Origin of the sequence: Sphingobium sp. DC-2 (assembly GCF_000722555.1) — a bacterium.
Classification (GTDB): Bacteria; Pseudomonadota; Alphaproteobacteria; order Sphingomonadales; family Sphingomonadaceae; genus Sphingobium; species Sphingobium quisquiliarum.
In genome coordinates this window covers 52,440-105,810 of sequence record NZ_JNAC01000009.1, presented here as the reverse complement: position 1 = coordinate 105,810, position 53,371 = coordinate 52,440, and the positions used below count along the sequence as shown (strand labels likewise).

The 53,371-nt window shown below is 64.2% G+C and carries 58 protein-coding genes and 1 pseudogene (1 of these 59 running past the window's edge); 26 read left to right on the top strand and 33 right to left on the bottom strand.

From position 1 onward, the window contains the following. The first annotated feature begins 158 nt into the window (after positions 1-158). The 8 genes and pseudogenes from uvrC to ET21_RS28325 all read left to right on the top strand — a co-directional run. Positions 159-2,075: an excinuclease ABC subunit UvrC gene (gene uvrC, locus ET21_RS0102340; protein ID WP_030538431.1), complete on the top strand. Its 1,917-nt coding sequence runs from the start codon at positions 159-161 to the stop codon at positions 2,073-2,075. A gap of 219 nt (positions 2,076-2,294) precedes the next feature. Further along, complete coding sequence (gene recO, locus ET21_RS0102335) at positions 2,295-3,029, top strand: DNA repair protein RecO (RefSeq protein WP_030538430.1); 735 nt, start codon at positions 2,295-2,297, stop codon at positions 3,027-3,029. Positions 3,030-3,125: 96 nt separating this feature from the next. After that, positions 3,126-4,172, top strand: coding sequence for a 3-isopropylmalate dehydrogenase (gene leuB / locus ET21_RS0102330; RefSeq protein WP_030538429.1), 1,047 nt, complete (start codon positions 3,126-3,128; stop codon positions 4,170-4,172). A 10-nt stretch (positions 4,173-4,182) separates the two neighbouring features. Further along, positions 4,183-5,391 carry a PLP-dependent aspartate aminotransferase family protein gene (locus ET21_RS0102325; RefSeq protein WP_030538428.1) on the top strand — a complete coding sequence of 403 codons (1,209 nt, stop codon included), beginning with the start codon at positions 4,183-4,185 and terminating at the stop codon, positions 5,389-5,391. Between the two features lie 33 nt (positions 5,392-5,424). After that, positions 5,425-5,823: a Co2+/Mg2+ efflux protein ApaG gene (gene apaG, locus ET21_RS0102320; RefSeq protein WP_030538427.1), complete on the top strand. Its 399-nt coding sequence runs from the start codon at positions 5,425-5,427 to the stop codon at positions 5,821-5,823. Then, positions 5,820-6,611 carry a LysR family transcriptional regulator gene (locus ET21_RS0102315; RefSeq protein ID WP_030538426.1) on the top strand — a complete coding sequence of 264 codons (792 nt, stop codon included), beginning with the start codon at positions 5,820-5,822 and terminating at the stop codon, positions 6,609-6,611. The genes apaG and ET21_RS0102315 overlap by 4 nt, the downstream gene beginning before the upstream one ends. 91 nt (positions 6,612-6,702) lie before the next feature. Further along, positions 6,703-7,290, top strand: coding sequence for a tetratricopeptide repeat protein (locus ET21_RS0102310; protein WP_051767921.1), 588 nt, complete (start codon positions 6,703-6,705; stop codon positions 7,288-7,290). A 245-nt stretch (positions 7,291-7,535) separates the two neighbouring features. Then, a pseudogene (locus ET21_RS28325) lies at positions 7,536-7,679 on the top strand (HlyD family type I secretion periplasmic adaptor subunit); the annotation flags it as partial. Between the two features lie 13 nt (positions 7,680-7,692). On the opposite strand, the gene ET21_RS0102305 reads toward ET21_RS28325, so the two are convergent. The 3 genes from ET21_RS0102305 to ET21_RS0102295 all read right to left on the bottom strand — a co-directional run bounded on the left by ET21_RS0102305 (position 7,693) and on the right by ET21_RS0102295 (position 11,583). Beyond that, entirely contained in the window at positions 7,693-8,727 is a 1,035-nt protein-coding gene (locus tag ET21_RS0102305; protein WP_030538424.1) for a transglutaminase-like cysteine peptidase, read from the bottom strand. A 95-nt stretch (positions 8,728-8,822) separates the two neighbouring features. After that, positions 8,823-10,796 carry a DNA topoisomerase IV subunit B gene (gene parE, locus ET21_RS0102300; protein ID WP_030538423.1) on the bottom strand — a complete coding sequence of 658 codons (1,974 nt, stop codon included), beginning with the start codon at positions 10,794-10,796 and terminating at the stop codon, positions 8,823-8,825. Between the two features lie 103 nt (positions 10,797-10,899). Beyond that, a complete protein-coding gene (locus ET21_RS0102295; protein WP_030538422.1) occupies positions 10,900-11,583 on the bottom strand; it encodes a GcrA family cell cycle regulator in 684 nt (227 codons plus the stop codon). 169 nt (positions 11,584-11,752) lie between these two features. Here ET21_RS0102295 and ET21_RS0102290 point away from each other — a divergent pair, with 169 nt between their 5' ends. Next, complete coding sequence (locus ET21_RS0102290; protein ID WP_237751469.1) at positions 11,753-12,535, top strand: ABC transporter permease; 783 nt, start codon at positions 11,753-11,755, stop codon at positions 12,533-12,535. A gap of 52 nt (positions 12,536-12,587) precedes the next feature. On the opposite strand, the gene ET21_RS28720 is transcribed toward ET21_RS0102290, so the two are convergent. Further along, on the bottom strand, positions 12,588-12,716 hold the full coding sequence (locus ET21_RS28720; protein WP_021239304.1) for a hypothetical protein: 129 nt from the start codon (positions 12,714-12,716) through the stop codon (positions 12,588-12,590). Next, positions 12,713-14,035, bottom strand: a complete 1,323-nt coding sequence (locus ET21_RS0102280; RefSeq protein WP_021239303.1) for a UDP-glucose/GDP-mannose dehydrogenase family protein — start codon at positions 14,033-14,035, stop codon at positions 12,713-12,715. Before ET21_RS0102280 ends, ET21_RS28720 begins: the two co-directional genes overlap by 4 nt. A gap of 152 nt (positions 14,036-14,187) precedes the next feature. On the opposite strand from ET21_RS0102280, the gene wecB reads away from it, so the two are divergent. From wecB to ET21_RS0102260, 4 genes are all read left to right on the top strand, one after another. Then, positions 14,188-15,333, top strand: coding sequence for a non-hydrolyzing UDP-N-acetylglucosamine 2-epimerase (wecB, locus tag ET21_RS0102275; protein WP_030538420.1), 1,146 nt, complete (start codon positions 14,188-14,190; stop codon positions 15,331-15,333). Positions 15,334-15,441: 108 nt separating this feature from the next. Further along, a complete protein-coding gene (wecC, locus tag ET21_RS0102270; protein WP_030538419.1) occupies positions 15,442-16,737 on the top strand; it encodes a UDP-N-acetyl-D-mannosamine dehydrogenase in 1,296 nt (431 codons plus the stop codon). A gap of 123 nt (positions 16,738-16,860) precedes the next feature. Further along, the gene (locus ET21_RS0102265; RefSeq protein ID WP_030538418.1) at positions 16,861-17,571 is read left to right on the top strand and encodes a polysaccharide biosynthesis/export family protein; all 711 of its coding nucleotides are present in this window, start codon (positions 16,861-16,863) and stop codon (positions 17,569-17,571) included. Then, positions 17,571-19,673, top strand: a complete 2,103-nt coding sequence (locus ET21_RS0102260; RefSeq protein WP_030538417.1) for a polysaccharide biosynthesis tyrosine autokinase — start codon at positions 17,571-17,573, stop codon at positions 19,671-19,673. The genes ET21_RS0102265 and ET21_RS0102260 overlap by 1 nt, the downstream gene beginning before the upstream one ends. A 152-nt stretch (positions 19,674-19,825) precedes the next feature. Here ET21_RS0102260 and purQ read toward each other — a convergent pair whose 3' ends face one another. Together purQ and purS are read right to left on the bottom strand one after the other, a co-directional pair. Further along, positions 19,826-20,500 carry a phosphoribosylformylglycinamidine synthase subunit PurQ gene (purQ, locus tag ET21_RS0102255; RefSeq protein WP_021239298.1) on the bottom strand — a complete coding sequence of 225 codons (675 nt, stop codon included), beginning with the start codon at positions 20,498-20,500 and terminating at the stop codon, positions 19,826-19,828. Positions 20,501-20,503: 3 nt separating this feature from the next. Continuing rightward, positions 20,504-20,737 carry a phosphoribosylformylglycinamidine synthase subunit PurS gene (purS, locus tag ET21_RS0102250; protein WP_021239297.1) on the bottom strand — a complete coding sequence of 78 codons (234 nt, stop codon included), beginning with the start codon at positions 20,735-20,737 and terminating at the stop codon, positions 20,504-20,506. 128 nt (positions 20,738-20,865) lie between these two features. Here purS and ET21_RS28130 point away from each other — a divergent pair, with 128 nt between their 5' ends. Beyond that, complete coding sequence (locus ET21_RS28130; RefSeq protein WP_021239296.1) at positions 20,866-21,015, top strand: hypothetical protein; 150 nt, start codon at positions 20,866-20,868, stop codon at positions 21,013-21,015. 65 nt (positions 21,016-21,080) lie between these two features. Then, on the top strand, positions 21,081-21,833 hold the full coding sequence (locus ET21_RS0102240; protein ID WP_030538416.1) for a sulfite exporter TauE/SafE family protein: 753 nt from the start codon (positions 21,081-21,083) through the stop codon (positions 21,831-21,833). A gap of 71 nt (positions 21,834-21,904) precedes the next feature. Here the strand turns inward: ET21_RS0102240 and purC are convergent, their stop codons facing one another. From purC to otsB, 4 genes are all read right to left on the bottom strand, one after another. Next, the gene (purC, locus tag ET21_RS0102235) at positions 21,905-22,687 is read right to left on the bottom strand and encodes a phosphoribosylaminoimidazolesuccinocarboxamide synthase (protein WP_021239294.1); all 783 of its coding nucleotides are present in this window, start codon (positions 22,685-22,687) and stop codon (positions 21,905-21,907) included. A 159-nt stretch (positions 22,688-22,846) separates the two neighbouring features. After that, on the bottom strand, positions 22,847-24,256 hold the full coding sequence (gene otsA, locus ET21_RS0102230) for an alpha,alpha-trehalose-phosphate synthase (UDP-forming) (protein ID WP_021239293.1): 1,410 nt from the start codon (positions 24,254-24,256) through the stop codon (positions 22,847-22,849). Next, positions 24,253-26,022 carry a glycoside hydrolase family 15 protein gene (locus ET21_RS0102225; RefSeq protein ID WP_272945205.1) on the bottom strand — a complete coding sequence of 590 codons (1,770 nt, stop codon included), beginning with the start codon at positions 26,020-26,022 and terminating at the stop codon, positions 24,253-24,255. Before ET21_RS0102225 ends, otsA begins: the two co-directional genes overlap by 4 nt. A gap of 107 nt (positions 26,023-26,129) precedes the next feature. Beyond that, positions 26,130-26,894, bottom strand: coding sequence for a trehalose-phosphatase (gene otsB / locus ET21_RS0102220; RefSeq protein WP_030538414.1), 765 nt, complete (start codon positions 26,892-26,894; stop codon positions 26,130-26,132). A 147-nt stretch (positions 26,895-27,041) separates the two neighbouring features. Between otsB and parC the strand changes: the two genes are divergently transcribed. After that, positions 27,042-29,330 (top strand): DNA topoisomerase IV subunit A, encoded by a 2,289-nt coding sequence (parC, locus tag ET21_RS0102215; RefSeq protein WP_030538413.1) that lies wholly within the window; start codon positions 27,042-27,044, stop codon positions 29,328-29,330. 171 nt (positions 29,331-29,501) lie between these two features. Further along, entirely contained in the window at positions 29,502-31,166 is a 1,665-nt protein-coding gene (locus ET21_RS0102210) for a bifunctional diguanylate cyclase/phosphodiesterase (RefSeq protein ID WP_237751470.1), read from the top strand. Here ET21_RS0102210 and ET21_RS0102205 read toward each other — a convergent pair. The 4 genes from ET21_RS0102205 to ET21_RS0102190 are packed head-to-tail and all read right to left on the bottom strand — an operon-like array spanning position 31,130 to position 34,076. Beyond that, a complete protein-coding gene (locus ET21_RS0102205; RefSeq protein WP_030538411.1) occupies positions 31,130-32,341 on the bottom strand; it encodes a CCA tRNA nucleotidyltransferase in 1,212 nt (403 codons plus the stop codon). The genes ET21_RS0102210 and ET21_RS0102205 overlap by 37 nt on opposite strands. Next, positions 32,322-32,933 (bottom strand): CoA pyrophosphatase, encoded by a 612-nt coding sequence (locus tag ET21_RS0102200; RefSeq protein WP_030538410.1) that lies wholly within the window; start codon positions 32,931-32,933, stop codon positions 32,322-32,324. The genes ET21_RS0102205 and ET21_RS0102200 overlap by 20 nt, the downstream gene beginning before the upstream one ends. Next, positions 32,930-33,496 carry a DUF1285 domain-containing protein gene (locus ET21_RS0102195; RefSeq protein WP_030538409.1) on the bottom strand — a complete coding sequence of 189 codons (567 nt, stop codon included), beginning with the start codon at positions 33,494-33,496 and terminating at the stop codon, positions 32,930-32,932. Before ET21_RS0102195 ends, ET21_RS0102200 begins: the two co-directional genes overlap by 4 nt. 43 nt (positions 33,497-33,539) lie before the next feature. Further along, on the bottom strand, positions 33,540-34,076 hold the full coding sequence (locus ET21_RS0102190; protein WP_193378957.1) for a GNAT family N-acetyltransferase: 537 nt from the start codon (positions 34,074-34,076) through the stop codon (positions 33,540-33,542). 93 nt (positions 34,077-34,169) lie between these two features. Between ET21_RS0102190 and ET21_RS0102185 the strand changes: the two genes are divergently transcribed. Beyond that, complete coding sequence (locus ET21_RS0102185; protein ID WP_021239284.1) at positions 34,170-34,553, top strand: dihydroneopterin aldolase; 384 nt, start codon at positions 34,170-34,172, stop codon at positions 34,551-34,553. A 12-nt stretch (positions 34,554-34,565) separates the two neighbouring features. On the opposite strand, the gene ET21_RS0102180 is transcribed toward ET21_RS0102185, so the two are convergent. After that, positions 34,566-35,471 (bottom strand): isopenicillin N synthase family oxygenase, encoded by a 906-nt coding sequence (locus tag ET21_RS0102180; protein ID WP_051767926.1) that lies wholly within the window; start codon positions 35,469-35,471, stop codon positions 34,566-34,568. Between the two features lie 104 nt (positions 35,472-35,575). On the opposite strand from ET21_RS0102180, the gene ET21_RS0102175 reads away from it, so the two are divergent. Together ET21_RS0102175 and ET21_RS0102170 are read left to right on the top strand one after the other, a co-directional pair. Continuing rightward, the gene (locus tag ET21_RS0102175) at positions 35,576-35,983 is read left to right on the top strand and encodes an EVE domain-containing protein (RefSeq protein ID WP_030538406.1); all 408 of its coding nucleotides are present in this window, start codon (positions 35,576-35,578) and stop codon (positions 35,981-35,983) included. Positions 35,984-36,129: 146 nt separating this feature from the next. Continuing rightward, positions 36,130-36,408 carry a hypothetical protein gene (locus tag ET21_RS0102170; protein ID WP_021239281.1) on the top strand — a complete coding sequence of 93 codons (279 nt, stop codon included), beginning with the start codon at positions 36,130-36,132 and terminating at the stop codon, positions 36,406-36,408. A 57-nt stretch (positions 36,409-36,465) separates the two neighbouring features. Here the strand turns inward: ET21_RS0102170 and ET21_RS0102165 are convergent, their stop codons facing one another. Beyond that, a complete protein-coding gene (locus ET21_RS0102165) occupies positions 36,466-36,768 on the bottom strand; it encodes a glycine zipper 2TM domain-containing protein (RefSeq protein ID WP_021239280.1) in 303 nt (100 codons plus the stop codon). A 306-nt stretch (positions 36,769-37,074) separates the two neighbouring features. On the opposite strand from ET21_RS0102165, the gene ET21_RS0102160 reads away from it, so the two are divergent. From ET21_RS0102160 to ET21_RS0102150, 3 genes are all read left to right on the top strand, one after another. Further along, the gene (locus ET21_RS0102160; RefSeq protein ID WP_030538405.1) at positions 37,075-37,704 is read left to right on the top strand and encodes a class I SAM-dependent methyltransferase; all 630 of its coding nucleotides are present in this window, start codon (positions 37,075-37,077) and stop codon (positions 37,702-37,704) included. Between the two features lie 65 nt (positions 37,705-37,769). Beyond that, the gene (locus ET21_RS0102155) at positions 37,770-38,702 is read left to right on the top strand and encodes an ABC transporter ATP-binding protein (protein WP_021239278.1); all 933 of its coding nucleotides are present in this window, start codon (positions 37,770-37,772) and stop codon (positions 38,700-38,702) included. After that, positions 38,699-39,469, top strand: coding sequence for an ABC transporter permease (locus tag ET21_RS0102150; protein ID WP_021239277.1), 771 nt, complete (start codon positions 38,699-38,701; stop codon positions 39,467-39,469). Before ET21_RS0102155 ends, ET21_RS0102150 begins: the two co-directional genes overlap by 4 nt. 30 nt (positions 39,470-39,499) lie before the next feature. Here the strand turns inward: ET21_RS0102150 and ET21_RS0102145 are convergent, their stop codons facing one another. The 5 genes from ET21_RS0102145 to ET21_RS0102125 form a co-directional block, all read right to left on the bottom strand. Then, positions 39,500-39,820, bottom strand: a complete 321-nt coding sequence (locus ET21_RS0102145; RefSeq protein ID WP_021239276.1) for a hypothetical protein — start codon at positions 39,818-39,820, stop codon at positions 39,500-39,502. A 75-nt stretch (positions 39,821-39,895) separates the two neighbouring features. Beyond that, a complete protein-coding gene (locus tag ET21_RS0102140) occupies positions 39,896-41,278 on the bottom strand; it encodes an MATE family efflux transporter (protein ID WP_030538404.1) in 1,383 nt (460 codons plus the stop codon). 10 nt (positions 41,279-41,288) lie between these two features. Beyond that, positions 41,289-42,218 carry a DUF808 domain-containing protein gene (locus tag ET21_RS0102135; protein WP_030538403.1) on the bottom strand — a complete coding sequence of 310 codons (930 nt, stop codon included), beginning with the start codon at positions 42,216-42,218 and terminating at the stop codon, positions 41,289-41,291. 97 nt (positions 42,219-42,315) lie between these two features. Then, positions 42,316-42,561 carry a hypothetical protein gene (locus ET21_RS0102130; protein WP_030538402.1) on the bottom strand — a complete coding sequence of 82 codons (246 nt, stop codon included), beginning with the start codon at positions 42,559-42,561 and terminating at the stop codon, positions 42,316-42,318. Next, on the bottom strand, positions 42,558-42,890 hold the full coding sequence (locus tag ET21_RS0102125; protein ID WP_030538401.1) for a hypothetical protein: 333 nt from the start codon (positions 42,888-42,890) through the stop codon (positions 42,558-42,560). The genes ET21_RS0102130 and ET21_RS0102125 overlap by 4 nt, the downstream gene beginning before the upstream one ends. Before the next feature lie 120 nt (positions 42,891-43,010). On the opposite strand from ET21_RS0102125, the gene ET21_RS0102120 reads away from it, so the two are divergent. Then, positions 43,011-43,313 (top strand): hypothetical protein, encoded by a 303-nt coding sequence (locus tag ET21_RS0102120; protein ID WP_030538400.1) that lies wholly within the window; start codon positions 43,011-43,013, stop codon positions 43,311-43,313. Positions 43,314-43,361: 48 nt separating this feature from the next. On the opposite strand, the gene ET21_RS0102115 is transcribed toward ET21_RS0102120, so the two are convergent. The 11 genes from ET21_RS0102115 to ET21_RS0102065 all read right to left on the bottom strand — a co-directional run bounded on the left by ET21_RS0102115 (position 43,362) and on the right by ET21_RS0102065 (position 51,859). Then, on the bottom strand, positions 43,362-44,150 hold the full coding sequence (locus ET21_RS0102115) for a glutaminyl-peptide cyclotransferase (protein ID WP_081856567.1): 789 nt from the start codon (positions 44,148-44,150) through the stop codon (positions 43,362-43,364). 40 nt (positions 44,151-44,190) lie between these two features. Further along, the gene (locus tag ET21_RS0102110) at positions 44,191-45,138 is read right to left on the bottom strand and encodes a hemolysin family protein (RefSeq protein ID WP_021239269.1); all 948 of its coding nucleotides are present in this window, start codon (positions 45,136-45,138) and stop codon (positions 44,191-44,193) included. 65 nt (positions 45,139-45,203) lie between these two features. Next, positions 45,204-45,704 carry an rRNA maturation RNase YbeY gene (ybeY, locus tag ET21_RS0102105; protein ID WP_030538398.1) on the bottom strand — a complete coding sequence of 167 codons (501 nt, stop codon included), beginning with the start codon at positions 45,702-45,704 and terminating at the stop codon, positions 45,204-45,206. Between the two features lie 66 nt (positions 45,705-45,770). Beyond that, the gene (locus ET21_RS0102100; RefSeq protein WP_030538397.1) at positions 45,771-46,775 is read right to left on the bottom strand and encodes a PhoH family protein; all 1,005 of its coding nucleotides are present in this window, start codon (positions 46,773-46,775) and stop codon (positions 45,771-45,773) included. Between the two features lie 122 nt (positions 46,776-46,897). Continuing rightward, complete coding sequence (gene miaB, locus ET21_RS0102095; protein ID WP_030538396.1) at positions 46,898-48,247, bottom strand: tRNA (N6-isopentenyl adenosine(37)-C2)-methylthiotransferase MiaB; 1,350 nt, start codon at positions 48,245-48,247, stop codon at positions 46,898-46,900. Between the two features lie 9 nt (positions 48,248-48,256). Continuing rightward, positions 48,257-49,015: a 1-acyl-sn-glycerol-3-phosphate acyltransferase gene (locus ET21_RS0102090; protein ID WP_037470088.1), complete on the bottom strand. Its 759-nt coding sequence runs from the start codon at positions 49,013-49,015 to the stop codon at positions 48,257-48,259. 5 nt (positions 49,016-49,020) lie between these two features. Beyond that, complete coding sequence (locus ET21_RS0102085; protein ID WP_021239264.1) at positions 49,021-49,443, bottom strand: Fur family transcriptional regulator; 423 nt, start codon at positions 49,441-49,443, stop codon at positions 49,021-49,023. A gap of 118 nt (positions 49,444-49,561) precedes the next feature. After that, positions 49,562-49,984, bottom strand: a complete 423-nt coding sequence (locus tag ET21_RS0102080; RefSeq protein ID WP_021239263.1) for a MucR family transcriptional regulator — start codon at positions 49,982-49,984, stop codon at positions 49,562-49,564. 113 nt (positions 49,985-50,097) lie between these two features. After that, positions 50,098-50,577, bottom strand: coding sequence for a ribosomal protein S18-alanine N-acetyltransferase (rimI, locus tag ET21_RS0102075; protein WP_021239262.1), 480 nt, complete (start codon positions 50,575-50,577; stop codon positions 50,098-50,100). Then, entirely contained in the window at positions 50,574-51,200 is a 627-nt protein-coding gene (gene tsaB, locus ET21_RS0102070) for a tRNA (adenosine(37)-N6)-threonylcarbamoyltransferase complex dimerization subunit type 1 TsaB (RefSeq protein WP_030538394.1), read from the bottom strand. The genes rimI and tsaB overlap by 4 nt, the downstream gene beginning before the upstream one ends. Before the next feature lie 89 nt (positions 51,201-51,289). Continuing rightward, complete coding sequence (locus tag ET21_RS0102065) at positions 51,290-51,859, bottom strand: NifU family protein (protein WP_030538393.1); 570 nt, start codon at positions 51,857-51,859, stop codon at positions 51,290-51,292. Positions 51,860-51,968: 109 nt separating this feature from the next. Here ET21_RS0102065 and ET21_RS0102060 point away from each other — a divergent pair, with 109 nt between their 5' ends. Both ET21_RS0102060 and ET21_RS0102055 read left to right on the top strand, forming a co-directional pair. Beyond that, positions 51,969-52,439, top strand: a complete 471-nt coding sequence (locus ET21_RS0102060; RefSeq protein WP_021239259.1) for a pyridoxamine 5'-phosphate oxidase family protein — start codon at positions 51,969-51,971, stop codon at positions 52,437-52,439. Positions 52,440-52,745: 306 nt separating this feature from the next. Beyond that, positions 52,746-53,371, top strand: partial view of a DEAD/DEAH box helicase gene (locus ET21_RS0102055; protein ID WP_030538392.1) — the 5' portion only. 748 nt of this gene lie beyond the right edge of the window; the window shows 626 of its 1,374 coding nt (coding positions 1-626); the start codon lies at positions 52,746-52,748; its stop codon lies off the right edge, out of view.

The following is a 53,371-nucleotide window of genomic DNA, read 5'->3' as shown; positions in this document are numbered from 1 at the left end:
CGTCCTTACAGTAGGTGAGCACCGGAAGCGCGAGGAATCGCTATTTGCAGGCCGCCAGAACTGAATGCCGGCCGGTCCTGGGTGCTAAGGCCGCGGATAGTCGGTGAGCCGCTGGTCAAGGCCATTGCGCTTGCCACAGCCACCGCTATCTCTGCCCTATGTCGCATCCCCAATCGCCTGACCGTTTTCACGAAGACAAAGCCAGTTACACCGTTCGCGGCGCGGGAACGCCGGACATCGAAGCTGGCGTGGAGGCGATCCGTACCACGTTGAAGACGCTGCCGGTGCGGCCCGGCGTCTACCGCATGCAGGACGCGCGGGGCGACGTGCTCTATGTCGGCAAGGCGCGTGCTCTGCGGAACCGCGTCGCCAACTATACGCAGGTGGACCGCCTTCCCAAGCGGTTGCAGCGCATGGTCTCGCAGACGCGGTCCATGACGATCGTGACCACCAACAGCGAGGCGGAGGCGCTGCTGCTGGAAGCGCAATTGATCAAGCGCTTTCGCCCGCCCTATAATGTGCTGCTGCGCGACGACAAAAGCTTTCCCTTCATCCTGCTGCGGGAGGATCACGCCTTTCCCCGGGTGCAGAAGCATCGCGGCGCGCGCAAATATAAGGGGCGCTATTATGGTCCCTTCGCCAGCGCCGGATCAGTGACGCGGACGATCAACGCGCTTCAGAAGCTGTTCCTGCTGCGGAGCTGCACCGACAGCTTCTTCGCCAACCGCTCGCGCCCCTGCCTCCTCTACCAGATTCGCCGCTGTTCCGCGCCATGCGTCGGGCGGATCGACGATGCGGGCTATGCCGAACTGGTGAAGGACGCGCAGGACTTCCTGGGCGGCAAGTCAACCGCGGTGCAGAAGAAGCTGGGGCAGGCGATGCAGACCGCGTCGGAAGCGCTGGATTTCGAACAGGCGGCCGTGCTGCGCGACCGGTTGAAGGCGCTGACCTTCATCCAGGGGAGCCAGGCGATCAACGCCGATGGGCTTGGCGACGCGGATATCTTCGCGCTGGCTGCCAAGGGCGGGGCGATGTGCATCCAGGCCTTCTTCATTCGCGGCGGCCAGAATTGGGGCCACCGCAGCTTCTTTCCCGTCCATACGGCAGAGGTCAGCGAAGATGAGGTGCTGGCGAGCTTCATGGCGCAATTTTACGAAGAAGTGCCGCCTCCAAAGCTGATCCTGTCCGATCGCGCGCCTGCAGAGTGCGAACTGATGGCGCAGGCCCTGGGCGAACGGCTGGGAGCCAAGGTGCGGATAGAGGTGCCGCAAAGGGGCGCGCGCACGCGGCTGATCCAGCAGGCGCAGCGCAACGCCGTGGAGGCGCTGGACCGGCGGCTGGCGGAAACGACGACACAGGCCAGGGTGCTGGAGGAGATGGTGGAGAGGTTCGGGCTGGACGGCGTGCCGGACCGGATCGAAATCTACGACAACAGCCATATCCAGGGCACCAATGCGCTGGGCGCGATGGTGGTGGCGGGGCCGGAGGGTTTCCGCAAGAACGCCTATCGCAAGTTCAACATCCGCAATCCCGAAACCACGCCCGGCGACGACTTCGCCATGATGCGGGAGGTGTTCGAGCGGCGCTTCGGCCGGGCGGCGCGGGAGGACCCCGATCGCGACGGCGGGGAGTGGCCCGACCTCGTCCTGATCGACGGCGGCAAGGGGCAGCTTTCGGCCGCGCGCGCCATATTGGAAGATATGGGGATCGAGGATGTGTGCATGATCGGCGTGGCCAAGGGGCCTGACCGCAATGCCGGGCGGGAGGTGTTCCATATGCCCGATGGGCGGGAAATCACCTTCCCGCTGAATCATCCCGTTCTTTTCTACCTCCAGCGGCTGCGGGACGAAGCGCATCGCTTCGCCATCGGCGCGCACCGGCAGAAGCGCAGCAAGGCGATCACCGTCAGTTCACTGGATGAAGTTCCAGGCATCGGCCCGTCGCGGAAGAAAGCTTTGCTGATGCATTTCGGTACAGCCAAGGCCGTAAAGAGCGCCGCGCTGGAGGATTTGCAGAAAGCGCCCGGCGTATCGAAGGCAGTTGCGCAACAAGTCTATGACTACTTCCACGGATGATTCATTTTCTGATTTATGGATGCTTGGCCGTTCTCAATAAGGCGGCAGTATAACGAATATATTATAGAGGGCTGCAATGCGATCTGCATGGCAGCCTGTTGCAGGCGCTGGCCCCGGTCCGAATTGACCACGCGCAGGAACCGAAATCACTCCCTATCCGCTCTCATCAGCGTCGCGATGCCCATGGCATTGGGATGGGCGCGGCTGTAAGGGAGGGCCATGCCGGCGCTGATCACTCCCGCTTTGGTTTGCGCCGCACGGCATCATGGCGAACATGGCGCGATCGCGCGGCTATTGACACCCCATCATGGATTGCTGGCGGGCTATGTCCGGGGCGGGCGGTCGCGCGCGATGCGGCCGGTGCTGCTGCCGGGTAACGCAGTGAAAGCGGAGTTCCGCGCGCGGACAGAGGAGCAGCTGGCGGGTCTCAGCCTGGAACTGGAGCATAGCCGCGCGCCCTTGCTGTCGGAGCCCTTGCCCGCCGCTGCCATCGATTGGGCGTGCGCGCTTACGGCGGCCGCCTTGTCCGAAGGGACGCCGCATCCGGCGCTCTTTCAGGCGCTCGACGGCGTTCTCGGTGCTGTCGAGGCTGCGCCCGCCGCGCGCGGATGGGCCGCGGCTCTGGTGCGCTATGAATTGCTGCTGCTGGCGGAACTGGGTTTTGGGCTGGACCTTGGCCGGTGCGCAGCAACCGGGGGAGACGCAGACCTTGCCTTTGTCAGCCCCCGCAGCGCAGCCGCCGTCAGCCGTACCGGCGCAGAGGGTTATGAAAGCCGCCTGCTGCCGCTCCCCGCTTTCCTGCTGGAAGGGGGGACGGGGGACTGGCAGGCGGTACTGGATGGGCTGCGCCTCACCGGCTTTTTCCTGGAACGGTCGGTGCTGACCGGCTGGCGCGCCGATGTGCTGGCAGCGCGGGAACGGCTGGTGGAAAGGCTGGGCCGGGTGGCGGGCTAGCTGCAAAACACGCCTTGCGCATGGCGTCCGCATCTTGCAAGGGCGGGCCGGTTGGCGCCGCCATGCGGACGATGTGAATTTTGGATGAGGTTGGATATGTTGATCGCCCTTTTTCCCGGAGACGGTATCGGCCCGGAGATCGTCGCGCAGGCGAGGCGGGTTCTGGACGCGCTGGGGATCGACGGCCTCACCTATGAAGAGGGGCTGGTCGGCGGCGCTGCCTACAAGGCGGTGGGCCATCCGCTGCCGCCCGAAACGCTGGACCTTGCGAAGCGCGCCGACGCCATCCTGTTCGGCGCGGTGGGCGATCCCGACTGCGACTCGCTGGAGCGCCACCTGCGGCCTGAACAGGCGATTCTGGGCCTGCGCAAGGCGATGGGCCTCTTTTCCAACCTGCGCCCGGCCAAGGTCTTCCCCGAACTGGCGGACGCGTCCGCGCTGAAGAAGGAGGTGGCGAGCGCCATCGACCTGCTGATCGTGCGCGAGACCAATGGCGACGTCTATTTCGGTGAAAAGGGCATGCGCAAGACAGCCGATGGCCTGCGTGAAGGCTATGACATCATGTCCTATAATGAGGAACAGGTGCGCAAGATCGCGCATCAGGGTTTCCAGGCGGCGCGCGCGCGGCGGGGCAAGCTCTGCTCGGTGGACAAGGCCAATGTGCTGGAAACCAGCCAGCTATGGCGCGATGTCGTGATCGAGGTGTCGGCCGAATATCCCGATGTCGCCCTGAGCCATATGTATGTGGACAATGCGGCGATGCAGTTGGTGCGCGATCCGGGCCAGTTCGACGTGATCGTCACCGGCAATATGTTCGGCGACATCCTGTCCGATCAGGCCAGCATGTGCGTCGGGTCGATCGGCATGCTGGCGTCGGCCACGCTCAACGACAGCAATCAGGGCCTCTATGAGCCGATCCACGGCTCCGCGCCCGACATTGCCGGGCAGGGCAAGGCCAATCCGCTGGCAACGGTCCTGTCGGCGGCCATGATGCTGCGTTACTCGCTCGCCATGCCGGAACAGGCCGACCGGATCGAGGCGGCCGTCGCCAGGGCGCTGGCGGGTGGCGCGCGCAGCCCTGACCTGGGCGGCACGATGAGCACGGTCGAAATGGGCGATGCGGTGCTGGCCGCGCTGAATTGAGGAACGGAATATGAAGCGCAAGAGCGGTCAGGACCCGGAGATCACCAAGAACTGGCGGCCTGCGACGCTCGCCGTGCGGGGCGGCAGCGCGCGCAGCGAGTGGGGCGAAACGTCCGAGGCGCTGTTCCTGACCAGCGGCTATTGCTATGACCGGGCGGAGGATGCGGCGGCGCGCTTTGCCGGCGAGCAGCAGGGCATGACCTACAGCCGCCTCCAGAATCCGACCGTGGAAATGCTGGAAAAGCGTATCGCCCTGCTGGAAGGCGCGGAAGCATGCCGGTCCACAGCGAGCGGCATGGCGGCGATGACCGCGGCGCTGCTGTGCCAGTTGTCGGCGGGCGACCATGTCGTCGCTGGCAAGGCGCTGTTCGGGTCCTGCCGCTGGCTGACCGACACGCTGCTGCCCAAATTCGGCATTGAAACGACGACGGTCGATGCGACCGACAATGATGCCTGGGAAAAGGCGGTCCGTCCCAATACCAAGGTCTTCTTCTTCGAAACGCCCGCCAATCCGACGATGGACGTCGCCGACATGGCGGCGATCTGCGGCATCGCCAGGGCGCATGGCATCACCAGCGTCGTGGACAATGCCTTTGCCACGCCCGCATTGCAGCGCCCGCTGGAATTCGGCGCTGACGTGGTGGCCTATAGCGCGACCAAGATGATGGACGGGCAGGGCCGGGTGCTGGCGGGCGCGGTCTGCGGCACGGAAGATTTCATCATCAACACGCTGCTGCCCTTCCACCGCAATACCGGGCCGACGCTCGCCGCATTCAACGCCTGGGTCGTGCTGAAGGGGCTGGAGACGCTGGACCTGCGCATTCGCCGCCAGAGCGAAAATGCGCTGAAGGTCGCCAAATTCCTGGAGGGCCGGGTGGACAAGGTGCTTTATCCCGGACTTGAAAGCCATCCGCAACATGCGCTGGCCATGAAGCAGATGGAGATGGCTGGCCCCATCTTCTCGCTTTATGTCGGCGGCAGGCGGAAGGAGGCGCACGGCCTGCTCAACGCCCTGGAACTGGTCGACATCAGCAACAATATCGGCGATTCCCGCTCGCTGATGACGCACCCGGCCTCCACCACCCATTATGGCATGGCGGAAGCGGCGCGGCTGGAGGTCGGCATTACCGAGGATATGCTGCGCCTGAACGTCGGGTTGGAAGACCCGCAGGACGTGATTGACGATCTGGATCGCGCGCTCAAGGCGATAGGCCGTTGACGGGCAAGGGGTGAAAGGCGCATTCCTTTGGCCGTGAACGCGCTTTTCCCCTTCCATGCGACCACGCGCGGCATCAGCGTGCATGTGGCCGTGACATTCCTGCCCGAACAGTCGGAGCCCGATCGCGGCCGATGGTTCTGGGCCTATCATATCCGCATCGAAAATGACGGGGAGCAGCCGGTGCAACTGCTGACCCGTCACTGGATCATCACTGACGGGCGCGGGACGCAGCATCGGGTCGATGGCGACGGCGTGGTGGGAGAACAGCCCGTGGTGCATCCGGGCAAAAGCTATGATTATGTGTCCGGCTGTCCGCTCAACACGCCCACAGGGTCCATGCGGGGGCATTATCATATGATCGGCGCGAGCGGGGAGACGTTCGACATCGCGATCCCGCATTTCGCGCTCATAGCTCCGGCGGTCGCTGAATGAAACGTACCCATTTGCCGCTGAACGGCCTGCGCGTTCTGGATGCAGCCGCGCGTCACCTGTCCTTCACGCGCGCTGCCGACGAACTGGCGGTGACGCCTGCCGCCGTCGGTCAGCAGATACGGGCGCTGGAGGATCTGCTGGGCGTCGTGCTGTTCCGCCGCACGCCCAAGGGGCTTGAGTTGACCCCGGAAACGGAAGCCGGGCTGGAGGCATTGCGGGCAGGCTTCCTGCAATTTGAGGAAGCGGTCCGCGCCATGCAGGCGGGGCAATCAAGCTCCTCGCTCACCATCGCGGCGCCGCGCGACATCACCGCGAAATGGCTCCAGCCGCGTCTGGCAGCCTATGCGGCGAGCCAGCCGGACATCAAATTCTCCCTCGTCGCGGCGGACGAAAGCCTGGACTTCACCGAAGCCAATCTGGACCTCGCCTTGCGCCTTGCCGAAGGGCCGGGCGAGCATGAAGGGGTGAAGCTGGGCGAAGCGTCTTTCGTGACCGTGGAAGGAACCGGGGGCGGCCCTGAGCACCGGATCGAATGGCCGGGCTGTCCGAACAGCGCGGAACCAGCCATCATCCGCGTGGCCGATGCGGGGCTGGCGATCGAGGCTGCGGTGAACGGCTTTGGCCGCGCAACTGTGCCCTTGCTGCTCGCCCAGTCCGACATTGACGCGGGCCGGGTGCGGACGGTGGGGGATGCGCAGGGGTCGGCCTGCGGCTATTGGCTGATCGCGCCCTTGCCCCAATGGCGGCAGAAGAAGGTCAAGGCGCTGGTTGAGGCTTTGACCGGCTGATCGCGCCTGCCGCCTGCCTTGGGTTCGCGCTTTCGTAACCGGACTGGCTGCATGGTGCGGCAGTGGGGGAGGCGAAGGGGGGAAGGCGCTCATGTCCGGTCATGTTTTCAGACTGAAATTCATTGCCGCTGCCATGCTGCTGGGACTGGCGATGGCAGCGCAGGCGCAAGCGCCCTATGTGCCCGGCGTGACCGAGGCGCGGGAAAAGGAATGGCGCGCATTGGTGGCGTCGGCGCAATCGGCTTATGCCGCCGGGCGCGCGTCCGATGGCGTGGAGCCTGCGCGCAAGGCCCTGGCGCTTGCGGAGGAGCTGTTCGGCCCGGATGATCCACGCGCGCTGATTTCGGCCAATGATCTGGCGCTGCATCTGGAAGCCACCGGCCACTATCGCGAGTCCGAACTGCTGCTGCGCCGCGTCTTCGACGGCTATGCCCGCACGCGGGGCGAGGATGATCCCGGTTGCCAGATGGCGCTTGAAAATCTGGTGGACTTCTACATCGCACGCAAAAGATTTGATGCTGCCCGGCCGCTGGCGGACTATGCCCTATCGACATTCCGCCGCATCACGGGCGCGCACAGCGGGCGGAGCAAGCGGATGGAGGGTGTGCTGGCCTCAATGCCTGCTGCTCCCAACGGTTCTGGCGGCGCAGCGCAGCAGGATGATGGCCATGGCGGCTGAGCACATCCGGCGCTCGTCAGCAGTCATGGTGTAAGACCTCTTTAACAAAAGATATAACCCTTGGGGTGAATTGCCAACGCTTTACCAATCGTTATCCATGATGGCATCGGAGGGGCACCTTTTTCCCATAGGTTTTCACCGGCTCATGCGCCGGACCATGAGGAACAGGAACGGCTCCGGTAAGCCTATGGGTCGCATCATGAACGGGCGATCGGTCGCAAGGACTGGTCGCCCGTTTTTTTCGCTGGAATGGATCAGCCACACGCAAACTCCCCATCACTCCAGGCATGATATGTGATGTCGAAATCCTCACAGGACAAAAGTCCGTCCTCGCCTACCTCCTCAAACCCATCATCAAAGCAAGAGAAGAAGCTCTGAGAGAGCGGTGAGGGTCGTAACGGTTCAGCGGGCGGCGAACTGGACCGGCTGCGGCGGGGTCATGCGATAGCCGTGAGTCCAGCGGCCATAAGCGTTGAAGCTCATGATCGGGCGGTAGTCGCTGACCGAAGAGGATGGCAGAATCCGGTCGGTCATATTGTCGAGGATCATCAGATCGTCCCCGACCCGTACCGCGAGAACTGCGTGGTCGGCCTGTCTCACCAGATCGCGGGCGATGACGAGGAACAGGGCGCGCCGGTCGAAGCCCGCTGCTTCGAGAAGCTGCATCTTGGCGATGGCATAATCTTCGCAGTCGCCCGCGCCGCGCCGCAGCGACTGGCTGGCCGAAGCCCAACTGTCATGGCCCTGCCGGTCGTCGGCGAAGCGTAGCTGGCGGTTGACCCAGCTGTTCACCATCGCCACCTGCTGCAAGCCTGTGGCGGCGCGGGCCGACCGTATCAGGCTGGCCGGAAGTGCCGCGGCAGGGCTGGAACGAACGGCCGATGCCCATTTGTCATCGAGCGGCGTCCGGCTCACTGCCATGGCCACTGAGCCGAAAATGTCGGGCTGGCCATTGCGGGGAGCGGAGGTGATTGTCGTGGGCTTCGGCAGCAGGAAGGATTGCGGCTGAACCGGGGCTGCGGGCGCTGCCAGGAGGCTGCGCATGAAGGCGGCCACGAGGTCGGGCTGGCTGTAGCTGAAGGCAGGCGGGTTCAGCGTCAGGCGGACGCCCTGCAATTCCCATCCGGGCATCTGCGCGAGCATTTTTTTGACGCTGCCGTCATTGATGATGGCTTGCGGTTCGGCGAGCGGCGGCGGCCAGCCAAGCGGCGATGCGCTGCCCTGTTGCGCGCTGATCGCGGCGAGGCGGCTCATGCCACCGGCAAGCAGGGTGGATGCGAGGCGATCTGCATTGCCGTAGGCCGGACCGCTCAACGCAGAGGCCGTGGCAATCGACGGCACGCTGGTTTCTGCGAGCGCAGCGCCGCCACAAGCCGCCAGCAGCAGGGCGGGCGCGGCGCGGGAAGCGATGCGAAGGATCGGGGCGAAGCCTGACATGCTTGCCCATATCGCGCGGAAGGTTGAACATCCCGTGCCCCGCAGTGGTTAATGCGGCGCTAGCCATGAAAGCACGGCGTCACCAAAAAATGACGTCAGGCGTCGATCGCTTCTTCGTCCACAGTCGCGGCATTTTCCTGAATGAAGGCGAAGCGATGCGCGGGATTGGTGCCCATCAGCCGCTCCACCAATTCGCGGACCTGCTGCCGGTCCTCGACATCGTCGGGCAGGGTGATGCGGATGAGGCCGCGGGTCTTGGGGTCCATCGTCGTTTCCCGCAGCTGGCCGGGATTCATTTCGCCAAGACCCTTGAAGCGGCTGACCTCGACCTTCTTGCCCTTGAACTCCGTGGCGAGAAGTTCGTCGCGATGGGCGTCGTCCCGTGCGTAGAGGCTCTTGCCGCCTGCGACGATGCGGTAGAGCGGCGGCTGGGCGAGGTAGAGATGGCCGCGCCGCACCAGTTCCGGCATTTCCTGGAAGAAAAAGGTCATCAGCAGCGTCGCGATATGCGCGCCGTCGACATCGGCGTCGGTCATGATGACGATGCGTTCGTAGCGCAGATTGTCGGGATTGCAGTCCTTGCGCGTACCGCAGCCGAAAGCGAGGATCATGTCGGCGATTTCCTGGTTCGCCAGTATCTTCGCCGTGTTCGCCGATGCGACGTTCAGGATCTTGCCGCGCAGGGGCAGAATGGCCTGCGTCTTGCGATCACGCGCCTGCTTGGCCGAGCCGCCTGCGGAATCGCCTTCCACCAGGAAGATTTCCGTGCCTTCGGGGCCATCAATCGAACAGTCGGTGAGCTTGCCGGGCAGGCGCAGCTTGCGCGCGGAGGTTGCGGTCTTGCGCTTCACCTCCTTTTCGGCCTTGCGCTTGAGCCGTTCGTCCATGCGGTCGATCACATAGGCGAGCAGCGCCTTGCCGCGTTCCATATGGTCGGACAGATAATGGTCGAAATGGTCGCGCACGGCATTTTCGACGAGGCGCGCGGCTTCGGGACTGGTCAGGCGGTCCTTGGTCTGGCTTTGAAACTGCGGGTCGCGGATGAAGACGGACAGCATGATTTCCGACGAAGTCACGATGTCGTCGGCGGTGATGTCCTTCGCCTTCTTGTTGCCCACCAGTTCGGCAAAGGCGCGGATGCCCTTGACCAGAGCCGCACGCAGGCCGTTTTCATGCGTGCCGCCATCGGGAGTGGGGATGGTATTGCAATACCAGCTATAGCTGCCGTCGGACCAGAGCGGCCAGGCGACCGCCCACTCCACGCGCCCGGCGGCGTCGGGAAAATCCTGATTGCCGGAGAAGAAGGCGCTGGTGGCGCATTCGCGGGTCCCCACCTGTTCCTTGAGATGGTCGGCGAGACCGCCAGGGAACTGGAATACGGCTTCCGGCGGCGTATCGTCGCTGATCAGTTCGGGCGCGCATTTCCAGCGGATTTCAACGCCCGCGAACAGATAGGCTTTAGACCGGGCGAGGCGGTAGAGGCGCGCGGGCTTGAACTTCTGCTCCCCAAAAATCTCCTGATCAGGAATGAAGCTGACGGACGTGCCGCGGCGGTTAGGAGCCGCGCCGATTTTTTCCAGGCCGCTGGTGGGCAGGCCACGGGCAAAGCTCTGGCGGAAAAGCTCCTTGTTGAGCGCGACTTCGACCACAGTGACTGCCGACAGGGCATTGACCACGCTGATGCCGACGCCATGCAGGCCGCCGGAGGTCGCATAGGCCTTGTCAGTGAACTTGCCGCCGGAATGCAGCGTGGTCAGGATGACTTCCAGCGCCGACTTGCCCGGAAATTTCGGGTGCATCCCGACCGGAATGCCGCGCCCATTGTCGACGATCGTCAGCTTGTTGCCCGGCTCCAGCAGCACTTCGATCCGGGTCGCATGGCCCGCAACCGCTTCGTCCATACTGTTGTCCAGCACCTCGCTGGCAAGGTGATGGAGCGCGCGTTCGTCCGTGCCGCCGATATACATGCCGGGGCGGCGGCGGACGGGCTCCAATCCTTCAAGGACTTCGATGGAGGACGCGTCGTAACCGGAGGAACTGAGCGGCTGGCTCTGAAACAGATCGGACATGGCCCACAGCTATAAGCGGGTGAGCGGCAGGTGCAAGCGCAGCCAAGAAGAAGGAGCCGGTCATGTCGGACCGGCCCCTTGCTGGATCAGTGCTGCGGCAGCTTCAGCGGACGCGCGGACCGCCAAAGGGCAGGGGCGGCGGCGGACGGCGCGTGCCGCGCGGCAACTGCGCCTGATAGGCGCGGCCGCAATGTTCGACGCAATAGGGAAAGCCGGGGTTCACCGCTTCACCGCAGAAGTGGAAGTCGGGTTCGCCCGGATGGCCCATCGGCCATTTGCAGATGCGCTCGGTCAGGTCGAGCAACGTCGTCTTGCCCGCAATGTCCGGGCTGGGCTTTGCGGGAACCAGGCGGCGGGGCGGCGCAGGCGGGATCGGCGCCTGCTGGTCGCCCGGACCCTGACGCAGGAAGCCGCCGGGACCAACGGAAATGATGCGCGGCTGAGGCGCAGGCGTCGCGTCGTTGGCGGGCGCTGCGGCGGCGGAAGGCGCGGCCGCCGGGGCGGGCGCGGGCGGGGCGGTGCGCACGGCCGCGTTCTGCTGAACGGGCGCGGGTTTGGGTGCTTCGACGGCCGGTGCGGCGGCAACAGGCTTGCGCACGGGCGCGGCCTTCTTGGGCACTTCGTTCGCCTTCACGGGCGAAGGGCGCGATTGCAGACCGAGGCGATGGGCCTTGCCGATCACGGCGTTGCGGCTGACGCCACCCAGTTCGTCAGCGATCTGGCTGGCGGTCAGGCCCTTTTCCCACATCGCCTTGAGCTGGTCGATGCGCTCGTCAGTCCAGGACAATGAATAACTCCTCACAATATCCGGTTCGCGCCCTATATGGGGCGCACAATTCCGCACACAACGCCCTTGCGGCATATCAGGCCAGCCGATAGTCGATCCGATCATGAACGACCAGTCCCAATTTGTAACAAACGCGTCCCGGCAACCACGCTTTCACGAGCCGGGCGAAATGGTCATCCGCAACGTCAACTGGGCAGGGATGCGCGCGCTGTACCGCAAGGAAGTCCGGCGTTTCATGAAGGTCCAGTTGCAGACCATCTGGGCGCCCGCCGTAACGACGCTGATGTTTCTGGTCATCTTCACCATCGCGCTGGGCGGCGCGAACCGGCAGGTGCTGGGCGTTCCCTTCGCCGATTTCATCGCCCCCGGCCTCATGATCATGGGGATGATGAACAATGCCTTCGCCAACAGCAGCTTTTCCCTGCTGGCGGGCAAGATGCAGGGAACGTTGATCGATTATCTGATGCCGCCGCTGTCCAACGGCGAATTGCTGCTGGCGCTGGTCGGTGCGGCGGTGACGCGCGCAGTCTGTGTCGGATTGGCCTTGTGGGGCGCGATGGCGCTGTGGCCCGGCGTCCATGTGACGCCAGCGCATCCCTGGGCGATCGTCTGGTTCGGCCTGATGGGGGCGTCGCTCACCGCTTTTATCGGCGTGCTGACGTCCATCTGGGCGGAAAAGTTCGACCATGCGGCGGCCATCACAAATTTCGTGATCGGCCCGATGACGCTGCTGTCGGGGACCTTCTATTCCATCGACCGGCTTTCGCCCGTGTTCAGGGCGATCAGCCATGCGAACCCCTTCTTCTACGCGATTTCGGGGTTTCGTTATGGCTTCGTCGCGGCGGCCGACGGCGATGTGGTCGTGGGCAGCATCGTGCTGCTGGTGCTGAACATCGCGCTGGCGGTGCTGTGCTATATGCTGCTGCGGCGCGGGTGGAAGTTGAAGGCTTGAGGGCGCGTGGGCCGGGCTCCAGCCTTTCTGGGGAGCACATTGCCCGACACCGTCAGGTAAGGCCAGCCATCACCGGCACGACCAGCGTCAGGAGAAAAAGCAGGGCGGCGGCGATCAGCCAGTGATGCAGCCGTGGAAGGGCGAGGTGGTGATCCCGCCCCTCCTCCGGCGGCAGCCTCATGCGGCTTCCACGCCCTTACCGCCGACGCGGATGAGCGAAAAGCCAGCCGCTTCCGCCTCCGTGCGCGGGTAGATGTTGCGCAGGTCGACCAGAAGCGGCGTGTTCATCGAAGCGGCGAGGCGCTTGAGGTCGAGCGCGCGGAAAATATCCCATTCCGTGACCAGCACCACCGCGTCAGCGCCCGATGCGGCTTCATAAGCGTCGCGGGCCATCTTCACGCTGGGCATCATCGGCGCGGCGACTTCCATGCCTTCGGGATCATAGGCGACGATCTTCGCGCCCGCATCCTCCAGCGCCTGCACGATGGCCAGGCTGGGCGCATCGCGCATATCGTCGGTATTGGGCTTGAAGGTCAGGCCGAGCAGCGCGACTTTCTTGCCCCGCGCCTCCCCGCCCAGCGCCTTGACGATCTTGCGCCCCATCGCCCTTTTACGAAGGTCGTTCACCTGCACGACCGTTTCGACGATGCGGATCGGCGTGTCATAATCCTGTCCGGTCTTGACGAGCGCCAGCGTATCCTTGGGGAAGCAGGACCCGCCATAGCCCGGCCCCGCATGCAGGAATTTGGACCCGATCCGGTTGTCGAGGCCGATGCCGCGCGACACGTCCTGCACTTCCGCGCCCACCGCCTCGCACAGGTCGGCCATTTCGTTGATGAAGGTGATCTTGGTCGCCAGAAAGGCATTGGCGGCATATTTGATCAGTTCCGCCGTGCGCCGACCGGTGAACATGACCGGCGCCTGATTGAGGTTCAGCGGCCGGTAGATCTGCGCCATCACGGCGATGGCCCGTTCATTGCCGGTGGTGCCGACGACGACGCGGTCCGGCCGTTTGAAATCGCTGATCGCCGCGCCTTCGCGCAGGAATTCGGGGTTGGAAACGACCTGGATGTCCAGGTCGGGACGGACTTCCTTGACGATGCGTTCGACTTCGTCGCCCGTGCCGACAGGAACGGTGGACTTGGTGACGATCACCGCCGGTCCATCGAGCGATTCCGCAATCTCCCGCGCGGCGGCATAGACGTAGCTCAGGTCCGCATGGCCATCACCCCGGCGGGAGGGGGTGCCAACGGCGATGAAGATCGCATCCGCCCCCTTTACGCCAGCGGCGAGGTCCGTGGTGAAGGTCAGGCGCCCGGCGGCGGCATTGTTCGCGACCAGCTGGTCGAGGCCGGGCTCATAGATCGGCATGCGGCCGGATTCGATCGCCTGGATCTTTTCGGCGACCTTGTCGACGCAGACGACGTCGTGGCCGAAATCGGCGAAGCAGGCGCCCGATACCAGGCCGACATACCCCGTGCCGATCATCGTGATCTTCATAAACTTCCGCAGCCCCTTGAAATGGAAAGGTCGACGGGCCCTAGCACAGGTCATTGCGCGTGCAAAAGCGCGCGTCCGAGTTACCCCTTGTTCAGACGATGGTTACGATTAGCTGCGAAAATCGCCCAAATGGCACGCACAAGGGGGCGAAGATGAAGGTTGCGGTGGTATTCGGGACACGGCCGGAAGCGATAAAGCTGTTTCCCGTGATCCATGCCCTGCGCGCCCATGATCAGGTGGACACGCGCGTCATCGTGACGGCGCAGCATCGCGGACTGCTGGACCAGGTGCTGGACATTGCCGGCATCAGGCCGGACGTCGATCTGGACGTGATGACGGCTGGCCAGACGCTGGACGGCTTGACCGCAAAGCTGATCGTGGAGCTTGGCAAGTCCTTCGACGCTGAGCGGCCCGACCGCGTGGTGGTGCATGGCGATACGCTGACGACCATGGTCGCCAGCCTTGCCGCCTATTACCGCCAGATTCCCGTCGCCCATGTGGAAGCGGGGCTGCGCAGCGGCGACATTCATCATCCCTGGCCGGAGGAGGTGAACCGCCGCGTCGTCGCCTGCATCGCCGACATGAACTTTGCGCCTACCCAAGGGGCGGCTGACGCGCTGCGGCGGGAAAATCGCGCGGCCAAGAGCATATATGTGACCGGCAACACGGTGATCGACGCGCTGCTCGCGACGCGCGAGCGGTTGAACGCCATGCCATCGCTGGCGGCAGGGCTGGACGATCTGGCGGCGCGGTTCGCGGGCAAGCGGATCGTGGCCGTCACGAGCCACCGGCGGGAGAATTTCGGCGGCGGCATGGAGGCCATCGCACGGTCGATCGCCGACATTGCGGCGCGGCCCGATGTCGCGGTCATTTTCCCCGTGCATCCCAATCCCAATGTCCGCCCGGTTATGGAAGCTGTTCTGGGCGGCCTGCCCAATGTCGCGATGATCGATCCGCTCGACTATCCGCATTTCGTCCGGCTGCTCGATATGTGCGAACTGGTGTTGACCGACAGCGGCGGCGTGCAGGAGGAAGCGCCTTCACTGGGCAAGCCAGTGCTGGTGATGCGCGAAACGACCGAACGTCCAGAGGGGGTCGACGCGGGAACGGCGAAGCTGGTCGGCACGGACCGCGAGCGGATCGTGCGCGAGGTGCTGGCGCTGCTGGACGATGGCAGTGCCTATGCGGCGATGGCGCGCGCGCATAATCCCTTTGGAGACGGCGTGGCCGCGCAGCGGATCGCGGCGGTCATCGCCAAGGATGCCGGGCAGGCAGAAGGGCTGGACGAGGCGGCGTAGGGCAGGAGCACGGAAATGCGGCGCGCTCCTTCGGCATCGCCGTTACCGAAATCTTCAGCATTTCCCGGCAGAAAGCGATGCAAATCATTGGCTTCCCAGGATCATCGCATGCCCGTCGACAAACAGCAGAAGGTTTCCGTCATCGGCCTTGGCTATATCGGCCTGCCGACCGCAGCGCTGATCGCGCGCGGCGGGTGTCAGGTGGTCGGCGTCGATATCAGCGCGCATGTGGTCGAGACTGTCAATTCCGGCCGCGTCCATATCGAGGAAGTTGATCTGGACGGGCTTGTGCAGGGCGTCGTTGCGCGCGGGAACCTGCGCGCCAGTCTGGAGGTGGAGCCGAGCGACGTCTTCATCATCGCAGTGCCGACGCCCGTTGCGGAGGATCGCGCGCCCGATATCTCCCATGTGCTGAACGCGGCGCGCACCGTCGCCAGCGTGTTGAAGACCGGTGACACGGTCATCCTTGAATCCACCTCTCCGGTCGGCACGACCGAAGCGATGCGCGATCTGTTCGCTCAGTTGCGCCCGGACCTCAGGATGCCGGGGCAGGGCGGCGCTGGCGATATCGCCATTTCCTATTGCCCGGAGCGGGTCTTGCCGGGCCGCATTCTGGTCGAGTTGATCGACAATGACCGCTGCATCGGCGGCATCACGCCGCGATGTGCGCGCAAGGCGCTGGCCTTCTACCGCCAGTTCGTGCGCGGCGCGTGCATCACGACCACGGCGCGGGCTGCGGAGATGGTGAAGCTGGTGGAAAACAGCTTTCGCGACGTCAATATCGCCTTTGCGAACGAACTGTCCGTCATAGCCGAGCGAATGGACATTAACGTGTGGGAAGTCATCCGCCTCGCGAACCGCCATCCGCGCGTCAACATCCTTCAGCCGGGGCCGGGCGTCGGCGGCCATTGCATCGCCGTCGACCCATGGTTCATCGTTCATGGTGATCCCGAAAACAGCCGCCTGATCCGCACCGCGCGGGAGGTGAACGACAACAAGACCGATCATGTCGTCGCCTGCGCGTCGGACCTGATCGACGAATATCCGGGCGAGGACATTGCCTGCCTGGGTCTGGCCTTCAAGGCCAATATCGACGATTTCCGGGAAAGCCCGGCGGTGAAGGTCGCCGCGCGCCTCGCCCGCCGCTATGGCCGCCGGGTGAAGCTGGTCGAACCCTACGCCCAGGCGTTGCCCATGGAGTTCGCAGGCACCGGCGCGGAGTTGATCGATCTCGATACGGCTCTGGAACAATGCAGCGTTTTCGTCATTCTTGTCGATCATGACATGTTCAAATCCGTGCCCGTGGACGAACGCGCCGACAAGGCCGTCTATGACACGCGGGGCGTGTGGCCGGATCAGCCGCGCCGTCTTGCCCCGGCTGCGCTGGGCCGAATGGCCGTCTGACCAGCCGAGTGCGGGCGCGGGCCGTCCTGCCCATGGTTGCCATGGCCTTTCCGCCTCGTTAACCCCTCGCCCCAGGTCCGTCCATCTTGCGGCGGCCGGAAAATTGCGGGGATTTACAGCGGAATGCACGAACCGATCGGCAAGATGACCCGGCTGCTGACCGGATTGGCGGTGAGCATTTCGCTGGGCGCTTGCACGACGGTCGAGGATGCGCCCAAGGGGGAGGCTGCCTATGAAGTCATTCCCCCCGCACCTGCCGTGGGAATGGATTACAGGATCGCGGCGGACGATGTGCTGCGGGTGCAGGTCTATCATGAACCCGGCCTTTCGCTGGAGGATGCGCAGGTGACCGCTGCGGGCATGATCCGCATGCCGTTGATCGGCGAAGTCCCAGTGGCCGGGCTTTCGGCCAGCGAAGCGTCGGATGTGATCGCGGGCAAGCTGGGCGAGCGCTATCTGGTGTCGCCGCAAGTCACCATATTCGTGAAAAAGGCCGTGGGCCGCCGCATTACCGTGGATGGAGAGGTGCGCGAACCGGGCCTGTTCCCTGTCGAAGGACGGCTGGGTCTGCTCCAGGCGGTGGCCCTGGCGAAAGGGCCGACACGGCTGGCCAGCCTGAAACAGGTGATGGTGGTGCGCCAGACCGACGGCGTGCGCGCGGCCGCGATGTTCGACCTGTCCGCGATCCGCAAGGGGAAAGCTCCCGATCCTGAAATCCTGCCCGGAGACATGGTGCTGGTCGGGCTGTCGCGGGCGAAGGCGATTTTGGGTGGCGGGCTGCTGGCGCTTCCGGCGATCGGCGCGGGCTTCGTCGCGCTGGATGGAGGACGCTGATGGCGGGCTCCAGCATCCGCATCGATCCGGGCGTGGCGCCCGCTGTCGAGGAAGGGCGGGCGGCCAGGGCCGTTCGGGCGGCGCGGGGCGCATGGACCGCTGTGCGGCGTCACCGCGTCATCCTGTTCGGCACGATGGCTCTGTGCGTTCTGGCCGGTGTCATCTTCATCCTGCTGTCGACGCCGGATTACAAGGCGACCGCTTCGGTCGAAGTGGAGGACGTGCCCGCCGGAGCCGCCGGGGCGGCCGCCCCGCAGCGGCCGCAAGCGCCTTTGGATAATGAAGCGCTGATGCAGACCGAGCTTGAGGTGTTGCGCAGCCGGTCTCTGGCCGAAGAGGTCGCGCGCGAACTGGCTCTGGTCGGCAACCGGACATTGTTCGATGCGATGAAGGCCAAGCGGCCGGATCGAGGCTCCGGCTCGCTCAGCCAGCGGCAGGTGGAAACGGAAGCGGTGATCCGCCTGTTGCGGGACAATCTGGAGGTGGAATTGCCGGGCAAGTCCCGCGTGATCCGCATCAGCTTCACCAGCGCCGACCCGGTGCTGTCGGCGCGCGTCGCCAACAGCTATGCCGACAGCCTGATCAGGGCCGATTTGAAGCGCGGCTTTGAATCGGGCGTGCAGGCGCGCCGCTTCCTGCTGGGCGAACTGGATGGCGCGCGTCGCGATCTGGAGCGGGCGGAGCGGGATCTGGCGGTCTATGCCGCCCGGACCGGCACGCAAGGCGAGGCGCAGGATCGCGGGCCGGGATCAGCCGAAGGGAGCAGCGCCGCGCGTCTGGCGCAGCTGAACGCGTTCCGCGCACAAGCAACGGCAGACCGAATCGCGGCGCAGAAGCGTTGGGAAAGCGCGCGCCTTTCCAGCGTGGAGACGCTGCCGGAGGTTCTGAACAACGGCGCGATGCAGCAACTGATGGCGCAGCGGGCGCAGGCGCGGGCGGAGGTGGTCCAGGAACGGCAGTTCCGCAAGGATGCTCACCCCGAAATGCGCGAGGCGCGGGCCCGGCTGGCGGCGCTGGACGATCAGGCACAGGCGATGGCGAACACGATCCGCGCATCGCTGAGGGAGCAATATGAGGTCGCCGTCCACGGCGAGAAGCAGATCGAATCGGAAATCGCCGATGTCGAGCGGCAGGCGCTGGCTGAACGCGGGCGCGGGGTGCAGATGAGCATCCTGGAACGATCGGTCGATACCTACAGGCTGCTGCACGACAGTCTGCTGCAACGCTATCGCGACATGGCGTCGCAGGCCGGGTTTCAGGCCGGGCGCATCCAGCCGCTGGACCGCGCCGCCGTGCCGCCGCGTCCGTCTTCGCCGCATATCGGCACGACCATGCTGCTGGCTTCGCTTGGCGGGCTGGCGCTGGGGCTGCTGCTGGTGGCGGGGCGGCATCTGTTCGATGACGCCGTGACCTCCGCCGATACATTGGCGGAGCGCGCCAACCTGCCGCTGCTGGGGACGGTGCCAGCGTCCGACCGGCCTGCGGTGGAGACGTTCGTTCCCATCGCGTCATCGCTCCTGCTGGCGTCGTCCGCAGGGCTGCCGCGATCCATATTGGTCACGAGCGCGCAGGAGGGGGAGGGCAAATCGTCCACCGTCCACGCCCTGGCTCTGGCCTTGGCGAAGCTCGACCGGCGGGTGCTGGTGATCGATGCCGACATGCGGCGGCCACGGCAGCATAGCCTTTTCGGCATTGCTGTCGAGCGGGGCATCAGCGAGGTGATGACGGGGCAGGCCAAGGCGGAGGATGTCATCGTCGCCGCGTCCGCCCCCGGCGTATCGCTGCTCCCCAGCGGCGCGATACCCCCCAATCCGGCGGAGCTTCTGTCCACTCCCTCCCTGGATGTGCTGCTGGCGGGATTGCAGGATCGCTATGACACGGTGCTGATCGATGCGCCGCCGATCTTGGGCCAGCCCGATACCTCGCTGCTGGCGGCAAAGGCGCAGGCAACGGTGCTGGTCGTCGAATGGGGCCGCAACCATCATGGCGGGCTGCGCGTGGCGGCCGACCGGCTGCGGCGCGCGGGCGGGGCGATTATCGGGGCCATCCTGACGAAGCAGGAGGGGCGCGCCTTTGAATATGATTATCATCGGGGCGGGTAGGCGGACCTGCGCCGATCGGCTCCTGATCTCTGAACATCAACCTGCGCAGGAGTGTCAGCCGGTAACTCCAAAGCCAGCGCAAAGCTGCGATACGCACAGTGCGCCGCCAGTCAGCTGAATGAAGTAAGCGAAAGGCGCCTTTCGCCTGTGGCTCAAGCGCGCGCCAGCAGTCCTTCTACCAGCCCTTCGAACAAGCGGCGGCCGTCCGTCTTGCCGTGCGCGGGTTCGATCACGCGTTCCGGGTGAGGCATCATGCCCAGCACATTGCCTGCTTCGTTGAGGATACCCGCGATGTCGCGCGCTGAGCCGTTGCAATTTTCCGCATAGCGCAGAGCCACGCGGCCTTCGCCTTCCAGCCGGTCGAGCGTATCCGCGTCCGCGAAATAATTGCCGTCATGGTGCGCGACGGGGAAAGAGATTGTTTCGCCCGCATCATATTTGCTGGTGAAGGCGCTCTGCGCATTGTCGACGGTCAGGCCGACGTCGCGGCAGATGAAATGGCCGCTGGCGTTGCGCAGCAGCGCGCCGGGCAGCAGGCCGCTTTCGGTCAGGACCTGGAAGCCGTTGCAGATGCCCAGCACATAGGTGCCGCGCTCCGCCGCCTTCGCCACAGCCTGCATGACCGGCGAGCGCGCGGCCATGGCGCCGGAGCGTAGATAATCGCCATAGGAAAATCCGCCTGGAACGCCAATCAGGTCCAGATCGTCGGGCAATTCGGTGTCCCGGTGCCAGATCATGGCTGGCTTCGTGCCGCTCACCGCCTCGAAAGCCACGGCGAGGTCGCGGTCGCAATTACTGCCGGGGAAGACGATGACGGCGCTTTTCATGGCTCAGGCCACCTTTTCGATGCGGTAATTTTCGATGACCGTATTGGCCAGCAGCTTGCGGCACATGGCGTCGATATCGTCATCGCTGGTGCCATCCGCAAGGTCGAGTTCGATGAGCTTGCCCGCGCGCACATCATTGACGCCGGTAAAGCCAAGGCCTTCCAGGGCGTGATGGATCGCCTTGCCCTGCGGGTCCAGGACACCGCCCTTGAGGGTGACGAAGATGCGGGCTTTCATGAGGTGCGAAACTCCGTGGATGGCTATGGCGCACCCCCTAGTCCCGTGGGGCGGGACAGGCAAGGCATTATCCCTTTCTTAGCAAGCGTGACGTTATGATGACCGGCGTCGATCAAGGGGTTCACGCTATGGCTGGTCTTGCACTGGCGATGTTTGTCGGACTGTTCGCCTTCGGACAGCAGATCGTCGGCTATTCCGATCCGCATGGGAAGGTGCAGCTTGCGCTGCTGGCGACCTTCGCCTTCGGCCTGCTGGTGGGATATCGCGCCAGCGCCTGAACGTTTTGCGGGGGCGCGAGCAGGAATCGCTTCGCCTGGCAGGCGGGCTGGTCTAGGGCGGCGGCATGTCCGCCGACGCCTTTTACTATGGTTGCGCCATCGTCGCAGTCGTCATTTCCGGCCTTGCAAAAGGGGGCTTTGCCGGGGCCGGGGTGCTGGCCATGCCGATCATGGCGCTGGCCATCGACCCGGTGCGGAGCGCGGCCATCCTGCTGCCCATCCTCATCCTTCAGGACGTGGTCAGCGTCTGGGCTTTCCGGCGGGACTGGGACGGGCATATTCTGGCGGTGATGCTTCCCGGAGCGGCCGCAGGCATCGGCCTTGGCTATCTGTTCGCCGCGCAGGTGCCCGAAACCATGGTGCTGGGCGCGCTGGGGTTCATCTCCGTGCTGTTCGGGCTTCAGCGGCTCTGGACGGAGCGGCGCGGCGCGATCGTGCTGCCGTCCAGCTCGCCTAACTGGGTGGGAGCGCTGTTCGGGGTGGCGAGCGGCTTTACCAGCCAGATCGCCCATGCCGGGTCGCCGCCTTTTCAGATGTGGGTGCTGCCCAAGCGGCTGCCGCGCGACACGCTGGTGGGCACGACGGCGATCACCTTTGCAGTGATGAACTGGATGAAGGTGCCCGCCTATGCCGCGCTGGGGCAGTTTACGCGCGCCAACCTGATGGCGACGGCGATGCTTGCTCCGGTCGCGCTGATCGCGACGCTGATGGGCGTGGCGCTGGTGCGGCGGACGGACCCGGCGCGTTTCTATAGACTGATCTATGCGCTTATGGTGCTGTTGGGGATCAAGCTGATGGCGGACGCGGTGCTGGGGTAATCCCCTTCACCGCCCGTTCCGCTAGCGGTCCCCACTCCCCATCGATGATGGGGAGGATTGGGGAGCATTGATCAGTCCTTGCCGCGCTTCTTGCGGTGGGTGTCGAGGTCGAGGACGGTCGTGTCCGCGCCTTCGGGCAGCAGGCCGAGGCGGCGGGCGACTTCCTGATAGGCTTCGACTTCGCCGCCCAGATCGCGGCGGAAGCGGTCCTTGTCCAGCTTTTCGCCGGTGTTCATGTCCCACAGGCGGCAACCGTCGGGGCTGATCTCGTCGGCCAGGATGATGCGGCTATAGTCGCCGTCCCACAGGCGGCCGAACTCCAGCTTGAAGTCGACAAGGCGGATGCCGATGGCGGCGAAGAGGCCGCACATGAAATCGTTGATGCGGATCGCCATGTCGGCGATGTCGTGCATCTCTTCCTGCGTGGCCCAGCCGAAGCAGGCGATATGTTCTTCGGACACGAGCGGGTCGCCCAGCGCGTCGTCCTTGTAGCAATATTCGATCAGGGTGCGGGGCAGCTGGGTCCCTTCCTCGATGCCCAGCTTCTTGCTGAGCGAGCCGGCGGCGACGTTGCGGACCACGACCTCGATCGGCACGATCTCGACCTGGCGCACCAGCTGCTCGCGCATGTTGAGGCGGCGGATGAAGTGCGTCGGCACGCCGATCTGGCCGAGCAGGGTGAAGATATGTTCCGAAATGCGGTTGTTGAGCACGCCCTTGCCGGAAATCGTGCCCTTCTTCTGCGCGTTGAAGGCGGTCGCGTCGTCCTTGAAATATTGGATGATCGTGCCGGGCTCAGGACCTTCGTAAAGGATCTTTGCCTTGCCTTCGTAGATCTGGCGGCGACGGGCCATGCGCGTTCCTGTCTTCCCAAGAAAGAATGTGCCCCGGCAACGCGAATCGAGGAGGATTAGCGGGTGCCGGGGCTGCTGGCGTCGGCCCATAGACCAAAGGAAGCGCAGGCGCAATTAGCGCGCTGACAGGCATGTCGCCCGCGTTCCGTTACCGGCCGCCTAATGGGCGGTTTCGACCTGCGCCGCGTCTTTGCTGTCGCCATTGCGGGCGGCCATCAGCCTTTCGGTAAAGCAGCGCCGCCACCAGCTGATATCCTGTTCCTCCACGCAATTCATCATCGACCGCCAGCGGCGCTTGCGTTCGTCGAGCGGCATGGCGAGCGCGCGGGTGATGGCGTCCGACATTTCTTCGGGGCTGTAAGGGTTGATGAGCAGCGCGTCCTTGAGCTGCGTCGCGGCGCCAGCGAAGCGGGACAGGATGAGGACGCCGGGATCTTCCGGGTCCTGCGCGGCCACATATTCCTTGGCCACCAAGTTCATGCCGTCGCGCAAAGGCGTGACCAGGCCGATGCGGGCCGCCCGGTATATCCCCGACAGCTTGTCGCGGGGATAGCCCTGGTTCACATAGCGGATCGGCGTCCAGTCGACATCGCTATATTCGCCGTTGATGCGCCCGGCGATCGCGTCGAGCGTGGCGCGGATCTGCTGATAGCTTTCCACCTCTCCGCGCGAGGGCGGCGCGATCTGCGTCAGCACCACCTTGCGATGCTGTTCGGGATGATCCTTGAGAAAGCGGGCATAGCCGTTGAACCTTTCCTCCAGCCCCTTGCTGTAGTCCAGCCGGTCGACGCCCACGATCATGGAGCGGTCCTGCAAGGAACGGCGCACCTTTTCGAACATCCGCCGCGCAGGCTCGCTGACCGCGGCGCTGGCATATTCCTGCGCGTTGATGCCGATGGGGCAGGCGATCGCCTGGATCGTGCGGTCGCCCAGCGTCACGAAATCGCCGTTGACCGTTCCGTTCATCTCCCGCTCCACATAATGGCGGAAGGATTCCAGCCATTCTTCGGTGTGAAAGCCGATGACGTCATAGGCGAACAATGTCTGCACCAGCTTGGTATGATGGGGCAGGGACACGAGCAGGCGCGTGGGCGGCCAGGGGATGTGGAGGAAGAAGCCCATCCGGTTCTTGTGCCCCTTGTCCCGCAGCATCTGGCCAAGCGGGATCATGTGATAATCCTGCACCCAGATGATGTCTTCGGGCTCGATCAGGGGGCTGGTGGTGTCGGCGAAACGCTGGTTGACGCGGTTGTAGCCGCCTTCGAAATCGCGGGCATATTCGGCAAGGTCGATGCGGAAATGGAAGAGGGGCCACAGCGTCTTGTTGGCGTAGCCGTTATAATATTCGTCTACATCCTGTTCTTCCAGGTCGATGGTGGCGGTCTTCACCCCTTCATCCTCGGAAAAGCCGATATGGCCGGTGAAATTTTCCGTGACCTCGCCCGACCAGCCGACCCAGATGCCCCGGCTTTCGCGCAGGGCCTGGGCAAGCGCCACGGCAAGGCCGCCCTGATTGCCCGACTTGTTGGGCCTGCTCACCCGATTGGATATGACTATCAGCCGGCTCATCGCATCACGCTCCACGGTTTGCTCAGCAGAACGGCGCAGTTGATGATGCCGACCAATGAGTAGGTTTGGGGATAATTGCCCCATAATTCCCCGGTCACGGGATCGATATCTTCTGACAGCAGCCCGGCGGCGGTGCGGCGGGACAGCATTTCTTCGAACAGCAGCCGCGCCTCCTCCGTGCGGCCGGTGCGGTGCAGCGCCTCGATCAGCCAGAAGGTGCAGACGTTGAAGGCGGTGACCGGCTCGCCGAAATCGTCGGGCGCGCTGTAGCGCAGCATGTTGTTGCCCCGGCGCAGGTCCTTCTCCAGCGCCTTGAGCGTGCCGACGAACATCGGATTGTCGGCCGTGAGGAAGCGCAGGTCGAGCAGCTGGAGCAGCGACGCGTCGCGGGCGTCATCCTCGAAATTCGCGGAGATGGCGTTGCTGCTGCTGCGCCAGGCCGATTGCAGGATGCGGGCCTTCATGATCTCCGCACGCTCGCGCCAATGCACTTCCCGATCCGGCAGGCCAAGAGCGCCCGCGGCATGGGCCAGACGGTCGCACGCGGCCCAGCACATGACGGCGCTGTAGCTGTGCACATGGGCGCGGGTGCGCAGCTCCCACAGGCCGGCGTCCGGCTGGTCATAGACGGACCATGCCCGCTCGCCCACGGCTTCCAGCGATTCGAAGTCAGACATGCCTGCCATGCGCAGCAGGCGCTGGTCGATAAACCCCTGGACGGATGACAGGACGATCTGGCCATAGGCGTCATGCTGGATCTGCGAATAGGCGGCATTGCCGACGCGCACGGGCCCCATGCCGCGATAGCCGGGCAGATTTTCCGCCTCCCGTTCCTCCAGCGTGGCGTTGCCGCGCACATCATAGAGCGGCTGGATATGGCCGCCCTTCGCCCCATCCACGATATTGCGCAGATAGACGAGGTAGCTTTCCAACACGTCGAGCGCGCCCAGGCGGTTCAGTGCCTCCACCGTATAATAAGCGTCACGAATCCAGCAGTAGCGATAATCCCAGTTGCGCCCTGAATCGGCATGTTCGGGAATGCTGGTCGTCAGCGCCGCGACGATCGCGCCGGTTTCCTCATGCTGGCAGAGCTTGAGCGTGATGGCGGAGCGGATGACGGCTTCCTGCCATTCGGCGGGGATGGCGAGGCCGCGCACCCAGACCTGCCATTCGTGGATGGTGTCGTCCAGCATCCTTTCCACGGCGGGACGCAGGGCATCGGAGAAGCTTTCGTCCGGCCCCATGAAGAAATGCATGTCATGTTCCAGCCGGAACCAGCTTTCCTGGCTGATAAGGCCGATGGGCGCATTGGTCGAAACGCGCATGGCCATGTAGGACAGCACCAGCCGGATATGGTTGGAACCATAGCTGATCGGCACATTTTCCGAATGCCAGGAGGTGGTGGGGCGCAGCCGCACGCGGACGCGGGGGCTGCCCGCCACGGGGCGGACGATCCGGGCGAAGGCGACGGGGCGGTACATGCGGCCCAGATGACGGTAGCGGGGGCAGAAATCGTAAAGCTCGATCGCGTTGCCATGATCGTCGGTCTGCCGCGTGACCAATATGGGCGTGTTGCGGATATAATGCTGCTCGATGCGGACGCAGTTTTCCAGCTCGATCGCCCAGAAGCCGCGCGCATCGGGGCCTTCCCAAGCCTTGTCATCGAGAAGGGCGGAAAAAACGGGATCCCCGTCCACGCGGGGCACGCAGGCCCATATCATCCTGCCCGCGCGGTCGATCAGCGCGGATGCCTGGCAATTGCCGATGGGCCAAAGGTCGAGAGTGCGTTCGTTCCCGGCGAAATCTGTTTGACTGTTCCTGACTATCGGTCTGCCCCCCTGGTGGTTTCCAACGGGAAGGCGCCAGCCGTTGCTCAGCGCGGCCTGGCGATCCCCCTGGCGAGATAATGCCTGACAGCGGCAACCTGTTCCAATGAGAATGCGGCGAGCGTTTCCCGTGGCGGGCCGACCAGAATGCCTGCGCCGCCCAATTCGGCGGCGGCGGCAAAGCCTTCCTCGTCCGTGACATCGTCGCCGATGAAGACCGGCCGTCCGCCCGCCATGGGCTCCCGCGCCATCAGGGCGTGCACCGCGCTGCCCTTGTCAGCGCCTCCGGGCCGCAGTTCGAAAAGCATCTTGCCCGGTTGAACGGAAAGGTCCAGCTTTTCCGCCAGATCGCTGGCCAGCTCGCCCGCCTTCGCGCCCCATTGGGGAGCGCCGCGGAAGTGGAGGCCCACGCTGATCGATTTACGTTCCACCAATATGCCGGGCTTTCCTTCCGCAAAGGCGTGGAAGGCGGCTTCGGCATCGTCCACCGCCGGGCGGCGAGGGGGCGCTTCGACCCGTTCGCCCGGCTGCGCCATTTCAAGGCCGTGTGTTCCGGCCAGCAGGAACCCGGCAAAGCCCAGATCGCGCAAGGTGGCGATCGACCGTCCGCTGACGATCGCGAGGCGTCCTTCCAACCTGTCGCGCAACTCACCGAGCAGGCCGATCAGTTCCTCGTCCACGGCCACGCCGTCGGGCGTGTCGGCGATGGGCGCGAGCGTGCCGTCAAAGTCGAGGAACAGGGCGGCGCCGTCCAGCAGCGAAACTGGCGGCTGGGGCAGGGCGATGCGGGAGGAAGGGGGGGAATCGGACACGCGCGCAAATTGGCGCGTGCCGCCAAATGTGCAAGCCCCGGAGGCGATGCGGATGATTTTTCCGTGCGTTTCGCTGCCGGTCTGGCTGCACGGCGGAGCTTCAATCCCCGTTTCCGTTTTTCCGTTGCGCTGCTATTCCGATTTTCGATGACCGATTTTCGCGACCCGTTCGACGCTATCAAGGATCACCCTTTCGACGATGCGCTTTCCGAGCGCTACCTCGTCTATGCCCTTTCCACCATCACGGCGCGGTCGCTGCCGGACCTGCGCGACGGGTTGAAGCCGGTGCACCGGCGCCTGCTATGGGCGATGCGGTTGCTGCGGATGGAACCGGCTGGCGCTCCGCCCAACGTGCTGGCCGCCAATCCGGCGCGCAACACCACCAGCTATAAGAAGTGCGCGCGTGTCGTCGGCGATGTCATCGGCAAATATCACCCGCATGGCGACACGTCCGTCTATGATGCGATGGTGCGGCTGGCGCAGGATTTCTCGCTCCGCACGCCGCTGGTCGATGGGCAGGGCAATTTCGGCAATATCGACGGCGATAATGCAGCGGCGATGCGCTATACCGAGGCGCGGCTGACGCAGGCTGCGGCCGACCTGATGGCGGGGCTGGACGAGGGGACCGTCGATTTCCGCCCGACCTATAATGGCGAGGATGAGGAGCCTGAGGTCTTTCCCGGCCTGTTCCCCAACCTGCTGGCCAATGGCGCGAGCGGCATCGCGGTCGGCATGGCGACCAGCATCCCGCCGCACAATGTGTCCGAACTGATCGACGCGGCCAGCCTGCTGATCGACAATCCCGATGCCGAACATGCCGACCTGATGCAGATCGTGCGCGGGCCGGACTTTCCGACAGGCGGCGTCCTGGTGGACAGTCCCTCCATCATATCGGAGGCTTATGCGACGGGGCGGGGATCGTTCCGTACCCGCGCGCGCTGGCACAAGGAGGATGGCGGGCGCGGCACCTGGGTCGCGGTGGTCACGCAGATCCCCTTCCAGGTGCAGAAATCCAAGCTGATCGAGCAGATCGCCGCGCTCATCAACGACAAGAAGCTGCCGATCCTGGCCGATGTGCGGGACGAGAGCGACGCGGAAATCCGCATCGTCATCGAACCGCGCGCCCGCACCGTCGACCCCGATGTGCTGATGGACAGCCTTTTCCGGCTGACGGACCTGGAAAACCGCTTTCCGCTGAACCTCAACGTGCTGGACGCGACGCGCACGCCGCGCGTGCTGGGGTTGAAGCCGGTGCTGATCGAGTGGCTCAAGCACCAGATCGACGTGCTGGTGCGGCGCGCCCGCCACCGGCTGGACAAGATCGCGGCGCGGGTCGAACTGCTCGACGGCTATATCATCGCCTATCTCAATCTCGACCGGGTGATCGAGATCATCCGCACCGAGGATGAACCCAAGGCGGTGATGATGGAGGAATTCCAGCTGACCGACCGGCAGGCCGAAGCGATCCTGAACATGCGGCTGCGGTCCCTGCGCAAGCTGGAGGAGATGGAACTGCGGCGCGAACATGCCGAGCTTCTGAAAGAGCGGGAGGAGCTGACGAAGCTGGTCGAAAGCCCCACCCGCCAGCGGACGCGGTTGAAGAAGGATCTGGCGGAACTGCGCAAGCGCTATTCGCCCGACACGGACTTCGGCAAGCGGCGTACCTTGGTTGAGGAAGCCGCGCCGGCGCGCGAAATCCCGCTGGAGGCGATGATCGAGCGGGAGCCGATCACCGTCATCCTGTCCGAACGCGGCTGGATCCGGGCGATGAGCGGCCATCGCGACCTGGCGTCCGCCGATACGCTGAAGTTCAAGGAAGGCGACGGCCCGATGATCGCCTTCCACGCGCAGACGACCGACAAGCTGCTGCTGGCCACCAGCGCCGGGCGCATCTTCACCCTGGGGGCGGACAAGCTGCCGGGCGGGCGGGGCTTTGGCGATCCCGTGCGGTCGCTGGTCGACATGGACGATCAGGGGCAGATCGTGACGCTTCTGCCTGCGCGCGCGGGCGGCGAATTGCTGCTGGCGTCGTCGGACGGGCGCGGCTTTGTCGCGGCGATGTCGGATGTGATCGCGGAAACCCGCAAGGGCAAGCAGGTGGTGAACGTCCGCACAGGCGCGCGGCTTTCCGTCGTCAAACCCATCCCCCCCGAAGCGGACAGCATCGCGGTCGTCGGTGAAAATCGCAAGCTGCTGGTCTTTTCCCTGATAGAAATGCCGCGGATGGCGCGGGGGCAGGGGGTGCAGATGCAGCGCTATCGCGACGGCGGATTGTCCGATGCGGTGGCGTTCCGCCTGGCGGACGGGCTTAGCTGGGCGATGGGCGGAGACAGCGGCCGGACCCGCACGGAAAGCGACATGACGCCCTGGCGCGTGGCGAGGGGCGCTGCCGGACGCATGCCGCCGGTTGGGTTCCCGCGTGACAACCGCTTTTGATCGAATGTATAAATCCCCCACATCCGATTGAAATAAAGCATAGTATTTCCCGAAAATTTACCAATTGCCGCTTTAAGGAGTGGTATGGAATCTACTCCCGCGCGTATCGGGCTGAATGAAAGCCTGAACGAGGACCCCCTTGTGGGGTTCGCGCGCACGCATCTGCCCGACATGGCGGAAAAGGAGCAGTGGGTCGGGGCGATCCCCTATCCCGCCGCAATTTTATATCTTCGCGACAATCAGTTATCGCTCGTCGTTGTGAATGATTGTTTCTTTCGCACCTTTCTTGAAAATGTCGATCCGGCCGACAAACCGCCCCATGCCGAAGAATGGCGTGAGCGTATCATCGAAAAGGCGACGGCTGGCCAGCCCACCAGCTTTTTCGAATTGCGGCGCAATGGCGTGCTGGGTTCGGAATATTTCTGCTGCACGGTCGGCCTGCTGCCCTGGCATGAGGAAGATGCCAGCCTGATCCTGTTCACGGCGCTGGACCGAACGAACGATCGCATCATCGAGCGGAACCTGCGCCGCGAGCTATTGTCGGACGGTCTGACCGCGTTGCCCAATCGCGCGGGTTTCGGCGAGGAAATAGAAGACCGGCTGGCGAACGGCGCGTGGCTGGAAAATGGCCAGTTCGGCATTATCGCGATCGACCTCAGCCGGTTCAGCCGGGTCAATGAATCGCTTGGGCCCATGGCGGGCGACGAACTGCTGATCACGGTGGCGAAGCGTTTGAAGTCCAGCCTGCGGCAGGGGGATGTCCTCGCCCGCATCGGCGGCAATGACTTCGCGATATTCGCCCGCTTGAACAATGGCTTGTCCGATTGCCTTCATATCGTTCAGAGGATCAAGGATGCGCTGAATTCGCCGGTCCGGCTGAGCGACCTGCAAATCCGGGTGGATTGCGCCATCGGCTGCGCGCTGTCCGTCAGCCTGGACGATGATCCCGACGATGTGGTCCGCAAGGCGCAGGCCGCGGTCAAGATCGCCAAGCGCAGCGGCAAGGTGGAAATCTACCGCAACGGCGTTCTGAAGGAAGCGCAGCGGCGCTTTTCGATTGAGAGCCGCTTGCGCACCGCGCTGGCGCAGGGGGGGCTGACATTGGCGTTCCAGCCGCTGATCCATCTCCCCACGGGCGAGGTCAACGGTTTCGAAGCGCTGGCGCGGTGGGAAGATCCCGACCTGGGTCATGTGTCGCCGGTGGAGTTCATCGCCGTGGCCGAGGAAAGCGGCCTCATCACGCCGCTGGGCCGCTGGGCCGCCTATGAGGCCGCGCAGGCGCTGAGCCGCTGGGACGCGAAATTCGGGCAGAGGCTGCCGGTGGGCGTCAACGTCAACCTGTCGCCGATCCAGATGGCGCGGGACGATGTGGCATCGATGTTCGAGGAATCGCTGCGTTATTCCGGCATAGCGGGCGATCGCCTGACGGCGGAGATCACGGAGAGCGCGATCATCGCCGACCCGGACAAGGCGCGCAAACTGCTGTTCGCGCTCAAGGATTTGCAGATGCTGATCGCGATGGACGATTTCGGCACCGGCTATTCCAACCTGGCGAGCCTGCACAGCCTGCCAATCGACATATTGAAGATCGACCGCAGCTTCGTGTCGACGATGCTGGAGGACAGAGACAAGGGCGCGATCGTCAGGACGATCCTGTCTCTGGCCGAATCGCTCAATCTGGCGGTGACCGCCGAGGGGATCGAGACGCAGCAACTGGCCGACGCGTTGCAGAAGATGGGCTGCGGCTATGGCCAGGGCTTTTATTTCGCGCGCCCGATGCCGGAGGCCGAAGCGTTCGACTATTGGCGCGCGCGCTGGAATTTCGAAACGGTCTGATCGGCGATTTCCGCGACGCGCCGGGCGTCGGGAAAGCCTTCCTCCACCCAGAGGCGCTGGACCTCGCCCAAGGCTTTGGCCACATCGGGGCCGGGCGGCAGGCCGCGTGAAATGAGCGCGCCGCCGCCGATCGGAAGCTGGGGCGGGACCCAGTCTCTGATGCCATGGATGTCCTCCAGCGGGCGGCGCGGGTCGAGCAGCATCTGGTCGATCGCGCCCTCCACCCCGATACGAAAGGCCAGCGCGCGTGGCGGCATAGCCGTTGCGTGCGGTTCGAGCGCGAGCATGATCCGCTTGCGCGCCTTGTTCGACAGCTTGAGCCGGGCGCCCACATTTTCCGCCACGCGGGCATCAGGCGGCAGCAGGGCGGCGAGGCGGCGGAGCGGGGAAGGATCAGTCTCCGCGCCGCGCTCACGCAGGATCAACGCCGCGAGGCGATCGATCCCGCTCCGGTCGATTTCCGGCAGCACCGGGGCCAATATGCCGCCGTCCACCATCAAGGCGAGGGAAGCGACCGGGTCCTGCACCGCCAGCAGTTTCAGCAGTTCGTCCGCGATCCGTTCCCGCGACAGGGCCATCAGGCTGTTGGCGGCGGCACGGCAGGCGTCATAGGCCTCCGCGTCCGGTTCGTCCCGGCCGAAGCGCGCCAGGAAGCGGAAATAGCGCAGGATGCGCAGATGATCTTCCGCGATCCTTTCCCGCGCTGTGCCGATGAAGCGGACGCGGCGCGCCTCCAGATCGGCGACGCCGCCGAAAAAGTCAGTGATTTCGCGGCTAAACGGATCGGCATAGAGCGCATTGATGGTGAAGTCCCGGCGGGACGCGTCCTCGCGCCAGTCGCTGGTGTAGGCGATGGTCGCGCGCCGCCCATCGGTGCTGACGTCGCGGCGAAGGGTCGTGATCTCGACGGGCCAGCCGGAGATCACGGCGGTGATGGTGCCATGGTCGATGCCGGTCGGCACGGCCTTGATCCCGGCGGTCTTCAACCTGTCGACGACGGCGGCGGGTTCCAGGACCGTCGCGATATCAAGGTCGCTGACCGGCAGGACCAGAAGTCCGTCCCGCACCGCGCCGCCGACGAAGCGGGCACGGCCTTCCCCGGCCTCCAGCGCGGTCAGCAGGCCGTCGAGTCCAGGGCGATGGCGCCATTCGGCGTCAGGCAGCAAGGCGGCCAAGGTTCAGCCTCCGCGAAAGATTGGCGAGGATCGCCGCAGTGATGCCCCAGATGCGCTTGTCCTCCCATATGATCTCGTAAAAATGACGCTGCTCGCCCTGGAACTCGATCGGCTTCCTCAGCCGGTTGGCCGGGTCGAGCGCGTAGGAGAGCGGGACTTCGAACCACTCCGCCACCTCGCTGGCCTGCGGCGTGAGCGGGAGATCGGGCGGGATGACGCCCAGGACCGGGATGATGTCGAACCCGGTGAAGGTATGATAGCGGTCCGACGTGCCGACGATATCGACCAGCCGGGGCGGCAGGCCAATCTCCTCCTGCGCCTCGCGAAGGGCTGCGGCGGTTTCGTCTGCATCGCCTTCATCCACGCGGCCGCCGGGAAAGGCGACCTGGCCCGCATGCTTGCGCAGCGAGGCCGCTCGCTGCGTCAGGATCAGGCCCGGTTCCGGCCGGTCGGTGATGGCGACGAGAACGGCGGCGGGCGCAAGCACCATATCCTCCCGGATGCGGGGGTCCCGCGTGTCCGACAGGCCGATCCCGATGTCGCGCGCATGCCCTTCCGTCAGCGCGGCGCGCAGCCGGTCCGCCAGCATCATTGCGACCCGTCCAGCGCGAAGAACGCGCCATTGCTCCAGATGCCAACGGGGTCGGCGCCTTCCTCCAGCGCAAGGTTCATAAGCTCGTAATAGACGCTGCGGGACACCAGCGCTTCCAGCCCGCCGCGCACATGCAGATAGGGGTGCGGCCCATCGGCCGTTTCGCGGACACGAATGGGATGTTCCGGCCCGGCCGCGACCAGATCGCCCGTGTTCAGCCGGAAGGCGAGCGCCCTTGCGCCTCCTTCCCCCTCGCTTTTCAACTCGACGGCCAGGAACGGCGCGTCCTCCACCTCGATCGACAATTTCTCCACCGGGGTGACGAGCACATGAGAGCCGTCCGGTTCCCGCCGCAGGATGGTGGAAAAAAGCCGCACCATCGCTTCCCGCCCGATCGGCGAACCCTGATGGAACCAGGTGCCGTCGCGGGCGATGCGCATTTCGCTGTCGCCGCAATGATCGGGATTCCATTGTTCGACCGGCGGCAGACGCTTTTCCGCGAGAAGGCGCGCAATGTCGGTCAACGACAGGCTGGAAAGATCGGGCGGCGGTTCCATCGGCATGGCGCCGAGATAGGATCGAGCACGCCCGAAGGCAAAAGGGAAATCAGATCGCGGGTGAACGCCGGGGTCCTAGCATCCCCTGACCGTCGACCTGAGATCCGTCGACCGGCAGGGCGAGCAGGCGGCGCGGCTCATAGGGGCCGGGGCAGCTCCACCCTGCGGTGCCTTCCGCCGAAAAGCCCCAGAAGCGGCCATAATATTCAGGGTCGCCGATCATCATCAGCGGCTCCGTCCCGCATGTGCGGGCGGTGGCGACCACCGCGTCCATCATCGCCCGGCCAAGCCCCGTCCCCTGATATTGGGGGGCCACGGCGACGGGGCCGACCATGATCAGCGGCTTCTGCGACCCATCGCTTCTGGTGAGCGCGACAGGCCAGCATTGCAGCGATCCCGCCAACTCTCCGCCTTCGGTCAGCATGGCGACCGACAGGGCGGGCAGCCAGGGCATGCCGTCGCGGATGAGATAGGCGGTGCGCCCATGCCGGTCCGTTCCGAAAGCGGCGTCGAGCAACCGCTCGATGTCCTGCGGCGGCACGTTGTTCAAGGGCACAATGCGAGACACGTCTTGCCGATCCGCCATCAATGGCGCATGGACCGCGCCGGGAGCGGCGGCCTTAACGCCTGCTTCGGAAATTTAAAGCGCAAACTGGCGGTCGCCCGCCGCAGGAAGGCTATGGACAGCGCATTTGACGATTTTCTGACGCTGGAGGTCAATCATCTGGATGTGAATGTCCTGACCGGCATTTATTCGGAAGAGACGCATCTGCCGCAGCCGCTGCGCATTTCCATCCGCGCCCGGCTGAAAGTGGCGGACCATTATGCGCCCGATACGCCGCTGTCCCGGTCGAAAAACTATATGGACCTGAAGCATGCGGCTACCGCCGCTCTGCCGGAAGGGCAGCATTTCACACTGATCGAAGCGGTCGCGGACCATATCATCGACACCATCTTCCTTCAGGACGACAAGGTGCTGCATGTGGACGTGAAGATCATCAAGCTGGCGCTGAGCGAAAGGGGTGAGGAAATCGGCATCACCCTTGGGCGCGGGCGGAAGTAAGGCGCTGCGCCGTCAGGCCTTCACCAGGCCGATGTCGCGCAACCGCTCCATCAGATAATCATGCGCGGTGATCGGCGGGTCGCGGCGCGGGTGCGCCTCGTCCACGCATTGCGCCAGCGGCTCGATCAGAAAATCGGGGCGCAGGTGCAGGAAGAAGGGCATGGAATAGCGGGACACGCCCCGCCGGTCCGGCGGCGGATTGACGACGCGATGGCTGGTCGAGGGCAGGCGGTGGTTGGTAAGCCGTTGCAGCATGTCGCCCACATTGATCACCAGAGCGCCCCTGGGCGGCACCACGGGCAGCCAGTTACCGGCACGGTCCCGCAGCTCAAGCCCGCCTTCTTCCGCACCGAGCAGCAGGGTGATGAGGTTGATATCCTCATGCGCGGCCGCCCTGATGCCCGCAGCGGCGGGCGACACGGGCGGATAGTGCAGCAGCCTCAGGATCGAATTGCCATTGCGGACAGGGCCTTCGAACCAGCGGGAGTCCAGCCCCAGATGAAGGGCGATCGCCGACAGCAGCCTGCGCCCGACGCGGTCGAACCCGGCGTAGAGGCGAGTGAAGGCGGGGCGAAACTCCGGGATTTCCTCCGGCCAGACATTTGATGGCATCGCATGGCCTAGGGCCTCCCCGGCGGGCAGGTCGCGGCCGATATGCCAGAATTCCTTGAGGTCGTTCTCGTTCGCGCCCTTCGCGATTTCCCGGCCGAAGGCGGTATAGCCGCGCTGCCCGCCATTGGAAGCGGCGTCGTAGCGCTGCTTCACTTCAAGAGGCAGGTCGAAAAAGCGGCGGGACAGCGCCCAGCATTGGTCGATCAGCGCTTCGTCCATGCCATGGTCGCGGACCATCGCGAAGCCGAACCGCTGGAAGGACTCGCCCAGTGCCCCGGCGAAGTCGCCTTCCGCCATGCCGGTCATCGAAAGGATGGGCAGCTGGTCCGTTTCTCTATGGGGCACCCTGTTCACTCCGCTTGGCCGACGGCATCCTTGATCGGCCCGGCAGGCTGATGCAAGGAGGCGGCATGAACTACTGGCTGATGAAATCCGAACCGGACGTTTTTTCCTATGACGATCTGGTCGAAAAGGGGAAGGCGGAGTGGGACGGGGTGCGCAACCACGCCGCCCAGCTCAACATGAAGGCCATGCGCAAGGGCGACCTGTCGATCTTCTACCACAGTAATATCGGCGTCGAAGCGGTGGGCGTGATGGAGATTGTCGAGGAGGCGGCGCCCGACAGCACGGACGACACCGGCAAGTGGATCGCCGTGCATGTCGCCCCGAAGGAAAAGCTGCCCAAACCTGTGACGTTGAAGACGATGAAGGCCGATCCCGCCTTGTCCGGCATGGTGATGCTCCGCCAGTCGCGGCTGTCCGTCTCGCCGCTCAGCGAGGCGGAGTTCCGGCACATATTGGCGCTGGCGAAGGCGTGATCAGCGCCAGGGGATGATTGCGCGGGACGCAATTACCCTGCCGTCACTTGCGATTGTCGCTGCGGTGCAGCGAACATAGACTGGCCTCAACAGAACAGAAGATCAGGGGTGTTTGATCGGCATTCACAAGGAGCAAAACCATGCGAATGCTGTCGAAGATTTTTGTTGCTGGCGCTGTGAGCGCCATTGTTGCCGCCGCCGCCCCGGCTTCTGCCGAAGAAGGCAAGCAGCGGTTCACGCACGAAGGTTATACCTACGTCTATGACGTGCGCGACACGAAGACGGGCCAGGTGATTTCGGGCCGCCGCTATCCCGATGCGGTCGCCTTCAACCTCGCTGTCAAGAATGGCAAGGTTTCCGGTACGTCCGGCGGCGTGCCGGTGGCGTTCAAGGTGGAAGAAGCGCGCGGCGCTTCGGGCAAGTAACGCCTTATTCTCCGATAAGGATCGGGGCGGCTTCCGTGGGGAAGCCGCCTTTTTGCATCAGCGGCAGCGGCGCTTGCTGTCGATTTCCTTGCCGAGCAGCGCGCCGCCCGCTGCGCCCAGGATCGTGCCGGTCGCCCGGTCGCCTTGCGTATCGATCGTACGGCCAAGCAGCGCGCCGCCGACGCCGCCAATGATCAGGCCGGTCGTGCCATCGGACTTGCGGCAATAGGTGCGTCCGTCGCGCCCGCGCCATTCCTTGTAACGATAATGTTTCCGCGCCTGGGCGCCTTCGGTCGGCACTGCCATGGAAACGGGAATGGCCATCGAAACGGCGGCCAGGGCGAGTACGGCTTTACGCATATTTTCTCCTCCAGAAAGATGATTGCTGGTTTGAACCCGCCGATATTGGGGGAGGTTGCATGAACCTGCGGCAACAAGCTAAGATGTTGAGTAAGCTCCGTTAAAATCATCGGCAGAGCGTCAGCCGGGCGCGGTGAACGCACCGATTTTCATCAAATTGGACGATCGGGCGCAAGGGAAATACAGCCGGGCTTCTATACCGCGCCTGTTACCGGCAGGCGGCGGCGAAATGCTAAAGCCAATCGACGCCGCGCTTCCACCCCGCTAAGGGAGTCGCCATGACAAGAGGACGGTTGCCTTTCGCTCATGCAACATAAGCCCAAGCGTAGCCGGGCCATTGCTCTGCCCAACAGCGAATTTCGCGCACGCGCAACGGAATATCTCGATTTTCTGGCAGCCTGGGTGAAGAAGCCCCGGCAGACCGCCTCGGTCGTGCCCAGCAGCCGCTTTCTGGCAAGGCTGATGGTCGCGCATATCGATCCCACTGACGGCAGGGTCATGGAATTGGGCGGCGGCACCGGGGTGTTCACGCGCGCCATATTGAAAACCGGACTACCGCCCGAAAAGCTGGAAGTCGTGGAGATCAATCCGGCCTTTGCGCGCGGCCTGCGGCGGCATTTTCCCGCCGTGTCCGTGCTGGAAACGCCGGCGCAGATCGTGTCCACCGTCGCCGTTGGCGAAGCGGGGCAGTATCAGACGATCGTCAGCGGCCTTCCGCTGCTTGCCATGGATCGCCACATGCATTCGGATATCCTGTCCGAGGCGTTCCGCATGCTGCGTCCGGGCGGCGGCTTCATCCAGTTCACCTATTCACCCCGTCCGCCGGTGAGCCGGGACGTGCTGGACGCGCTGAACCTGGACGTGAAACGGGTCGGCCAGACGGTGCGCAACTTCCCCCCGGCGACGGTTTTTCGCTTTTTCCGCCGGGGCGAATAGCCTTCCGGTTGCGCCGCGCCGTTCGTCCCCTATCTTCGCCAGCAAAGAAAGGGGCTTATCCACGCATGGCGTCGATCATAACGGTTTCCGGCCTGACGAAAAACTATGCGTCGGGCTTTCAGGCGCTGAAAGGCGTCGATCTTGAGATAGAAGAGGGGGAGATATTCGCGCTGCTTGGCCCCAACGGCGCGGGCAAGACGACGATGATTTCAATCATCTGCGGAAATGTGCGGGCCAGCGGCGGGTCGGTGACCGTCGCCGGGCATGACATCGTGCGAAACTATCGCGAATCGCGCGCGGCGATTGGACTGGTGCCGCAGGAACTGCACACCGACGCCTTTGAGCGGGTCATCGACACGGTGCGCTTTTCGCGCGGCCTTTTCGGCAAGCCGCGCAACGATGCCTATATCGAAAAGGTGCTGCGCGACCTGTCGCTGTGGGACAAGCGGCACAACAAGATGCTGGAGCTTTCAGGCGGCATGAAGCGCCGCGTCATGATCGCCAAGGCGCTGAGCCATGAGCCGCGCGTGCTGTTCCTGGATGAGCCGACGGCCGGGGTCGATGTCGAGCTTCGCCGCGATATGTGGAAACTGATCGGCGAATTGCGGCAGACCGGCGTCACCATCATCCTGACCACTCATTATATCGAGGAAGCCGAGGAGATGGCCGATCGGGTCGGCGTGATCAACAAGGGCGAACTGATCCTGGTCGAGGACAAGACGGCCCTCATGAAAAAGCTCGGCCGCAAGACGCTGACCGTGACGCTGAGCGACCGGTTGCACGCGCTGCCGCCGGAATTGTCCGAATGGAACCTGTCGCTGAACGGCGAGGGGTGCGAGATCGAATATGTGTTCGACACGCAGGCCGAGCGGACCGGCGTGTCCTCGCTGCTGCGGCGGCTGGGCGACCTTGGCATCGGGTACAAGGACCTCAATACGCAGCAGAGCAGTCTGGAGGACATCTTCGTCAGCCTCGTCCATCAGGAGAAGGCGGCATGAGCCATTTCAATCATCGCGCCATCTGGGCCATTTACAGGTTCGAACTGCACAGGTTCAGCCGCACGCTCCTGACCGGCCTGCTGGTGCCGGTCATCACCACATCGCTCTATTTCGTCGTGTTCGGCGGGGCGATCGGATCGCGCATGACGCAGATTGACGGCATTCCCTACGCCGCCTTCATCGTGCCAGGCCTGATCATGATGTCGATGTTCACCGAAAGCATCTTCAACGCCAGCTTCGGCATCTACATGCCCAAGTTCAGCGGCACCATCTACGAACTGCTGTCCGCGCCCATCTCAGCGGGGGAGACGGTGATCGCCTATGTCGGCGCGGCGGCGACCAAGTCGCTGATCGTCGGCCTCATCATCCTGGCGACGGCGCACCTGTTCGTCGACGTCAATGTCATGCACCCGTTCGCGATGATCGCATTCATGGTCCTGATCGCGGTCAGCTTTTGCCTGTTCGGTTTCATCCTGGGCATATGGGCGCAGAGTTTCGAGCAGTTGCAGGTCATTCCGCTGCTGCTGATCATGCCCATGACCTTCCTGGGCGGCGCATTTTATTCGATCCACATGCTGGCCGAACCCTGGCGCACGATCACCCTGTTCAACCCGATCGTCTACCTGATCTCGGGCTTTCGCTGGACCTTTTTCGGCCGGGGCGATGTGGGGATCGAATATAGCCTGCTGTTCATCACCGCCATGCTGCTTGTGTGCCTGGCCGTGATCGGCTGGATGTTCAAGACCGGATACCGGCTGAAGAAATAAGGGGCAGGGGGCTGGGCGCCCCCTCCTGCCTCAGGCGGCGGCGCTTTCCGGCGCGATCGCGAACAGGGTTACGCCCTTATATTTCACGTCGGATTCGTCGTAGAGGCCGTGCATCGCCTCGAACGTCTCGTCAATGACGCTGACCTCGTTCAGGCCCGCGAGCTTGAAGGTGCCCAGCTTCAACTCGCGCGGCGGGCGGCCTTCCCGCTCGATCGTCACGGCGTCGATGAACATCTCGTCATGGCGGGTATAGAGGATGTGCGGCGCCAGCTTGACGACCATCTTGTTGTAGGTCGCCATCAGGCATTTCTGAAGCGCGATCGCTTCGAAAATGGTCGTCGGGGCAGTCATGGTGCGCCCGTCATTACTGATTCGCGCCGCAGGTTCAATTGCTTTGTGCGCCGCACCATGTGCAAGGAGTGGTTTTCAAGACGAGCGGGGCGGGAGATGAGCGGTCAGCCCCAGCGCATCGCGGCGGCTCCAGCGGATGACCAGCAGCACCGCCACCACGCCAAGGCCCGCCGCAAGGCCGATCCAGATGCCAAGCCCCTGCAATCCCATGGGAAAGGCCAGCAGCGTGCCGATGCCGATGCCGATGACCCAATAGCCCAGCAGCGCGAAGATCATGGGCGCGCGCGTGTCGTGCAGGCCGCGCAGCGCGCCAGCGCCGATCGCCTGGGCGGCGTCCACGAGCTGGAACAGGGCGGCGATCCCCAGAAAGCTGACAGCCAGCGCGGCCGTGCGGCTGTTGAGAGGATCGGACAGGTCGAGGAACGCGCCTATCAGCAGGCGGGGAACGGTGACGAGCAGGGCGGCCGCCGCCAGGGCGAAGCCGGTGCCGAGCAGCAGCGCGATCCAGCCTGCCCGCCCTGTCGCGGCGGCGTCTCCGCGCCCGTGCGCCATTCCGACCCGGACGGTCGCCGCTTGTCCGATTCCCATCGGCACCATGAAGAGGAGCGCGGCGATCTGGATCGCGATAGCGTGCGCGGCGAGCGAATCGCGATCGATCAGGCCCATGAGGAAGGCCGACGCATTGAACACGGTGGTTTCGAACCCCAGCGTGATCGCGATCGGCAGGCCTAGCGCCCAGACGGCGCGGTGCCTTTCCCGGTCCGGGGTCCAGAAGCGGCCGAGCAGGCGGTAACGGCGGAAGCGGCGATCGATCAGGATCACGGCCAACAGCCCCAGAAACAGGAAGCAGGAGGACAGGCTGCTTGCAATTCCGGCGCCGAACAGTCCGAGCGCGGGGAAGCCGAAGTGACCGAAGATCAGAGTCCATCCGGCCAGCAGGTTGAACGGAATGCCTGCCGCCATGATGACGAGGCTCCACACCGGCCTTTCCAGCGCCGATATGAAGTTGCGCAGGGTGGTGAAGCCAAGGAACGGGAGCAGCGCCCATTGCAGGCCGCGCATCAGCCGTCCGGCATCATGGGCGAGTTCAGGCTGCTGGCCCATGGCGAGCAGGATCGATTCGCTCTGCCACAGCAGCAGCCAGGCGGGCAGGACGAACAGGAGCGCGGCGCGCAGCGTCTGATGCACGGTGCGGCGCACGTCCCGCACGGAATGGCGGCGGCGGCCGCGCTCCGCCGCGATCAGCGGGGCTGCGGCGGTCACGAGGCCCATGCCGAAGATCAGAAATGCGTTGAACAGGTTGATCGCCAGCGCACCAGCAGCGACGGCCTGAGCGCCCAGGCCGCCGATCAGCAGCAGGTCGGTCGCGGCGATCCCGGCCCAGGCGATGTTTCCGGCGATCATCGGCAGGGCGAGCGCCATCAGCGCGCCCGCCTCCTGCCGCCATGGCGAGGGCATGGAGGGCCTCTTAGTGCTTCTTGAACAGATGAAGGATGGCCACGATGATGCCGCCTATGATCAGGCCGATTATGCCAGATCCGATGGCGTTCACCACCCATTCGATCACCGAACCGGCGGCGGGCAAGGCATGGGCCGCGCTTTCCGCCACTGAATGGATCGCGCCGGGGATCAGGTCCCAATGAAATTCATGCAGGCCGTGGACGATCAGCCCGCCGCCGACCCACAGCATGGCGGCCGTGCCCACGACCGAAAGGATTTTCATGAGCACCGGCATGGCGTGAACAAGGCCGCGGCCGACCGTCCGCGCCGTGGCGGACGACTTTTCGGCCAAATGCAGGCCGATGTCGTCCATCTTCACGATGAGCCCGACCACGCCATATACGCCCGCCGTGATGAGGATGGCGACCACCGTCAGGATAACCGCCTGCTCCCAAAGCGGCTCTGTCGCCACGGTGCCCAGCGCGATTGCCATGATCTCGCCCGACAGGATGAAATCGGTACGGATCGCGCCGGAAACCTTCTGCTGCTCCAGTTCGGCGGAGCTATGGGTGGCGAGCGCATCTTCGGCGGGATCATGGCCGCCCTGCACCGCCTCCAACAGCTTTTCGGCAGCTTCGAAACAGAGGAAGGCGCCGCCCGCCATCAGCAAGGGCGGGAGCAGCCAGGGAGCGAAGGCGCTGAGCAGAAGCGCGGCCGGTAACAGGAACAGAAGCTTGTTGCGAAGTGATCCGCGCGCGATCTTCCAGATGATAGGAAGCTCGCGATCGGGCGTCAGGCCCATGACATAGCGCGGCGTCACCGCCGTATCGTCTATGACCACGCCTGCCGCCTTCGACCCGGCCTTGCCTGCCGCCGCGGCCACGTCGTCCAGCGACGTAGCGGTGAGCTTGGCTATTCCCGCTACGTCATCGAGCAGCGCGATCAGACCCGAAGGCATTGATAAACTTCCCCTGTTCAAGAGCAGGCGGCCGCCCGCCAGCTACCGCCTCATAGGGCGGCGGCCGCTGTGGAGCAACAAGAGCGCCGGGGCTGCGTCAGGCGACGCCGCGATAGTTTCCGGGCGGGTCGCTGGCGGGGAAGGATTCGTCGACCTGCTCGTCCACCATGTCCCAATCGCGGGCGTCGATATGCTGTTCTTGCGGCCCTGCATCCCGCACGATGCCCGACGATCCCACCGGCGCGCGGTCGTCAGGCGCGGCTTTCGCCTGCCGCTCTTTCCAGCTTTTCCAGGCGACTGTGCCCAGCCCTGTCAGGAACGCGAGTTTCAGCAGCCCCTTCATGATGATTTCTCCTGCGGATTGTGAACATGGACCCATTCGGCACGGCTGTCGGTCACGCCATGGGGATGGAGGCGGAATTCGCCTTCCTCATCCGTGCCCGGGCGCGCTTCGTCGCCGCCTTCTCCGCCAGCGACCTGCCAGCGCTGACGCAGCGCGGCGTCGATCATGGCGCGCCACAGCGTCTCATCCCCCGCGTCGCGCATATCGGCGTCAGGGTCCTTCATGATGGCGAGGATGCTTGCGGCGTCGGCCACCCGGCCCTGCCACTGATCGGGATCACCGGCGGCAAGGTGGCGGGCCAGCCTTTCGATAAGGGTGCGCTGCTCCATGGCCAGAGGAACGCCGCCCATTCGGTTCCGTTCCGCAACGATCGTGACGGCGGCGTAGCGGAGTGAACGGGAAGCGAGACGGTACGTTGAACAGGGCGATGACTGCACAGGAGATGATCCATGCCCCAGGGCGACAAGAGCAGCTATACCGGCAAGCAGAAGCGCAAGGCGGAGCATATTAAGGAAGGTTATGAGAAGCGCGGCGTTTCCCACAAGGAGGCGGAACGGCGGGCCTGGGCCACGGTGAACAAGGAATCGGGCGGCGGCAACAAGTCCGGTTCCGGGCGCGGCAAGCCCGACACGCACGTCTCTTCGCGCAAGGGCGGGCGGAAGGGCGGCGCGGCCTCTGCCCGGCGGTCGGCGGCCGATCGCTCGGCTGCGGCAAAGAAGGGATGGGAGACGCGGCGGAAGAAGGCGAGTTGATGACAGGAGCGGGAGGGTTTCGACAACTTAGCTCGAACGGAGCATGTTCTACCGGGCGATGCTCTCGCGTTTCACCTTGATCTCGAACAGCTTCGCCCAATATTTGCCGGTGATGAACAGGCGGTCGCCCTTGGCATCGTACGCGATGCCGTTCGGAACCGCTTCGCCGTCTTTCGCGCCGCTTGCCTCGTAAAGGGGTGAGATGTCGATCCAGTCGATGACGGTTCCGGTGCGCGGGTCGATGCGCGCGATCCGGCTGTCGTACCAGATATTGGCCCAGATTTCGCCCTTCACATATTCAAGCTCATTCAACCGGTTCACGGGGCGGCCGTTGAAGGACACGGTGATGCGGCGCTGCTCGGTGAGCTGCTCCGGGTCCAGGAAACGGAGCTGGGCCGTGCCATCGCTCATGATCAGGCTATGGCCGTCCTCCGTCAGGCCCCAGCCTTCGCCTTCATAGCGGAATTGCCCGACCGGGGAAAAGTCATCGAGCTTCCACACGAAACCCGTGCGGTGCCGCCAGGTGAGGCTGATCAGCCGGTCTTTCCAGTTGACGATGCCTTCGCCGAAATAAGGCGGGGGGATGACGCGGCGTTCGAGCACCTTCCCATCCTTCAGCGCGACCCTTCGGATTTCCGATTGCCCTTCCAGCCCCGTGCTTTCGAACAAAGCGCCGTCATGGAAGAATAGTCCTTCGGTGAAGGCGGCCGGGTCGTGCGGATAGCTTTTGACCAGCGTCCACGGCGTTTCCGCGCGCAACTGGGGTGAGAGCCCGAAAGCGAGCAACAGCAGGGCGAGGGCGCTCCAGCGCCGCGCGGAAACGGTGGAAGCGGACATTATGGCGCGTTATGTCCAGCCGGAGCGCCCGCCGTAGCTGTCATTCTTCCTCGCCGCCGTCCTGGTTCACCGGCGGATGCAGGCGCAGGCGCTTGACCCTGCGTCCGTCGCTGCTGATCACTTCAAGACGCCAGCCGCTCTGTTCATGTTCCAATATCTCCCCGGCCTCCGGCACGCGTCCGGCGATGACGAAGGCGAGGCCGCCCAGCGTATCGACATCTTCCTCTATATCGGCGAGGCGGCTGTCGATCTCCTTTGCGACATCGTCCAGTTCGGCGCGGGCGTCGGCTTCCCACAGGCCATGGTCGAGCGGGACGAGCAGCGCTTCGGGCGCGTCGTCATGCTCGTCCTCGACATCGCCGACAATCTCTTCCACCAGATCCTCAAAGGTCAGCAGGCCTTCCGTCCCCGAATATTCGTCCAGGACGATGGCCAGATGCGTACGCTTGGCCCGCATTTCCGCCAACAGGTCAAGCGCGCCCATGCTTTCGGGCACATAGAGCGGCTGGCGGATCAAAGGCGCGATGCTGTCCGGCACGGGGGCCTTGCCCGCGAGGATCGCGAAGGCGTCGCGGATGTGGATCATGCCGACGATCGTATCCAGCGTGTCGCGATAGACCGGGATGCGGCTGTGGCCCGCTTCGGCGAACAGCGCGGCGAGATCGGAAAAGCTCGCCTTTTCCTCGATAGCGATGATGTCCGCGCGGGGGACGGCGACGTCATCTACCGTATGTTCTGAAAAGTGCAGGAGGTTGCGGACCATCTGGCGTTCGATCGCCGAAAGGTCGCCCTTGGCGGGAGCGGCGGAGCCTTCCTCCTGCTCCTCCTCATCATATTCGTCCAGCGCTTCTTCCAGTTCGCGGCGAAGGCTAGGACTTTCTTCCTCGCCGAAGAGGAGCGACTTGAGGCCGCTCCATAAGCCACCTTCCTGGCTACTACTGTCCGATTCCTTGGAACCGTTGCCGTCCTTTGGGCTGCCCTCAGCCATCTGCCTTCCTATTCCCCTGTTCAATGCTTGTATATCTGGCTGCTAAAGCGATCGGCAGCAAAAATCTAGCGATCCCCATAAGGATCGTTGATGCCAAGGCTCAGCAGCGATTGTGTTTCCAGCGCTTCCATCGCTTCGGCCTCGGCGTCTTCCATATGGTCATAGCCCAGCAAATGGAAAGTGCCGTGGATGATAAGATGGGTTGCATGATCGGCGATGGAGATGCCCTTGGCCGCCGCTTCGCTGGCGCACACGCCCTCCGCCAGGACAATGTCGCCCAGCAGCACTTCGCCATCGTCAGTGTTCGCTGTGGCCTCCAGCAGGTCCGATTGCACCATTGGAAAGGACAGGACGTTGGTCGGCCGGTCCTTGTCGCGATAGGCGCGGTTCAGCGCGTGCACCTCCTCGTCGCTGGTCAGCTTGACAGCGACCTCGTACAGCGCCTCGTCGGTTGCGAAGGATGCGTAGGGGCTGTGGGTGATGGCCGCGGCGACGGCGCGCTGGGCGAGCATGTCCCAGTCGGGGCCACGCCAGCCCTGATCGTGGAGGACGGCGACTTCTATCATAGGGTCAAGGCTCTGTTGATGGTGGTGAAGGTCTTGGCACGAAGGGAAGGGGCGCGGTGAGCCGGTCTAGGCATCCGGCCCCTCATATGCCTGAACGATGCGGCCCACGACCGGATGGCGCACGACGTCGCCTATACCGAATGGAACGACCGATATGCCTTCCACGCCCTCCAGGCGAGCGACCGCGTCCGCCAGACCGGAGATGCCCGGCTGCGGCAGATCGACCTGACGCGGGTCGCCGCAGATCACCATGCGGCTGCCCTCGCCGAAGCGGGTGAGGAACATCTTCATCTGGGCGATGGTGGTATTCTGCGCCTCGTCCAGAACGATGAAGGCGTTGGAGAGCGTCCGGCCGCGCATGAAGGCGAGGGGAGCGATCTCGATCTCGCCCGATGCGATGCGGCGCTCCACCTGCTCGGCGGGCAGCGTGTCGTATAGCGCGTCGTAGATCGGCCGCAGATAGGGGTCGACCTTGTCCTTCATGTCGCCCGGCAGGAAGCCCAGCCGCTCGCCCGCTTCGACGGCGGGGCGCGACAGGATCAGCCGGTCGACGCTGCCGGTGATGAGCTGGCTGACTGCCTGGGCGACGGCGAGATAGGTCTTGCCGGTGCCTGCGGGGCCAAGCGCGAAGATGATATCGTTCCGGGTCAGCGCCTCCATATAGGTGACCTGGGTCGATGACCGGGGGACGATGGTCTTCTTGCGCGTGCGGATCATCACCTTGGGCGGTTCGGCGACATCGTGGCGAATGATGCCGTCCAGCGTGGGTTCGGCGGACATGGCTATGACCGCCTCAACCGCGCCGCCGTCAATCTCCTGCCCGGCGACGATACGATTATAGAGGCCGGTCAGAACGTCGCGGGCGCGCGCGGCGGCTTCGGGGTCGCCCTCGATCTGCAACTTGTTGCCGCGCGCCGCGATGTAGACGCCCAGCCGATTCTCTATCGCGACCAGATTCTGGTCATATTGCCCGAACAGCGTTCCCAACAGGTGCGGCTTTTCGAACGTCACCTCCAACCGGGCGCGTTCGGCAGCGTCGAGACGATGATTCTGGTTCGGTTTCTTGGACATGGGTCAGCCCTTTCCTACTTCTGTCGCAGCCGTGGGGACGGCTATCCATCTCTTTCCCGTCGAGCCTGGCGGACAGGTTCGGAGATGGGTTCCCGCATTTCCGGGAACGACTGTGAGTAGGTTCAAGCGGCCTTCCTCCTGCTGGGCTGACCGGCCAGACTGTTCGGGCCGGCGCTGATGATATCCACTTCGACCATATCGCCGATAAAAAGTTCCGGCGCGGTTATATGCACTGATTGCAGCCAGGGCGTTTTGCCGATCAACTGCCCTGGATGGCGTCCCTTGCGTTCCAGCAGAATATCAGTGCGGCGTCCCACGGCGGCAGCGTTGAATTCGGCCTGGTGCCTGTTGATCAGCGCCTGCAACCGCGCCAGCCGCTCGTCCATCACCTCGGCCGGGATCTGCCCGTCCATCTCCGCCGCAGGGGTGCCGGGTCGGGGGCTGTATTTGAACGAATAGCATTGCGCGTAACGCACCTGCTCGACGATCCTCAGCGTATCTTCGAACTCCGCATCGGTCTCGCCGGGGAAGCCGACGATGAAATCCCCCGACAGGGCGATGTCCGGGCGCGCGGCGCGGACGCGTTCTATGATGCGCAGATAGCTGTCCGCGCTGTGGCTGCGGTTCATGGCCTTCAGGATACGGTCATTGCCTGACTGCACGGGCAGATGGAGGAAAGGCATCAGCTTTTCCACCTCGCCATGCGCGGCGATGAGGCCGTCGCTCATGTCGTTGGGATGGCTGGTGGTGTAGCGAATGCGCTGGAGGCCGTCGAGCTTCGCCAGTTCGCGGACCAGGCCGTCCATGCCCTGCGCGCGGCCCTTTGCGTCCTCCCCGGTCCAGGCATTCACATTCTGGCCCAGCAGGGTGATTTCGCGCACCCCGCCGTCGACCAGCGCCCTTGCCTCATCCAGGATCGCGGCCCAGCTGCGGCTGATTTCCGCGCCGCGCGTATAGGGCACGACGCAATAGGTGCAGAATTTGTCGCATCCTTCCATGATGGTGAGGAAGGCAGTGGGACGGGCCTGCTTGGCGCGGGCGGGAAGCGCGCCGAATTTGGAGGCGAGCGGCATGTCGGTGTCCACCGCCTCCTCGCCGCGCCCGGCCTTTTCGATCAGTTCGGGCAGATGGTGATAGGCCTGCGGACCGACGACGATGTCCACGCTTTTCGCGCGGCGGCTGATCTCGCTGCCTTCAGCCTGCGCGACGCAGCCAGCAACGGCGATCATCGGACGCGTGCCATCCTCGCGCGTCAGGCGGCCGATGTCGGAATAGACCTTGTCCACTGCCTTTTCACGGATGTGGCAGGTGTTGAGGATGACGAGATCGGCCTGCGCGCCGTCGGCTGCGGCGCTCATGCCGCGCTCGCCCAGCATCTCGGCCATGCGCTCGCCATCATAGACGTTCATCTGGCAGCCGAAGGATTTGACGTGGAATGTGGCCGGAGTCTTGGGAGCGTTGTTACGATTCATGCGGTCCAGCTATACAGCCGCCGCCGCGCAAGTGAAAGGCGGCAGGTGGCGCGCGATGCTGGCGGCGATCCTTTCGCTCGTCACGGCCGCGAGTTGCTTGCGATCGGGATATTGCAGCGGGTCGAAAGGCTCAAGGAAACGCAGGGTCACGTCAAGGGGCCCCCTCCTTTCCAGCAGCCGCCTTGCGTTCGCGCCCGCGGCTTCGTCGCTGTGCCAGGCGATGTCCGCGGTGGCCGCACCGTAATCGATATGCACCGGCTGGATCATCACGGCGCGCGGCGGCGGCAGCAGAACGGCGAGCAGCGACGGCTTGAAGGGCAGAAGGCCACTGCCGTCGCTCGTCGTACCTTCCGGGAACAGGGCGACCGGCTGATGCCCGGCCAGGGCGGCGCGCAGGCCGCTGATCTGATGCGCCAGCGCGCCGCGCCGGTTGCGCGCGACGAAAAGCGTGTTGTTCTGCGCCGCCAGCCAGCCGATCACCGGCCACCCCGCTATCCCGTCATGAGCGACGAAGGCGGCGCCGGTGGCTCCGCCCAGGGCCAATATGTCGATCCAGCTTACATGGTTGGCGATGATGAAGCTGTCGCCGCGAAAGGCATGGCCTTCGGTCCGCACGCGGGCGCCGACGGAGCGCGCCGCCATGCCCAGGAACAGGCGCGGCCAGGGGGATCGCCTGCCCAATGCGCGCCAGATCAGGTGAGGGAGAAGGCACAGGAGCAGGCTGCCCGCGAGCGCCCCTGTCCGCAGCCACCGGCGCAGCCTGGGCAAGCCGGTCAGTTCTTCCGTTCGAGCGAGACGCCGTAAAGCTCCATGCGGTGATCGACCAGGCGGAAGCCCAGCCGTTCCGCGATCTGCTTTTGCAACTGCTCCAGTTCCGGGTCGACAAATTCGATGACGTTGCCGGTTTCGACGTCGATCAGATGGTCATGATGCGATTCCGGCGCTGCTTCATAGCGCGCGCGGCCATCGCCGAAATCATGACGTTCAAGGATGCCCGCCTCTTCGAAAAGGCGGACGGTGCGATAGACGGTGGCGATCGAAATGCCCGGATCGATGGCGGAGGAGCGCTTGTGCAACTCTTCCACGTCCGGGTGATCGGACGCGTCGCTCAGAACCTGCGCGATGACGCGGCGCTGCTCGGTGATACGCAGGCCCTTTTCCTGGCAAAGGGCTTCCACGTCGATCTTGCGGTTCATGAAGGTTCGCTCATTTCTGTAATCGGATGGTGGGGCGAAGCTAGCGGCTTTTCCCACAGCATGAAAGGGGCGCATGGCCGATGCGCCCCTTCGTCATGACGGATGGCGTCAAGCGTCCTTATTTGACGCGGGCGCGGCGGCGCTTGGTGCCAAGGCCGATCTTCTTCGCCAGTGAGCGGCGCTGTTCGGCATAGTTGGGCGCGACCATCGGATAATCGGCGGGCAAGCCCCATTTCGCCCGGTAATCTTCCGGCGTCATCTGATAATGGGTCATCAGATGCCGCTTGAGCATCTTCAGCTTTTTCCCGTCTTCCAGGCAGATGATGTAATCCGGCTTGATCGAGGATCGCACGGAAACAGCCGGCTCCGGCTTCACTTCCGGCGCGGCGGCGGGCGTCGCCAGCCCGGAAAGCGCGGCATGAACATTCTGAATGAGAGTGGAGACATCAGAAACTGCGACGCTGTTGTTCGAGACATGAGCCGCGACAATATCAGACGTCAAAGTAATAAGCAGTTCGTTCTGCGCCGATTCGGTTTCCATTTTTCTTATCCTGCGAAGGCTGGTTTTAGATGCGACCCGCCTCCCGAAATCATTTCAGGAGCGGTATGGTCGGATTATACCCTTGGCATCCGTTTAGCAAGGGAGGATGCAGGCTATTCCATTATTTCTATACGCAAGCTCAGCGCATCATGAAGTTGTCCATCTTGGCCGCGATAATAACCGGGACGTCGATGTACATATTCAAAGCCGACATTTTCATACAATTTTATAGCATTGTTGGATGACCTGACTTCCAGGTTCATCGTTCTTATGCCGCGGCGGCGCGCGGTCTTGATACTATCGAGCAACAATGTCCGCCCGACACCCCGCCCGCGCCACAGCGGATGCACCGCAAGCAGCAGAAGTTCGCATTCGTCCAGCACCGACCGAACCAGGGCAAAGCCAAGCACGGCGGCATCCACCCGCGCGATGGTCAGCCATGTTCCCGGCATCGTCATGACCCCGGCAAGCTGTGACAAGGTCCATGCCTCCCCATAGGCGGGATCGAAGGCCTGCGTCATCACCTCCATGGCGTCGGCCATGGCGTTGCGCTCCGCCTCTTCAAAGCTGTCGAGCGTCAGGCCGGAGATCATTTCGCTGGCTGCTCCGCCATGGGCCGCGCGTCGGCGTCGCGGCAATAAATGGGGGAGGGGGGCAGCGCGGGCAAAGCCGCGATCAAGGGATAGTCTGCGGAATCGGGATAACGGTTGACGGCGACCCCATGTCCTCTGGCAGTGATCAGCGCCTCGGCGCCCGTCCCGTAGATGACGGGATGATCGAGCTGTGCGGCCAGTGCCGTGATAGGGGTGGAGGCGGGGCTGGTGAGTGGCGTCAGCCCGTCCGCTTCGAAACATTGCCAGAACAGTTCGCCATGCCCTCCGGTGATGGTGACCGCGATCGGGCCGCCTTCATGGTCCGCCGCCGCTTTCGCCGCGATCAGGGAAAGCGCGCCATAGCCATTTAGAGGGAGCGACCAGGCCAGTGCAAGCGCGCGCGCCGCCGCAATGCCGATGCGCACGCCGGTGAAGCTGCCCGGCCCGGCATCCACCGCGATCCTGTCCGCGCGGCCGCCATCGGGCAACGCGGCGATGGCGGGAAGCAGCGCTTCGGCATGGCCCCGGCCGACAATCTCATGAACATGGCCGAGCACCTGGCCGTCATCGAGCAGCGCCACGGACAGCGCCTGCGTAGCGGTGTCGATGACGAGAATGCGCAAGAAAGTCCCCTGTGAGAAACCGCGAACGGATCGGCCCGTTCAGCGGTTAGTCGATCCGTCCGGCTTTGCCAATGACGTCCGGCAAGCGCTCAAACCGCGCGCACTTCCGTCACTTCGGGCACATAATGTTTCAGCAACTGCTCGATGCCGTTCTTGAGCGTCGCGGTGGAGGAGGGGCAGCCGGAACAGGCGCCCTGCATGCGCAGATAGACCGTGCCCCGGTCAAAACCGCGATAGACGATGTCGCCGCCGTCATTCGCCACCGCCGGGCGGACGCGTGTGTCGATCAGCTCCCTGATCTGCGCCACTATCTCCGCATCGGCGGGGTCGGCAAATTCCTCTTCTTCGGGAACGACGATGCCCCCCGCCGAACCGGCCGGGAACAGCGGCATGTTGGCGGAAAAATGTTCAAGCAGGATCGAAAGCACGTCCGGTTTCACGTCGCTCCATTCCGCTCCGGGAGCGATGGTCACTGAAATGAAGTCGCCGCCGAAGAAGACGCCGGTCACGTCGCCCAGGCCAAACAGCGCCGAGGCGAGGGGCGATGCCTCCGCTTCTTCCGGCGTGGCGAAATCGCGCGTTCCCATGCCCATGACGACACGGCCGGGGATGAACTTGACGGTTGCCGGGTTGGGCGTGGGTTCGGTCTCGATCAGCATGGCCGCTATGTGGAGACAAGACCGCGCGAGATCAAGCTTTCTGCTGGACGTGCGGAACCCTGCCGCATGCTTATCGATTGATTCCGTGTTCACGAACAGGAGAGACAAGATGAGCAACGAGGCCGACATCCGTCACCGCTTCTGGACCGAGCTTGCGCAAAGCCCCTTTCTGATGATTGGCCTACAGGGCTCGCATGATCATAGCTTGCCGATGACGGCGCAACTGGACCCCGGCGCGAACCATTGCTTCTGGTTCTATACGAGCAAGGATAACCGGCTGGCGGCGGGCGGCCCTGCGATGGCGCAGTTCTCCAGCAAGGGCCATTATCTGTTCGCCTGCATCGACGGGACGCTGACGGAGGAAACGGACCCGGCGGTAATCGATCGGTATTGGACCCATGATGTTGCCGCCTGGTATCCGGGCGGACGGCAGGACCCCAATCTGCTGATGCTGCGGTTCGACCTTGGCCACGCCGAAATCTGGCGTGCGGATATGTCGCTGGGCGGCATGTTCAAGCAGATGTTCGGCGGCGACGTGCGCGCCGAAATGCGCGGCAAGCATGTCGAAGTCCCCCTCTAGCGAGGCACGGCCTTACGATCAGATGATATCAGTATGAGGGTGGTCCCGACCTATGTTCCGGGGCCACTTGCTTTTTATCGCCGTTTGGACCATATGCGCCGCAGCGCAGCAGGGGCATCTTCAAGCTCCATAGCGATTGGCAGCGTGATCGTCCCGGCCCGGAAGGGTGAAGGGGCCGGCCAATGAAAGTCTGCGTCAAGCTTTGAGGCTTCCCTTTTCACGCGGGTCGTTTCGTAACCCGCCTTGCGCGCCGGTCTGCATGAGCAGGCCGTGCTGCCGCATCGCCCGACTTGTGAGTTTTATCCAATGCAATTTACCGACCTTGGCCTTGCCGAGCCGATCCTCCGGGCGCTCGCCGCCAAGAAATATGCTTCGCCCACGCCCATCCAGTCGCAGGCCATTCCCGTGCTGCTGCAAGGAAAGGACCTGTGCGGCATAGCGCAGACCGGCACTGGCAAGACGGCGGCCTTCGCGCTGCCCAGCCTGGATCATTTCGCCCGCAATCCCAAGCCGACGCCCTTGCAGGGATGCCGGATGCTGGTGCTGTCGCCCACGCGTGAGTTGGCGGCGCAGATCGCCCAGAGCTTCGGCGACTATGGCCGTTTCCTGAAATTGTCGGTGGAGGTCGTGTTTGGCGGCGTGCCGATCAACCGGCAGATCAGGGCGCTGGGGCGCGGCGTCGATATCGTGGTCGCTACTCCGGGCCGTCTGCTCGACCTGATCGACCAGCGCGCCTTCACCATCAAGGACACGGAAATCTTCGTCCTCGACGAGGCCGACCAGATGATGGACATGGGCTTCATCCATCCGTTGAAGCGCATTGCCAAGCTGCTGCCCAGGGAGCGGCAGAACCTCTTCTTTTCGGCCACGATGCCGGGCGAGATCGAGGCGCTGGCCGCGCAGTTCCTGCACGATCCGGTGAAGGTGAGCGT

Excerpts from the sequence above, each read along its gene's own strand:
- ET21_RS0102080 (WP_021239263.1), bottom strand. The coding sequence starts at position 49,984 with ATGGAAACCGAATCGGCGCAGAACGAACTGCTTATTACTTTGACGTCT.
- ET21_RS0102185 (WP_021239284.1), top strand. The coding sequence starts at position 34,170 with ATGGACAGCGCATTTGACGATTTTCTGACGCTGGAGGTCAATCATCTG.
- otsA (WP_021239293.1), bottom strand. The coding sequence starts at position 24,256 with ATGAGCCGGCTGATAGTCATATCCAATCGGGTGAGCAGGCCCAACAAG.
- ET21_RS0102145 (WP_021239276.1), bottom strand. The coding sequence starts at position 39,820 with ATGACTGCCCCGACGACCATTTTCGAAGCGATCGCGCTTCAGAAATGC.
- ET21_RS0102180 (WP_051767926.1), bottom strand. The coding sequence starts at position 35,471 with ATGACCGGCATGGCGGAAGGCGACTTCGCCGGGGCACTGGGCGAGTCC.
- ET21_RS0102155 (WP_021239278.1), top strand. The coding sequence starts at position 37,770 with ATGGCGTCGATCATAACGGTTTCCGGCCTGACGAAAAACTATGCGTCG.
- ET21_RS0102190 (WP_193378957.1), bottom strand. The coding sequence starts at position 34,076 with ATGGCGGATCGGCAAGACGTGTCTCGCATTGTGCCCTTGAACAACGTG.
- purQ (WP_021239298.1), bottom strand. The coding sequence starts at position 20,500 with ATGAAAAGCGCCGTCATCGTCTTCCCCGGCAGTAATTGCGACCGCGAC.
- ET21_RS0102160 (WP_030538405.1), top strand. The coding sequence starts at position 37,075 with ATGCAACATAAGCCCAAGCGTAGCCGGGCCATTGCTCTGCCCAACAGC.
- ET21_RS0102100 (WP_030538397.1), bottom strand. The coding sequence starts at position 46,775 with ATGTCCAAGAAACCGAACCAGAATCATCGTCTCGACGCTGCCGAACGC.
- ET21_RS0102065 (WP_030538393.1), bottom strand. The coding sequence starts at position 51,859 with ATGCTGATCGAGACCGAACCCACGCCCAACCCGGCAACCGTCAAGTTC.
- wecC (WP_030538419.1), top strand. The coding sequence starts at position 15,442 with ATGCCCGTCGACAAACAGCAGAAGGTTTCCGTCATCGGCCTTGGCTAT.
- ET21_RS0102195 (WP_030538409.1), bottom strand. The coding sequence starts at position 33,496 with ATGCCGATGGAACCGCCGCCCGATCTTTCCAGCCTGTCGTTGACCGAC.
- ET21_RS0102210 (WP_237751470.1), top strand. The coding sequence starts at position 29,502 with ATGGCGGAAAAGGAGCAGTGGGTCGGGGCGATCCCCTATCCCGCCGCA.
- purC (WP_021239294.1), bottom strand. The coding sequence starts at position 22,687 with ATGGCCCGTCGCCGCCAGATCTACGAAGGCAAGGCAAAGATCCTTTAC.
- ET21_RS0102175 (WP_030538406.1), top strand. The coding sequence starts at position 35,576 with ATGAACTACTGGCTGATGAAATCCGAACCGGACGTTTTTTCCTATGAC.
- wecB (WP_030538420.1), top strand. The coding sequence starts at position 14,188 with ATGAAGGTTGCGGTGGTATTCGGGACACGGCCGGAAGCGATAAAGCTG.
- parC (WP_030538413.1), top strand. The coding sequence starts at position 27,042 with ATGACCGATTTTCGCGACCCGTTCGACGCTATCAAGGATCACCCTTTC.
- ET21_RS0102150 (WP_021239277.1), top strand. The coding sequence starts at position 38,699 with ATGAGCCATTTCAATCATCGCGCCATCTGGGCCATTTACAGGTTCGAA.
- ybeY (WP_030538398.1), bottom strand. The coding sequence starts at position 45,704 with ATGATAGAAGTCGCCGTCCTCCACGATCAGGGCTGGCGTGGCCCCGAC.
- ET21_RS28720 (WP_021239304.1), bottom strand. The coding sequence starts at position 12,716 with ATGAGGCTGCCGCCGGAGGAGGGGCGGGATCACCACCTCGCCCTTCCA.
- rimI (WP_021239262.1), bottom strand. The coding sequence starts at position 50,577 with ATGATCTCCGGCCTGACGCTCGACAGCTTTGAAGAGGCGGAGCGCAAC.
- ET21_RS0102310 (WP_051767921.1), top strand. The coding sequence starts at position 6,703 with ATGTCCGGTCATGTTTTCAGACTGAAATTCATTGCCGCTGCCATGCTG.
- ET21_RS0102260 (WP_030538417.1), top strand. The coding sequence starts at position 17,571 with ATGGCGGGCTCCAGCATCCGCATCGATCCGGGCGTGGCGCCCGCTGTC.
- ET21_RS0102060 (WP_021239259.1), top strand. The coding sequence starts at position 51,969 with ATGAGCAACGAGGCCGACATCCGTCACCGCTTCTGGACCGAGCTTGCG.
- ET21_RS0102125 (WP_030538401.1), bottom strand. The coding sequence starts at position 42,890 with ATGGAGCAGCGCACCCTTATCGAAAGGCTGGCCCGCCACCTTGCCGCC.
- ET21_RS0102200 (WP_030538410.1), bottom strand. The coding sequence starts at position 32,933 with ATGATGCTGGCGGACCGGCTGCGCGCCGCGCTGACGGAAGGGCATGCG.
- ET21_RS28130 (WP_021239296.1), top strand. The coding sequence starts at position 20,866 with ATGGCTGGTCTTGCACTGGCGATGTTTGTCGGACTGTTCGCCTTCGGA.
- parE (WP_030538423.1), bottom strand. The coding sequence starts at position 10,796 with ATGTCCGATCTGTTTCAGAGCCAGCCGCTCAGTTCCTCCGGTTACGAC.
- ET21_RS0102170 (WP_021239281.1), top strand. The coding sequence starts at position 36,130 with ATGCTGTCGAAGATTTTTGTTGCTGGCGCTGTGAGCGCCATTGTTGCC.
- ET21_RS0102115 (WP_081856567.1), bottom strand. The coding sequence starts at position 44,150 with ATGTCCGCTTCCACCGTTTCCGCGCGGCGCTGGAGCGCCCTCGCCCTG.
- uvrC (WP_030538431.1), top strand. The coding sequence starts at position 159 with ATGTCGCATCCCCAATCGCCTGACCGTTTTCACGAAGACAAAGCCAGT.
- ET21_RS0102280 (WP_021239303.1), bottom strand. The coding sequence starts at position 14,035 with ATGAAGATCACGATGATCGGCACGGGGTATGTCGGCCTGGTATCGGGC.
- ET21_RS0102165 (WP_021239280.1), bottom strand. The coding sequence starts at position 36,768 with ATGCGTAAAGCCGTACTCGCCCTGGCCGCCGTTTCGATGGCCATTCCC.
- ET21_RS0102120 (WP_030538400.1), top strand. The coding sequence starts at position 43,011 with ATGCCCCAGGGCGACAAGAGCAGCTATACCGGCAAGCAGAAGCGCAAG.
- ET21_RS0102135 (WP_030538403.1), bottom strand. The coding sequence starts at position 42,218 with ATGCCTTCGGGTCTGATCGCGCTGCTCGATGACGTAGCGGGAATAGCC.
- ET21_RS0102130 (WP_030538402.1), bottom strand. The coding sequence starts at position 42,561 with ATGAAGGGGCTGCTGAAACTCGCGTTCCTGACAGGGCTGGGCACAGTC.
- ET21_RS0102305 (WP_030538424.1), bottom strand. The coding sequence starts at position 8,727 with ATGTCAGGCTTCGCCCCGATCCTTCGCATCGCTTCCCGCGCCGCGCCC.
- purS (WP_021239297.1), bottom strand. The coding sequence starts at position 20,737 with ATGAAAGCCCGCATCTTCGTCACCCTCAAGGGCGGTGTCCTGGACCCG.
- ET21_RS0102140 (WP_030538404.1), bottom strand. The coding sequence starts at position 41,278 with ATGCCCTCGCCATGGCGGCAGGAGGCGGGCGCGCTGATGGCGCTCGCC.
- ET21_RS0102110 (WP_021239269.1), bottom strand. The coding sequence starts at position 45,138 with ATGGCTGAGGGCAGCCCAAAGGACGGCAACGGTTCCAAGGAATCGGAC.
- ET21_RS0102315 (WP_030538426.1), top strand. The coding sequence starts at position 5,820 with ATGAAACGTACCCATTTGCCGCTGAACGGCCTGCGCGTTCTGGATGCA.
- miaB (WP_030538396.1), bottom strand. The coding sequence starts at position 48,247 with ATGAATCGTAACAACGCTCCCAAGACTCCGGCCACATTCCACGTCAAA.
- ET21_RS0102240 (WP_030538416.1), top strand. The coding sequence starts at position 21,081 with ATGTCCGCCGACGCCTTTTACTATGGTTGCGCCATCGTCGCAGTCGTC.
- leuB (WP_030538429.1), top strand. The coding sequence starts at position 3,126 with ATGTTGATCGCCCTTTTTCCCGGAGACGGTATCGGCCCGGAGATCGTC.
- ET21_RS0102325 (WP_030538428.1), top strand. The coding sequence starts at position 4,183 with ATGAAGCGCAAGAGCGGTCAGGACCCGGAGATCACCAAGAACTGGCGG.
- ET21_RS0102085 (WP_021239264.1), bottom strand. The coding sequence starts at position 49,443 with ATGAACCGCAAGATCGACGTGGAAGCCCTTTGCCAGGAAAAGGGCCTG.
- ET21_RS0102290 (WP_237751469.1), top strand. The coding sequence starts at position 11,753 with ATGGTCATCCGCAACGTCAACTGGGCAGGGATGCGCGCGCTGTACCGC.
- ET21_RS0102265 (WP_030538418.1), top strand. The coding sequence starts at position 16,861 with ATGCACGAACCGATCGGCAAGATGACCCGGCTGCTGACCGGATTGGCG.
- recO (WP_030538430.1), top strand. The coding sequence starts at position 2,295 with ATGCCGGCGCTGATCACTCCCGCTTTGGTTTGCGCCGCACGGCATCAT.